This window comes from Phycicoccus elongatus Lp2, assembly GCF_000367525.1.
In the GTDB taxonomy this organism is placed as follows: domain Bacteria; phylum Actinomycetota; class Actinomycetes; order Actinomycetales; family Dermatophilaceae; genus Phycicoccus_A; species Phycicoccus_A elongatus.
Genome location: NZ_HF570956.1, coordinates 495,559 through 553,229 on the forward strand (window position 1 = coordinate 495,559; position 57,671 = coordinate 553,229).

Annotated in this window: 53 protein-coding genes, 1 pseudogene and 2 riboswitches (1 of these 56 running past the window's edge); of the genes and pseudogenes, 44 read left to right on the plus strand and 10 right to left on the minus strand. The window is 68.9% G+C overall.

Annotated elements, in window-relative coordinates:
* Positions 1 to 122: 122 nt before the first annotated feature.
* From BN10_RS02375 to BN10_RS16615, 4 genes and pseudogenes are all read left to right on the plus strand, one after another.
* On the plus strand, positions 123 to 1,391 hold the full coding sequence (locus BN10_RS02375; RefSeq protein ID WP_010849552.1) for an IS256 family transposase: 1,269 nt from the start codon (positions 123 to 125) through the stop codon (positions 1,389 to 1,391).
* Between the two features lie 456 nt (positions 1,392 to 1,847).
* Positions 1,848 to 1,976, plus strand: a pseudogene (locus BN10_RS02380) (endonuclease/exonuclease/phosphatase family protein); the annotation flags it as partial.
* Between the two features lie 54 nt (positions 1,977 to 2,030).
* Positions 2,031 to 3,248: a DUF4303 domain-containing protein gene (locus tag BN10_RS15475; protein ID WP_051369604.1), complete on the plus strand. Its 1,218-nt coding sequence runs from the start codon at positions 2,031 to 2,033 to the stop codon at positions 3,246 to 3,248.
* The gene (locus tag BN10_RS16615) at positions 3,248 to 3,541 is read left to right on the plus strand and encodes a bifunctional nuclease family protein (RefSeq protein ID WP_051369605.1); all 294 of its coding nucleotides are present in this window, start codon (positions 3,248 to 3,250) and stop codon (positions 3,539 to 3,541) included. Before BN10_RS15475 ends, BN10_RS16615 begins: the two co-directional genes overlap by 1 nt.
* On the opposite strand, the gene BN10_RS18195 is transcribed toward BN10_RS16615, so the two are convergent.
* The gene (locus BN10_RS18195) at positions 3,509 to 3,739 is read right to left on the minus strand and encodes a hypothetical protein (RefSeq protein WP_010849556.1); all 231 of its coding nucleotides are present in this window, start codon (positions 3,737 to 3,739) and stop codon (positions 3,509 to 3,511) included. The genes BN10_RS16615 and BN10_RS18195 overlap by 33 nt on opposite strands.
* Positions 3,740 to 3,864: 125 nt before the next feature.
* On the opposite strand from BN10_RS18195, the gene BN10_RS17155 reads away from it, so the two are divergent.
* Positions 3,865 to 4,011, plus strand: a complete 147-nt coding sequence (locus BN10_RS17155; RefSeq protein WP_010849558.1) for a hypothetical protein — start codon at positions 3,865 to 3,867, stop codon at positions 4,009 to 4,011.
* 493 nt (positions 4,012 to 4,504) lie between these two features.
* Here the strand turns inward: BN10_RS17155 and BN10_RS02405 are convergent, their stop codons facing one another.
* On the minus strand, positions 4,505 to 4,873 hold the full coding sequence (locus tag BN10_RS02405; RefSeq protein WP_010849560.1) for a pyridoxamine 5'-phosphate oxidase family protein: 369 nt from the start codon (positions 4,871 to 4,873) through the stop codon (positions 4,505 to 4,507).
* Between the two features lie 109 nt (positions 4,874 to 4,982).
* Here BN10_RS02405 and BN10_RS02410 point away from each other — a divergent pair, with 109 nt between their 5' ends.
* The 3 genes from BN10_RS02410 (at position 4,983) to BN10_RS02420 (ending at position 8,352) form a co-directional block, all read left to right on the plus strand.
* Positions 4,983 to 5,561 (plus strand): DUF6318 family protein, encoded by a 579-nt coding sequence (locus BN10_RS02410; protein WP_233354243.1) that lies wholly within the window; start codon positions 4,983 to 4,985, stop codon positions 5,559 to 5,561.
* Positions 5,558 to 6,499, plus strand: a complete 942-nt coding sequence (locus BN10_RS02415) for a hypothetical protein (RefSeq protein ID WP_010849563.1) — start codon at positions 5,558 to 5,560, stop codon at positions 6,497 to 6,499. Before BN10_RS02410 ends, BN10_RS02415 begins: the two co-directional genes overlap by 4 nt.
* 329 nt (positions 6,500 to 6,828) lie before the next feature.
* The gene (locus BN10_RS02420) at positions 6,829 to 8,352 is read left to right on the plus strand and encodes a M28 family peptidase (protein WP_010849565.1); all 1,524 of its coding nucleotides are present in this window, start codon (positions 6,829 to 6,831) and stop codon (positions 8,350 to 8,352) included.
* A 142-nt stretch (positions 8,353 to 8,494) separates the two neighbouring features.
* Here the strand turns inward: BN10_RS02420 and BN10_RS02425 are convergent, their stop codons facing one another.
* Positions 8,495 to 10,075 (minus strand): aspartate:alanine exchanger family transporter, encoded by a 1,581-nt coding sequence (locus tag BN10_RS02425; RefSeq protein ID WP_198013988.1) that lies wholly within the window; start codon positions 10,073 to 10,075, stop codon positions 8,495 to 8,497.
* Positions 10,076 to 10,144: 69 nt separating this feature from the next.
* Here BN10_RS02425 and BN10_RS02430 point away from each other — a divergent pair, with 69 nt between their 5' ends.
* From BN10_RS02430 to BN10_RS02460, 7 genes are all read left to right on the plus strand, one after another.
* Positions 10,145 to 11,437, plus strand: a complete 1,293-nt coding sequence (locus tag BN10_RS02430; protein WP_010849567.1) for a DUF4921 family protein — start codon at positions 10,145 to 10,147, stop codon at positions 11,435 to 11,437.
* 36 nt (positions 11,438 to 11,473) lie between these two features.
* A complete protein-coding gene (locus tag BN10_RS02435; RefSeq protein WP_010849568.1) occupies positions 11,474 to 12,199 on the plus strand; it encodes a SprT family zinc-dependent metalloprotease in 726 nt (241 codons plus the stop codon).
* 116 nt (positions 12,200 to 12,315) lie between these two features.
* A complete protein-coding gene (locus BN10_RS02440) occupies positions 12,316 to 13,233 on the plus strand; it encodes a patatin-like phospholipase family protein (protein ID WP_010849569.1) in 918 nt (305 codons plus the stop codon).
* An 18-nt stretch (positions 13,234 to 13,251) separates the two neighbouring features.
* Positions 13,252 to 14,007: a thermonuclease family protein gene (locus BN10_RS15480; RefSeq protein ID WP_010849570.1), complete on the plus strand. Its 756-nt coding sequence runs from the start codon at positions 13,252 to 13,254 to the stop codon at positions 14,005 to 14,007.
* Positions 14,008 to 14,043: 36 nt separating this feature from the next.
* Entirely contained in the window at positions 14,044 to 15,276 is a 1,233-nt protein-coding gene (gene rocD / locus BN10_RS02450; RefSeq protein WP_010849571.1) for an ornithine--oxo-acid transaminase, read from the plus strand.
* Positions 15,273 to 15,638: a hypothetical protein gene (locus BN10_RS02455; RefSeq protein ID WP_010849572.1), complete on the plus strand. Its 366-nt coding sequence runs from the start codon at positions 15,273 to 15,275 to the stop codon at positions 15,636 to 15,638. The genes rocD and BN10_RS02455 overlap by 4 nt, the downstream gene beginning before the upstream one ends.
* Entirely contained in the window at positions 15,622 to 16,038 is a 417-nt protein-coding gene (locus BN10_RS02460) for a hypothetical protein (protein WP_010849573.1), read from the plus strand. The genes BN10_RS02455 and BN10_RS02460 overlap by 17 nt, the downstream gene beginning before the upstream one ends.
* Here BN10_RS02460 and BN10_RS16625 read toward each other — a convergent pair.
* From BN10_RS16625 to mgrA, 3 genes are all read right to left on the minus strand, one after another.
* Positions 16,028 to 16,279 carry a hypothetical protein gene (locus BN10_RS16625; RefSeq protein ID WP_156917106.1) on the minus strand — a complete coding sequence of 84 codons (252 nt, stop codon included), beginning with the start codon at positions 16,277 to 16,279 and terminating at the stop codon, positions 16,028 to 16,030. The two genes, BN10_RS02460 and BN10_RS16625, sit on opposite strands and share 11 nt — an antisense overlap.
* A 113-nt stretch (positions 16,280 to 16,392) precedes the next feature.
* A complete protein-coding gene (locus BN10_RS02465) occupies positions 16,393 to 16,848 on the minus strand; it encodes a nitroreductase/quinone reductase family protein (RefSeq protein ID WP_010849575.1) in 456 nt (151 codons plus the stop codon).
* 30 nt (positions 16,849 to 16,878) lie between these two features.
* Positions 16,879 to 17,928: an L-glyceraldehyde 3-phosphate reductase gene (gene mgrA / locus BN10_RS02470; RefSeq protein WP_198013989.1), complete on the minus strand. Its 1,050-nt coding sequence runs from the start codon at positions 17,926 to 17,928 to the stop codon at positions 16,879 to 16,881.
* A 78-nt stretch (positions 17,929 to 18,006) separates the two neighbouring features.
* Positions 18,007 to 18,119, plus strand: a riboswitch (SAM riboswitch).
* Positions 18,120 to 18,196: 77 nt separating this feature from the next.
* Between mgrA and BN10_RS02475 the strand changes: the two genes are divergently transcribed.
* The 5 genes from BN10_RS02475 (at position 18,197) to BN10_RS02495 (ending at position 25,985) form a co-directional block, all read left to right on the plus strand.
* Positions 18,197 to 19,561 carry a bifunctional o-acetylhomoserine/o-acetylserine sulfhydrylase gene (locus BN10_RS02475; protein WP_010849577.1) on the plus strand — a complete coding sequence of 455 codons (1,365 nt, stop codon included), beginning with the start codon at positions 18,197 to 18,199 and terminating at the stop codon, positions 19,559 to 19,561.
* A gap of 142 nt (positions 19,562 to 19,703) precedes the next feature.
* Positions 19,704 to 19,994: a hypothetical protein gene (locus BN10_RS02480; protein ID WP_010849578.1), complete on the plus strand. Its 291-nt coding sequence runs from the start codon at positions 19,704 to 19,706 to the stop codon at positions 19,992 to 19,994.
* Positions 19,994 to 21,199 (plus strand): hypothetical protein, encoded by a 1,206-nt coding sequence (locus BN10_RS17655; protein ID WP_010849579.1) that lies wholly within the window; start codon positions 19,994 to 19,996, stop codon positions 21,197 to 21,199. Before BN10_RS02480 ends, BN10_RS17655 begins: the two co-directional genes overlap by 1 nt.
* Positions 21,168 to 25,013, plus strand: a complete 3,846-nt coding sequence (gene hrpA, locus BN10_RS02490; protein WP_010849580.1) for an ATP-dependent RNA helicase HrpA — start codon at positions 21,168 to 21,170, stop codon at positions 25,011 to 25,013. Before BN10_RS17655 ends, hrpA begins: the two co-directional genes overlap by 32 nt.
* 63 nt (positions 25,014 to 25,076) lie before the next feature.
* Positions 25,077 to 25,985: a PAC2 family protein gene (locus BN10_RS02495; RefSeq protein WP_010849581.1), complete on the plus strand. Its 909-nt coding sequence runs from the start codon at positions 25,077 to 25,079 to the stop codon at positions 25,983 to 25,985.
* Between the two features lie 4 nt (positions 25,986 to 25,989).
* On the opposite strand, the gene BN10_RS02500 is transcribed toward BN10_RS02495, so the two are convergent.
* Positions 25,990 to 27,714 carry a DNA polymerase gene (locus BN10_RS02500; RefSeq protein WP_010849582.1) on the minus strand — a complete coding sequence of 575 codons (1,725 nt, stop codon included), beginning with the start codon at positions 27,712 to 27,714 and terminating at the stop codon, positions 25,990 to 25,992.
* An 82-nt stretch (positions 27,715 to 27,796) separates the two neighbouring features.
* Between BN10_RS02500 and BN10_RS02505 the strand changes: the two genes are divergently transcribed.
* The 6 genes from BN10_RS02505 to BN10_RS02530 all read left to right on the plus strand — a co-directional run bounded on the left by BN10_RS02505 (position 27,797) and on the right by BN10_RS02530 (position 33,868).
* Positions 27,797 to 28,507, plus strand: a complete 711-nt coding sequence (locus tag BN10_RS02505; protein WP_010849583.1) for an EcsC family protein — start codon at positions 27,797 to 27,799, stop codon at positions 28,505 to 28,507.
* A gap of 125 nt (positions 28,508 to 28,632) precedes the next feature.
* Positions 28,633 to 29,001, plus strand: a complete 369-nt coding sequence (locus tag BN10_RS02510; RefSeq protein ID WP_010849584.1) for a DUF1232 domain-containing protein — start codon at positions 28,633 to 28,635, stop codon at positions 28,999 to 29,001.
* Positions 29,002 to 29,126: 125 nt separating this feature from the next.
* A complete protein-coding gene (locus BN10_RS15485) occupies positions 29,127 to 30,209 on the plus strand; it encodes a DUF4192 family protein (RefSeq protein WP_010849585.1) in 1,083 nt (360 codons plus the stop codon).
* A gap of 8 nt (positions 30,210 to 30,217) precedes the next feature.
* A riboswitch (SAM riboswitch) is annotated at positions 30,218 to 30,331 on the plus strand.
* 13 nt (positions 30,332 to 30,344) lie between these two features.
* A complete protein-coding gene (gene metX / locus BN10_RS02520) occupies positions 30,345 to 31,472 on the plus strand; it encodes a homoserine O-acetyltransferase MetX (RefSeq protein WP_040750829.1) in 1,128 nt (375 codons plus the stop codon).
* Positions 31,473 to 31,571: 99 nt separating this feature from the next.
* Positions 31,572 to 31,967, plus strand: a complete 396-nt coding sequence (locus BN10_RS02525) for a universal stress protein (protein ID WP_010849588.1) — start codon at positions 31,572 to 31,574, stop codon at positions 31,965 to 31,967.
* Positions 31,968 to 32,146: 179 nt separating this feature from the next.
* Positions 32,147 to 33,868, plus strand: a complete 1,722-nt coding sequence (locus BN10_RS02530) for an RNA polymerase sigma factor (protein WP_051369606.1) — start codon at positions 32,147 to 32,149, stop codon at positions 33,866 to 33,868.
* 13 nt (positions 33,869 to 33,881) lie between these two features.
* Here BN10_RS02530 and BN10_RS02535 read toward each other — a convergent pair whose 3' ends face one another.
* From BN10_RS02535 to BN10_RS02545, 3 genes are read right to left on the minus strand one after another with little or no spacing between them, the layout of a single operon-like run.
* Positions 33,882 to 36,161, minus strand: a complete 2,280-nt coding sequence (locus tag BN10_RS02535) for a transglutaminase family protein (RefSeq protein ID WP_010849591.1) — start codon at positions 36,159 to 36,161, stop codon at positions 33,882 to 33,884.
* Positions 36,158 to 37,405: a DUF58 domain-containing protein gene (locus tag BN10_RS02540; RefSeq protein WP_010849592.1), complete on the minus strand. Its 1,248-nt coding sequence runs from the start codon at positions 37,403 to 37,405 to the stop codon at positions 36,158 to 36,160. The genes BN10_RS02535 and BN10_RS02540 overlap by 4 nt, the downstream gene beginning before the upstream one ends.
* A gap of 2 nt (positions 37,406 to 37,407) precedes the next feature.
* Positions 37,408 to 38,496, minus strand: a complete 1,089-nt coding sequence (locus BN10_RS02545) for an AAA family ATPase (RefSeq protein WP_010849593.1) — start codon at positions 38,494 to 38,496, stop codon at positions 37,408 to 37,410.
* A 220-nt stretch (positions 38,497 to 38,716) separates the two neighbouring features.
* On the opposite strand from BN10_RS02545, the gene mraZ reads away from it, so the two are divergent.
* The 18 genes from mraZ to BN10_RS02635 form a co-directional block, all read left to right on the plus strand.
* Entirely contained in the window at positions 38,717 to 39,148 is a 432-nt protein-coding gene (gene mraZ / locus BN10_RS02550; protein WP_010849595.1) for a division/cell wall cluster transcriptional repressor MraZ, read from the plus strand.
* Positions 39,149 to 39,309: 161 nt separating this feature from the next.
* Positions 39,310 to 40,293 (plus strand): 16S rRNA (cytosine(1402)-N(4))-methyltransferase RsmH, encoded by a 984-nt coding sequence (gene rsmH / locus BN10_RS02555; RefSeq protein WP_010849596.1) that lies wholly within the window; start codon positions 39,310 to 39,312, stop codon positions 40,291 to 40,293.
* Positions 40,290 to 41,009, plus strand: coding sequence for a hypothetical protein (locus BN10_RS17160; RefSeq protein ID WP_010849597.1), 720 nt, complete (start codon positions 40,290 to 40,292; stop codon positions 41,007 to 41,009). Before rsmH ends, BN10_RS17160 begins: the two co-directional genes overlap by 4 nt.
* 364 nt (positions 41,010 to 41,373) lie before the next feature.
* A complete protein-coding gene (locus BN10_RS02565) occupies positions 41,374 to 43,188 on the plus strand; it encodes a peptidoglycan D,D-transpeptidase FtsI family protein (protein WP_010849598.1) in 1,815 nt (604 codons plus the stop codon).
* Between the two features lie 11 nt (positions 43,189 to 43,199).
* Positions 43,200 to 44,768 (plus strand): UDP-N-acetylmuramoyl-L-alanyl-D-glutamate--2,6-diaminopimelate ligase, encoded by a 1,569-nt coding sequence (locus BN10_RS02570; RefSeq protein WP_010849599.1) that lies wholly within the window; start codon positions 43,200 to 43,202, stop codon positions 44,766 to 44,768.
* A complete protein-coding gene (locus tag BN10_RS02575) occupies positions 44,765 to 46,174 on the plus strand; it encodes a UDP-N-acetylmuramoyl-tripeptide--D-alanyl-D-alanine ligase (protein WP_010849600.1) in 1,410 nt (469 codons plus the stop codon). Before BN10_RS02570 ends, BN10_RS02575 begins: the two co-directional genes overlap by 4 nt.
* A gap of 2 nt (positions 46,175 to 46,176) precedes the next feature.
* Positions 46,177 to 47,259 carry a phospho-N-acetylmuramoyl-pentapeptide-transferase gene (mraY, locus tag BN10_RS02580; RefSeq protein WP_010849601.1) on the plus strand — a complete coding sequence of 361 codons (1,083 nt, stop codon included), beginning with the start codon at positions 46,177 to 46,179 and terminating at the stop codon, positions 47,257 to 47,259.
* A complete protein-coding gene (murD, locus tag BN10_RS02585) occupies positions 47,256 to 48,755 on the plus strand; it encodes a UDP-N-acetylmuramoyl-L-alanine--D-glutamate ligase (RefSeq protein ID WP_010849602.1) in 1,500 nt (499 codons plus the stop codon). Before mraY ends, murD begins: the two co-directional genes overlap by 4 nt.
* A 2-nt stretch (positions 48,756 to 48,757) precedes the next feature.
* Positions 48,758 to 50,011, plus strand: coding sequence for a putative lipid II flippase FtsW (ftsW, locus tag BN10_RS02590; protein WP_010849603.1), 1,254 nt, complete (start codon positions 48,758 to 48,760; stop codon positions 50,009 to 50,011).
* An 11-nt stretch (positions 50,012 to 50,022) separates the two neighbouring features.
* Positions 50,023 to 51,123, plus strand: a complete 1,101-nt coding sequence (gene murG / locus BN10_RS02595) for an undecaprenyldiphospho-muramoylpentapeptide beta-N-acetylglucosaminyltransferase (RefSeq protein WP_040750838.1) — start codon at positions 50,023 to 50,025, stop codon at positions 51,121 to 51,123.
* 1 nt (position 51,124) lies between these two features.
* Positions 51,125 to 52,546 (plus strand): UDP-N-acetylmuramate--L-alanine ligase, encoded by a 1,422-nt coding sequence (gene murC, locus BN10_RS02600; RefSeq protein WP_040750840.1) that lies wholly within the window; start codon positions 51,125 to 51,127, stop codon positions 52,544 to 52,546.
* Entirely contained in the window at positions 52,543 to 53,322 is a 780-nt protein-coding gene (locus tag BN10_RS02605; RefSeq protein WP_010849606.1) for a cell division protein FtsQ/DivIB, read from the plus strand. Before murC ends, BN10_RS02605 begins: the two co-directional genes overlap by 4 nt.
* 320 nt (positions 53,323 to 53,642) lie before the next feature.
* Positions 53,643 to 54,890 (plus strand): cell division protein FtsZ, encoded by a 1,248-nt coding sequence (ftsZ, locus tag BN10_RS02610; protein ID WP_010849607.1) that lies wholly within the window; start codon positions 53,643 to 53,645, stop codon positions 54,888 to 54,890.
* 91 nt (positions 54,891 to 54,981) lie between these two features.
* Positions 54,982 to 55,695: a polyphenol oxidase family protein gene (locus BN10_RS02615; protein WP_010849608.1), complete on the plus strand. Its 714-nt coding sequence runs from the start codon at positions 54,982 to 54,984 to the stop codon at positions 55,693 to 55,695.
* Positions 55,695 to 56,381, plus strand: a complete 687-nt coding sequence (locus BN10_RS02620; RefSeq protein WP_010849609.1) for a YggS family pyridoxal phosphate-dependent enzyme — start codon at positions 55,695 to 55,697, stop codon at positions 56,379 to 56,381. The genes BN10_RS02615 and BN10_RS02620 overlap by 1 nt, the downstream gene beginning before the upstream one ends.
* Before the next feature lie 59 nt (positions 56,382 to 56,440).
* A complete protein-coding gene (locus BN10_RS02625; protein ID WP_010849610.1) occupies positions 56,441 to 56,899 on the plus strand; it encodes a cell division protein SepF in 459 nt (152 codons plus the stop codon).
* 47 nt (positions 56,900 to 56,946) lie between these two features.
* Entirely contained in the window at positions 56,947 to 57,222 is a 276-nt protein-coding gene (locus tag BN10_RS02630; RefSeq protein ID WP_010849611.1) for a YggT family protein, read from the plus strand.
* A gap of 70 nt (positions 57,223 to 57,292) precedes the next feature.
* A protein-coding gene (locus tag BN10_RS02635; RefSeq protein WP_010849612.1) for a DivIVA domain-containing protein crosses the window boundary here: on the plus strand, positions 57,293 to 57,671 show its 5' portion. It continues 797 nt past the right edge of the window; the window shows 379 of its 1,176 coding nt (coding positions 1-379); it begins with the start codon at positions 57,293 to 57,295; its stop codon lies off the right edge, out of view.

Sequence of the window (57,671 nt, forward strand, 5' to 3'; positions counted from 1 at the left end):
GAGTTGAGTCCGTAGCGTTGGTGTACGTCGACACCGGTGGCGTGTCCCTGCTGGATGCAGGTGCGGTCACCGCGTGATCCTTCGAGTGAACCTCTCACAGCACTCTCGAATGGAGCATCGCGATGACCGCGAACCTCAGTATCGACCCTGACGTGTTCTTGCACGAGCAGCTCGCGCAGGCCAGCCCGGACTTGATGCGTGACCTGCTCTCCACCTTCGTCAACGCCTTGTTGTCGGCGCAGGCCGACAGTGTGTGCGGCGCCGACTATGGGACCCGGTCAACCGAGCGGACGAACCGGCGCAACGGGTACCGGCATCGGGACCTGGACACTCGCACCGGCACTCTCGACATCGCGATCCCCAAGCTGCGTGAAGGCAGCTTCTTCCCGGAGTGGCTGCTGGAACGGCACCGCCGCGCTGAAGCCGCCCTGACCACCGTCGTGGCCACCTGCTACCTGCTTGGGGTCTCCACCCGCCGGATGGACAAACTGGTGCGCACGCTGGGCATCACCGGCTTGTCGAAGTCAAAGGTCTCCGAGATGGCCAAGGACCTGGACGCCCAGGTCGAGGCGTTCCGGACCCGACCCTTGGACGAGGGGCCGTACACGTTCGTGGCCGCCGACGCGCTCACGATGAAGGTGCGTGAGAACGGGCGGGTGGTCAAGGTCGCGGTCATGGTCGCCACCGGCGTCAACGCCGACGGCTACCGCGAAATCCTCGGTATCCAGTGCGCGACAACCGAATCCGGTGCGGGCTGGCTGGGGTTCTTCCGCGACCTCGTCGCCCGCGGCCTGACCAAAGAAGGCCCGGTCGGCCTGGTCACCAGTGACGCCCACACCGGCTTGGTCGAGGCCATCGGCGCGACCCTGCCAGCTGCGTCCTGGCAACGCTGCCGCACCCACTACGCCGCGAACCTCATGGCCGCGACCCCCAAATCGCAGTGGGGTTGGGTCAAAGCCCTCCTGCACTCGGTGTACGACCAACCCGACGCCCAAGCCGTCCACGCCCAGTTCGACCGCGTCCTCGAGGGGCTGCACGACAAGCTCCCCGCAGTAGCCGAGCACCTCGAGGACGCCCGCGCCGACATCCTCGCCTTCACGATCTTCCCGAAAGTGTTGTGGCGACAGATCTGGTCCAACAACCCCAACGAACGGTTGAACCGCGAGATCCGCCGGCGCACTGATGTCGTGGGCATCTTCCCCAACCGCGAAGCGATCATCCGCCTCGTCGGTGCCGTCCTGGCCGAGCAACACGACGAATGGGCCGAACAACGCCGCTACCTCGGACTCGAGGCCCTCAAACAAGCCCGCGCAGCCCTCGCCGACCGCGAGACAGTCCTCCTGACCGAGGAGGTGAACCCCGACCTGATCGCCCGCGCCATCAGCGCCTGAACATCACCATCGAACGATCACCTCGTACACCACCGCTCCGGGCTTGACCTCGGCTCGCAAGCCCGGGTGCGGCACCCCCTTCCATGCCGGCCACGACGGCCAATCCACTATCGGTCCGGCCGGACCTATCGGAATCGTCGCGCGTCAGCGATGAGGCAGCGCCTTGCGCAACCGACCTCCGTTCACCCACCGCCGCCGCGAACCAGCCGGGTCGACTCGTGCTTGCCAGCAGTCCTCGCAACGCTATGCCTCGTTTGCCTCACCTTCATTGGCATCTGGGTTATCGGGGAGGCAGGGTGAGTTGAGTCGTTGGGAATGGCCCGCCCGGAACGCAGCCATCCGGCGCCCGCCAGCGCGACCCCAGCGAAGGAGCGAGCACCCGGGCTAGGGGGCGGAACGACACCCTTGCCTGAGTCCGCGCACTGGATCGGGGGTTCTCACATCTGCGATGGAACCCCGTACTTCTTCACCGCCCCCTCCAACACCGGCATCCCCAGCGGATTCGACCTCAACAACAACGGGGTCGTCGGCGGGGGAGACGACGACTTCGGCTTCGGGCTGTTCCCGGGGCAGTACGGCATGGTCACACCGCGACAGGCCTGAACTGGTGTGACAGGCTGGGCGTATGGGGGCCGTGCCGTGAGTGCACCCGAGACCGAGCGGGTCGTGATTGTGTTGCGGGAGCGACCGCCCGCGGCGGTCGCGATGCGTCTTCATCGACTGCTCAGCATCGGCGCTGCCGAGGTGCTCAAGCGCGCCGACGACGCGCAGCCGCTGCTGGACCGGGGATTGTGGTTGAACGACCGCATCCCGCTCGCGCACCTGCTGCGGGACGTTGTCGATGCTGTCGCGGGGCTGGCATTCGACGTGCACGTCGTCGCTCCCGAGGGTGCGGCCGGGCCCGACACCGTGACGGACGTGCAGGTCTTGTGGAACATGCTGCTCGCCGATCGCGAGGCGCCGCCGGCCGTGCGCCCGGAACCCGATCTGGAGCTCGCCCGAGCCATAGCTGACGCAACCCGGGCCGCGCTGTCGGAGCTGCCTGGGAGCGTGGCGGACGACCTGTGCGCGGTGGCGCTTGTCACGACCGGTGACGGACTGCGCCCATACCTCACCGTCACGGTCGACGGCGACGAGCGGTGGGATCTCGCCGCCAGCGAGTTCGCGCTCATCGGCGACGAGCACTTCGAAGCCCTGAGAGATGTCTGGGATGCCCGCGGCGACCTGTACGAGCTCGACGACGAAGCCCTCGACGTCGAATTCGCGGTGCGGCTCGCGACCCTCGAAGAGGCGCTGCGCCTCCTCGACATCGAGGGCGTGTTCGGCGCGGGCGAAGCGCGGCAGCAGGTGCTGCTGCTCGTCGCCACCATGCCGCCCGACCCCTCCGACGCGGCATATGCACGCCGACTCAACCCGGATGGGCCGCGCTTTCGGGACTGGCTGCGGGAAGCATCCGAGGCGCCCGAGCTCGTCCCGGCGCCGCCGTACCCGGAGGCAACCCCGACCGTCGACGTCACGCCACCGGTGCCGGTGCTCGCCGAACTGTGGTCGATCTCGCGCGGGGTTCTGCTCGCAGACGGCACGCAGATCTACGCACCCGAGGACATCGAGGAACGCAACGAGACCTTCCAGGTCGCCGAGTACGCGCCAGGATGGGTGCTCGTCGGCGACGACGGCGGGGGCCTGGGCTACCTCATGCGCCGCGCTGCCGGCGGATTCGATCCGGTCGAGTCCCGCGCGGTCGCCGAGGTGTATCGCCTCGACGTCGGTGCACTGTCGGACAGAATCACGGACGACGGCGAATACATCACCGACGACCTCATCGGATGGCTCGCGACACGGAACGGAGACTGCTGATGGTGCAGGTGCGGGCCGCGGGCGTCGCGTTGGATCAGTCCGGCCAGCACGTCATTCTGCTGAAGCCCATCGACGAGCTTCCGGGGGAGGGGCGGATCCTGCCGATCTGGATCGGTGCGCAGGAGGCGACCTCGATCCTCATCGCCGTCGAAGGCGCCGCCACCCCGCGGCCGCTCGCCCACGACCTCATGCGGGCGATGCTCGAAACCCCCCGCCGACGTCGACCGCGTCGAGGTGACCCGCATCGACGACGGCACCTTCTACGCCGAGATCGGGCTGCGCGATCCAGATGACGAGGATGCCGGAGATCGTGGGGGGCGACCCGCCCGTGAACGTGCCGACGAGATAGCCGGTGATTGCTCCTGCGATGAGACGAGCCCGCCCATCGTGGGCGTGCCGCGCTTCGCGCCGTGCGACGGGTTGGCGGGGTCTTCGGGCGTGCGGATGACCTGCCCCCAGCCGAGCTTCTCGCCAATGGCACCTCCTTCCACGTCGTCGACGGCACGCCCGAAGAAGTGCGGGCGTTGGCGCGTGAGGCGGCTGGCGGGAAGGACGTGCGGATCGGCGGTGGGCCGACCACGGTGCGTGAGTTCCTTTCGTTGGACTGGCCGACGTCATGCAGGTCGTGCTCGTGCCGATCGTCCCGGGTCGAGGGGTGTCGCTGTGGGAGGGACTCGCAGGCCTCGAAGACGGTTACGACGTCGAGTCGATCGCGTCGGCGACCACGGGCGTGATGCACCTGATCGTCCGACTCAAGGCCTGACCTGTTGGGGGGCTGTGCATAACCGGAAGGGCACTGCTCGCGTTCGGGCACAGTGAAGGACATGACCTTCGAGGACCTGCCATCAGACATCCGCACGACACCGCTCATCGATCCTCAACTCCGTGCCGATCTCATCGACCTCATCGTCGGCGAGGAGGACCGCGAGTTCGGCAGCATCGCCATCTGGTTGTGTGACGAGGACCTGATCGGTGTGCAGCCGATGGTCTGCCACCAGTTGGGGCGGGCGACGCGCGCCAAGACCAAGAGGGTGCTCGAGGTCGCTCTGGAGGTCGCCATGGGCCCGCTCTTCGTCGCTGTGGGTAGGCCCGGATCGCCGCTGTTCACTCGCGACGACCTTGCCTTCGCCAACGAGGTGGTCGAACTCTGTGAGTCTCGGGGAGTTTTTGCCTCGGCGTCTTCGTCGCGACACCGGCATCGGTTCGTGAGGTTCCCGAGGCGTTGCGTCGTGTCGCCTAACGCGACCACGCTCGAGTCAGAGGCGGGTGCAGTCGTTCTGGCAACCGGTCGGCGGGGGAGGCCCGTCGCTGTGGGCCGCCGGCCGATGCAGGACTGCCGACTGTGGGGTCACGGCAATCCCGGCGTCGGTGGCTGCCGCGGTGCCGTCGACGATGAGGGAGTAACCCTGTGCCTCCCGCGGCGGGAAGAGGACCGTTGCCGTCGGGTTGGTCGAGAGGTTCGACGCGCTCCCCTTCGAGGGGCCAACCAGGAGTATGCCGTCGACGCACGTGGGTTCGACCGTCACCGCCTTGACTCGACCGTCCGGGGACGTGGTCAGGAGATATCCGGCGCCGAAGTCCGCCAGCGCCTGCTCCAAGCGGTCGAGATCCACCGCGATGGTCATGGACTCACCGTAGCCACCTGCCCCACCTCGCCCTGTGGATTGACCATCCCTTTACCTTTGATTGCTTAGGCTCGTGACAGTTCGGTTTCTTTGGGGGAAGGGCCTTCGGGTGAGGAAACAGCGATTTTGGTATGCCGCGGCCGCGGCGACGGTGCTGCTGGCGGCAGGGTGCAACGGTGGGGGTGACAACCAGCCGAGCCCCACGCCGACGCCGACGGTGAGCAGCCCGACGGCTTCGCCGTCTGACTCCGGCAGCCCCAGCCCGAGTGCGTCGGTGTCCATCCCTGCCGAGGCGATGGCGCAGACGCCCGAGGGTGCCGTGGCGTTCGTGCGCTTCTACTACGACCAACTGAATGCAGCCTGGGCGGCACCCAATTCTTCCAGTCTGGAAGGCTTGGCCGACCCGACCTGTGGCACATGTTCAAACAACCGTGAGCATGCCAAGGAGCTTCTGACCGCTGGTGAGCGAGTCAAGGGCGACTCGGTGACATTGATCTCCGCCAGTCCTGCTGCAGGAGCCCCGGAGGGGCAGGAATTCGTTGACGTCGAGTTACATCAGCTTCCCGCCGAGATAGTTGCAGCCGATGGCTCTGTGGTCCGGACGGTCAACGATCGAAAGGGAATGCTGCGGGCAGTCGTGATCTGGCGCAACGACGGATGGCTCATCTACGGGATCGCCACGCCATGAGCTTCCGGAGGCTGATCTTCGCGTTGGTTCCCATCGCTTTGTTGTTGCTCGGGGCCGGGCCGGCCACCGCCGACTCGCCTAATGATGAGCTGTTCTCACAAGTCGATGACGAGGCTGACAAGACCAAGATCGTCGGCATGAGCAAGGCGCGTCTGGCGGAACTGGGTGACGAGATGGTCGGCTCAGCCGCGCAGGCGGGCGACTTCGCCGGTCCGTGGTCCAGGTTTGGTGCTACGTCACCGTGTAGCGATGCGCCACCCGGTCCCGCGGCAAGCGACGACATGTGTCCACGGGCCGTGAGCATGTGCGCCAGGAACAGCAGCCCTGAAGCGCTTGGTCCCGCGGTCTTTGTCTGGCGAGCGCTGGTTGACCGAGACGGCAACCCCGTCGATGGCAGCGCAAACCCGATTCCCGCACTGGTCTGGAGCAACATCGGCTTCACGTGTTTCCCCGCCGCTGTTCCGGGTGCAGCACCGACGCTCACGATGGAGATGATCCTCAAGCAGTACCACGACACGAACTTCGCGCACCCGACGGTCAGTGTGCAGCCGGTGAATGGGCGGACCTTGGTCAACCTACCGACGTACTTCGAGCTGAAGTGGCCGGAGGCCGGCTTCCAGCCAGACGAGGTCGACACAACAACGCTCATCGGGCGGCAGGTTCGGATCAAGCCTGCGCTGAAGCAGGCGGTCTATGTCTTCGGCGACGGCCAGTCGTTCGGTCCCACGACGAGCTTGGGCGGTCCTCACCCCACGGGCGACGTCACGCACACGTACAGGTCCACGGCCAATGCCCAGGTGCGGGTCGACGTCACCTACTCGGGTCAGTTCAGTGTCGACGGGGGGCCGTGGATCGACGTGCCGGGCGAGGCCACCGTCGCAGGTGACCCCTTCCCGCTCGAGGTTCTCGAGGCGCACGCCCAACTCGTCACCCGCTGACAAGGCCAGCCCCATCTTGGGTGTCGGGTTGAGGGGGTCAGGACCCCCTCAACCCGACACCCAAGTTGAGCCGGCCTCCTGACGGGACCCCGCGGCGCACCCACGGCTCACTGGCGGCACACCCACGCGCCCTCGCCGCGCTCACCGCGCCGACAGACCAGTGCGCCCACGCAGACGCCCCATGGCTCCAGTGGCCTTCGGAATCGCACGGCTGCAGATTTTTAACTTTCCTTTACGTTCGCGCCGATCGTGCGACCCACCCGTCTCTCCTAGGGTCGAGGGGCCCCCGGCACACCGCTGGGGAACCCTGACGAAACGGAGACGACGACATGCGTGTGCAACGACGCACAGCAGCATCCACCGCCGCCTTGGCCCTCACCGGGCTGATCGCCACCAGCATTGCGGCCGCTCCCGCCCAGGCGGGCAACCCCAACAGCGCGCGCAAACTCGCCGATGCTGTCACCACTCAGGGCGTCATGCGCCACCTCAAGACACTCCAGGGCATCGCCGACGCCAACGACGGCAACCGCGGCGCCGGCACCTCCGGCTACGAGGCCTCCGGCGCCTACGTCGAGCAGCAGCTCCGCGCGGCCGGCTACAGCCCACAGCGTCAGTACTTCGACTTCTTCTACGAGGAGGTCCACGCGACCAGCCTCACCGAGGTCGCACCAGGCAGCGGGCCGATCGAGAACAACCCGATGAGCTACAGCCAGGGCACCGGCCCTGGCGGCGTCACGGGTGAACTCGCCTCGCCGGCCGTCAACGTGCAGGGCTGTGACGCGGCTGCCTACGGTGGGGCCAACCTCACCGGCAAGATCGCGCTCGTCAGCCGTGGCACCTGCTCCTTCGCGCAGAAGGCACAGGTGGCCCACCAGGTCGGCGCCGCCGCCGTCATCGTCTACAACAACGCCGCTGGCGCCCTCAACGGCACTCTCGGTGGAGTCGACCCGGCGACCGCTCCGGCCACAGGGGTCACGCAAGCGACGGGCCAGTCCCTGCTCGCCAAGATGGCCAACGGCTCAGTGACGGTGAAGTTCGTCCTCGACAAGTCGATGGAGACCCGCCAGACCTTCAACATCACCACCGAGACCAAGACCGGTGACCCCAACAACGTGGTCATGATGGGCGCCCACCTCGACGGCGTGCACGACGGCCCGGGCATCAACGACAACGGTTCCGGCACGGCTTCGATCCTCGAGACCGCGATCCAGCTCGGCAAGGCCAACAAGGTCAACAACAAGGTCCGTTTCGCGTGGTGGGGCGCAGAGGAGCTCGGTCTCCTGGGCTCCGAGCACTACGTCTACGACCTCGCCGAGAACAACCCGGCCGAACTCGCCAAGATCGCGACCTACCTCAACTACGACATGGTCGCCTCGCCGAACTACATCATCGGGGTCTACGACGCGAACGAGTCGACCTACACGGCGCCGGTCGACGTGCCCGAGGGCTCGATCCAGACCGAGAAGATCCTCACGGACTACTTCGACAGCATCGGTCAGCCCTGGGTCGACACCGCGTTCTCCGGTCGCTCCGACTACGCCGCCTTCATCGAGTTGGGCGTCGCATCGTCGGGCCTCTTCACCGGCGCCGACGGCAGCAAGACCGCCGACGAGGTCGCGAAGTTCGGCGGGACCGAGGGCATCATGTATGACCCGAACTACCACACCCCGCAGGACGACATCAACAACGTCAACGCCGAGGCCCTGGGCATCATGAGTAAGGCGATCGCCTTCTCGACCGGCACCCTGGCCTACGACACGTCGATGATCAACGGCAAGCGCAGCGCCGGCAAGTCCGGCAAGCCGCACCCCACCAAGGGCACGCAGATCGCGCCCGATGAGGCTGCCGCCTGAGGTTGTCGCACAGCGCAATTGACGTGGCCCCGGCTCGCAACGCGAGCCGGGGCCATCCCCTTTGTTCCGGTATGCCGTGTTGCCCGACCGCCGAAAGTGCACTATTGGCGGGTTCCGGTATGCCGTGGTGACCGACCCAGGGTCAGGCGACGATGGTCAGGATCTGCGTGATGACGATCTTGGTGACCATGGCCACCGGGTAGACGAGGGCATAGCCCAGGGCCACGCGCTCGTCGAAGCGCGAGGTCGAGTTGGCGAAGGCGAGGATCGCCGGCTGCGTCTGGGACCCGGAGATGAAGCCGGCCAGTCGAGGGCCACCGACACCGAGGAAGCCGCGCGAGATGACGAGCAGGGCCGCCGCGTGCACCGCCGAGACCACGGCGCCCGCAGCAATGATCTTGAGCCCGAGCGGGGTCTGCACCGCGGCGAGGAAGGCCGACCCGGCCCGGCCACCGGCATACGCGAGGAAGAGCAGGAGGCCGAGCTGCGTCAGCACCTCCGAGGCCTGGTGGGGGAGGGTCCACACGACGCGACCCGTGCGCTGCAACCGTCCGAGCACGAGACCCACCACAAGGGGACCGGCGGCCGAGCCGAGGGTCATCGCGCCCAGCCCCGGGATGAGGATCGGCAGGGCCCCGAGCGCCAGTCCGATGGCCAGACCCAGCGCCAACCCGAGGGGGTTGATGTCGGCGGAGCCGTGCTCGGAGTCACCGAGATAGCTCGCCACTTCGTTCATCCGCTCACGGGGTGCGGCGACGCGGATCCGGTCGCCGGCCTGCAGGACGAAACCGTCGGTCGCGAGGAAGTCGTGGTCGGCCCTTCGCACCCGCGTGGGCCGAGCCTCGAAGGTGCTCCAGAGATCGAGGTCGCCCACCGTCCGACCGAAGAACCGCTTCTCCGACAATACGATCCGCCGGAAATCGACATCGTGCCGCTCCTCGTCCAGGCGCAGACCCGAGCGCCTCCCGAGTTGCTTGATGGCGTGCTCGACCGCCAGCGCCGGACCGACGGCCAGGACGCGGTCACCGGGCCGCAGAACCGTGTCCCCGTGTGACATGTCGATCTCCCCGTCACCCACCTGGTGTCGTGAGAAGAGCACCCGGCCGTGGGGTGTCCAGGTCAGTTCGCTGACCGTCAGGGGGTTGTCGTGGGTGACCTTGATCGTCGCGTTGACGATCGGCTCGGGCCCGGTCTCGTCATCGCTCTCACGGGAGGGCTGTCGGATGCCCCACGCGGCCGCGGCCAGGAGGAAGGCGACGCCCAGGACATAGGTCATCGAGTAGGCCACGGTCGGCTCCGGAGCCCCCTCGAGCCGCTCGATCGCCGCGGCGAGGGCCGGGGTGTTGGTGTTGGCGCCGGCATACAAACCGGCGACCGTCCCGGCGTCGAAGCCGAGGACGCGCCCGAGCACGCCGGCGAGCACGCCCACGCCCACGAGGGTCCCGAAGACCATGAACACCGGTTTGGCCCCCGAGCGCAGCGAGGAGAAGAAGGACGGCCCGGCGACCAGCCCCACGCAGTACGCAAAGAGCGCCAGCCCGAAGGTGCCCAGGACTTCGGGGAGCGCAAGATCCTTGTGCCAGGCCGAGAATCCGAGAGCCGTGAAGAGCACCGCGGCGGGGCCGATCGAGATGCCGCGCACGCGGATCTGGCCCACGACGGTGCCGATGGCCAAGATGACGAAGAGCAGAAGGACCGAATGTTCGGCCAGGAACGTCCTCACGTCCACCAAGCGTAAACACGATGCGTAAGCGTTTCCACTGAGGCGGACCTCACGGCCTACGCTGGGTTCGTGCCCGAGCCGACCCCGAGCGAACCGCTGGTCCGGATGGCCGATGGGACGGTCAAGCAGGTCAATCCGCTCTCGGGCACCCAGGTGTGGACCGTGCCCGGGCGCGCCGACCGCCCGCTGCCCACGCTGGCCGGCAGCGATCGCCCGATCGACCACGGTCTCGACGGCCGCTTCTGCGCGTTCTGCGAGCAGCGTTATCTCGACACCACCCCGGAGAAGGCTCGGCTCATCCGCGAGGGCCACGGCTGGCACACCCTGACCGGACTGACTGCCGAGGAGCTCTTCGACACGGTCGCGCAGTTCCGGCTCATCGCCAATCTCTTCGAGATCGTCTCGGTGGACTACTGGCGGCTCAACCACGGTCTGGAGTTCTCGGAGTTGGCGGTCGCGCGATGGGCGCACTACGTGAGCACCCCCGGCGGGCGGGCCCACCTCGACCATCTCCTCACCCTGCGCTCGCAGAGCAACGACCCTCGGTATGCCGCGGGCTCACCGCAGCGGCGGCGGCTCACCGAACTGGGGTTCTTCGGCGGCTTCCACGATGTCGTCGTCGCCCGTCGTCACCATGTCGACGGTGCGGAGCGCGAGGACCAATTGGCCGGGTCGGGGACGCTGACACCGGGCGAGCATCGCGAGTACATCGATTTCACCGTCGGGGCCATCGAGTGGATGTTCGAGATGAACCCGCTCATCCGCAATGTCGCGGCCTTCCAGAACTGGCTGCGGCCGGCCGGGGCGTCCTTCGACCACCTCCACAAGCAGGTCGTCGGCATCGATGCTCTCGGGCAGCGCCGCGAGGAGGAGATCGCCCGGCTGGCCAGCGATCCCGATCTCTTCCGTCACGCGATCCTCGAGCCCGTTGCCAGGCACCGCCTGCAGGTCGCCGAGACCGAGAGTGCGTTGGCCTTCATCGGGATCGGTCACCTCTTCCCGAGCATCGAGGTGTGGGCCAAGCGGATGGATGCCACCCCGTGGGAACTCACGCCCGAGGAACTCGACGGATGGTCCGACCTCCTGCATGCGGTCCACGTCGCGACCGGCCCGGCCGTCCCGACGAACGAGGAATGGCACTATCGGCCCCCCGAGGTCCGCGGACGCATCCCACTGCGGGCGATCGTCAAGTGGCGGATCAACACGCCGGCCGGCTTCGAGGGTGGCACCAAGATCCACATCAACACGATCGACCCGTGGACCTTGCGTGACCGCGTCCGCGTCGGCATCGAGACCGGCCTGGCCGGCGGTCTGGTGGCCGACACCGTGCGGCTCACGGGGGCTGTCGGTGGCGGCCCATAGGGTTGGTCACACCAGGTCAGAGGAGGTGAGCGCCGGATGCGAATGGACCACGCGTTGGCGATGGCGCGACGACTGATGGCCGATCACGAGCTCCACGGCTGGACTGTCGTGGCCGATCGAGCCAAGACCCGGGCCGGCGTCTGCCGGTTCGGCAAGCGGCAGATCGGGCTCTCCCGTCCGCTGACCGAGCTGCACTCCGAGGAGGAGGTGCGCGACACGATCCTCCACGAGATCGCCCACGCCCTCGTCGGCCCCGAGCACGGCCACGACCGCGTGTGGCGCGCCAAGGCGCGAGCGATCGGGTCCTCGGGTGAGCGGTGCGTCTCCCTCGACGCGCCACGGGTGGTCGGCGACTGGGTCGGCACCTGCCCGGCCGGACACACCTCGACGCGACACCGAGCCCCCCAGCGGGTGGCCACCTGCAGCCGGTGCTCACGTCGCTTCGACCTGCGCAACCTCATCCGCTGGCGCTATCAGGGCGCCTCGGTGCCCATGCCCGAGCGGTATGCCGCGGAGTTGCGACGGCTGCTCGGCACCTCCGGTGACAGGGTGGTCGCGGGGGCGCCGGAGCGCACCTTCGCGGTCGGGGACATCGTCGAGGTGGTCGCGCCGTCGTCGACCTGGCACGGGGCCGTCGGCGAGATCGAGCTCGTCGGCGCTGCGAAGTGTCAGGTCCGATTCGAGGGCGGTGATCTGGTGGCCGTGCCGGTCCCGGTCCTGCGGCTGGCCGACCCTCTGGCCAGTGAGGGCGTGAGCGCCTGAGCCACCTCCTCACGGGGCGCCGGTGTCTTCAGGATCACAACACCTGTGGTACTGGCCGGTAGTCTCACGGGTTCATCATGGACACGAGCCATGGAAACCAGCCATGCGTGAGTCCGATGAGTGAGGTGAGTGTGGTGACGCAGGTGCACGAGCGAGTGTGGACGGCCTACGGCCGCTCCTCCTGGGCGAGCAACCTCACCCTGCCCACGCCCAGCCGCGCGCTCGTGCTCGGTGGCGGCGGCGCCACCGGCATCGGCTGGCTCGGGGGCCTCATCATCGGCCTGCGCGAGCAGGGGATCGACCTGGGCACCGCCGACACCGTCATCGGCACCTCGGCCGGCTCGGTCGTCGGCACACACGTCGCCCTGCAGACACCGCTCGACCTCGCCTTCGCCCGCCTCCACGGTCGGGAGCCCCTCAAGCTCGGCCGGCTCGGTCTGGGGGATGCCGAGCGCTTCCTGCGGGGCGCCTTCGACCCGGGGCGCAGTCACGGCCGCGCCGTCATCGGGCGGGCGGCCCTGAAGGCCAGGACGGCGACCGAGGAGGAGTTCATCGACGTCGTGGCCGTCGACCTCAGGGACACGCCCTGGCCGAGCAAGCGCCTCATCATCACGACGGTGGACGCCGTGACCGGCGAACTCACCCTCTTCACCAATGACAGCGAAGTGCCGCTGGATCGGGCCGTCGCGGCGAGCTGCGCCGTCCCGGGAGTCTTCCCCGCCGTGACGATACGGGGTCGGCAATATGTCGACGGGGGAGTGCGCAGCGCCGCCAACGCCGACCTGGCGATCGGTCACGAACGCGTCCTCACCCTGGCGCCGATCCCGCTGGCCGTCCGCCGCTACGACCGGCCGGCGATCCAGACCAAGCGCTTGGGTCCGAGCGCGCGATCCCTGGTCATCGCCCCCGACCGCCGGGCCCGCGCGCTCATCGGCTTCAACCCGCTCGACATGAGCAAGGCCTCAGCCAGCGTCATGGCCGGCCGCGACCAGGCCGACCGCATCGCCGAGCGGGTCGCCGACCTTTGGCAGTGACGGCGGCATACTGCGCGGGTGAGGTCACGCCGGAGTCGCAGCTGGGCGGTCCTGATCGCCGGCCTGCTCGTCGTCGGCCTCGCCGCCTGGTTGCTTCGCCGGGAACACCCAGCGCCCGACGACACCCCCACCCCGTCACCCGACGCGGGTCGTGAGACCGGCTGGGCGGCCCGCTGGATCATCGACGGGGACACCCTCGACATCGAGCGAGACGGTCAGGTGGTCCGGCTGCGCCTGCTCAACATCGACGCACCCGAGCGACGCACCGCCGACCACGGACCCCAGTGCCTGGCCGAGGCCGCGACCACCCGCTTGATCGAACTCGCCCCTCGCGGCACCGAACTCACCATCCTCACTGCGGGGCAGGACCGTTACGGCCGCACCCTGGGTGAAGCCTGGCTCCCGGACGGCCGCATGCTCGGCGCCGAGATCGTCCGCTCCGGGTTGGCCGCCCCGGTCACGATCGGCGGTCAGGACACCTTCCGCGCCGAGATGGACGTGGCCCAGGCCGAGGCCGCCGCGAACGCGCGCGGGATGCATGACCCCAAGGAGAACTGCTCACTCCCCGCGCACGTCGTGTCCCTCGAAGGGCGAGCACACGGCATACTTCCCGAGGACGCCGCTGGGAGGGGAGCGCTGTCGACCGACGCCGCCACCGTCCTGGCCGACCTGACCAGCGCGCGCCCCCGCGCGGGCGTTGCAGCCCTCACTGCTGCCGAGCGCGACGACCTCGTCACGCGCACCCGTGCCGTGCTGACGGCAATCCAGAAGTAGGCTGGCCGGGTTCCCTGCTCACCGAAGGAGAAACGCATGTCCGACGGCCTCGCCGGTGTCGAAGGCACCGAGTTCCACATCGAGATCACCGAGAGGTATGCCGCGCACAACTACCACCCGCTGCCGGTCGTCCTCGCCTCGGGCGAGGGTGCGTGGGTCACCGACGTCGACGGCAACCGATACCTGGACTGCTTGGCCGGCTATTCGGCGCTCAACTTCGGGCACTCCCACCCGCGCCTGGTCGCCCGTGCCCAGCAGCAGCTCGGCACCCTGACCCTCACCAGCCGCGCCTTCTTCAACGACCAACTCGGCCCCTTCGCCCTGGCGCTCTCCGAGCTCACGGGCAAGGAGATGATGCTGCCGATGAACTCCGGCGCCGAGGCGGTCGAGACCGCGCTCAAGGTCAGCCGGAAGTGGGGCTACCAGGTCAAGGGCGTCCCCGAGAACCAGGCGAACATCATCGTCATGGAGGGCAACTTCCACGGCCGGACGACGACGATCATCTCGTTCTCCGACGACAAGGTCGCGCACGACAACTACGGCCCCTACACGCCCGGTTTCCGTGCGGTGACCTATGGCGACATCGAGGCGGTGCGCGCTGCCGTCGACGAGCACACCGTCGCCGTTCTCTTCGAGCCGATCCAGGGCGAAGGCGGCGTCGTCATCCCGCCGGAGGGCTTCCTGCGTGACCTGCGCGAGTTGTGCACGCAGGAGAACGTGCTCATGGTCGCCGACGAGATCCAGTCCGGGCTCGGACGCACCGGCAAGACCTTTGCCTGTGACCACGAGGGCGTCGTGCCCGACCTCTACATCCTGGGCAAGGCGCTCGGCGGCGGGCTCTACCCCGTCAGCGCGGTCTGCGCCGACCGGGACGTGCTCGGCGTCATCACGCCCGGCTCGCACGGCTCGACCTTCGGCGGCAACCCGCTCGCCGCAGCGATCGGGCACGAGGTCGTCCTCATGCTCCTGGAGGGCGAGTTCCAGGAGCGGGCCGCCCGCCTCGGGGCGCGACTCGAAGCCGGCCTGAGCGCGCTCGTCGGCCACGGCCTGCGCGCCGTGCGAGTGCGCGGACTGTGGGCCGGCCTGGACGTGGAGCCCGGTGGCCCCAGCGGTCGCGAACTCTGCAAGGCCTTGTCGCAGAGGGGAATCCTCGCCAAGGACACCCACGGCATGACGATCCGCCTCGCACCGCCGATCTGCATCACGGAGGAAGAGGTCGACCTGCTCGTCGACACCGTCCGCGAGATCGTCACCGCCTCCGCTTCGTGATCTCGGCCCTCACCTGGGCGATCGTCGCCCTGTCCGCCCTGCTCATGATCGTCGCCGGGGTCTATGCCCTGCGCGACCGCCTGCTCGACGACCTCGTCCTCGGCCTGGCAGCGCTCATCGAGCTCGGCGTCATCGTCCAGACCATCAAGGGGTTGATCGGGATGGGCGCCATCGGTGACGGCGACGAGCGGGCGACCTTCGCGGCATACCTCGTGACGCTCGTCGTCGTGCCCATCGGCACCGGCTTCCTGGCCCTCAAGGAAAAGACGCGCTGGGCCATGGGAGCCGTCGCGGTCGGTGCGTTCGCCGTGGCGGTCATGACGATCCGCTGCCAGCAGATCTGGGATGTGGCCCGTGGCTGAGTCGACGCTCGGGAGCGGGCCGGGCCGGATCCTCGTCGCGGTGTATGCCGTGTTGGCGCTCGCCGCGACCGGGCGATCGATCATGCAGATCGCGCTCTCCTTCGACCGGGCTCCCGTCGCCTATCTGCTCAGCGCCCTCGCGGCGGCCATCTACATCGTCGCGACAGTCGCACTGGCGCGAGGGAGCCGCACCTCGGCGAAGGTGGCGTGGGTGTCGATCACGACCGAGCTCGTCGGTGTGCTCGCCGTCGGCGCGCTCTCGTATGCCGTGCCCGCGGCCTTCCCGGACAAGACCGTCTGGTCCCACTTCGGTTCCGGATACGGCTTCGTGCCGCTCGTGCTCCCGGTCCTCGGCCTGTGGTGGCTGCGCCGCCACGGCAGGGACAACATCACGGGTTGACCTGGTCCAACCAGGCGGAGTCGAGGACGCACGCCCCGGAGGACTTCACCGGGTCGTCCAGGATGGCCACGGTGTCGCCATCGATGGAGATCGTGCAACCACCCGCCTCGGCACCGGGATAGGCGAGGGTCCACCGACCATCGCCATAGGCCTGGGTGACCAACACCGCGCCGGACTGCCCGAAGCCCTCGACCTCCTGGTTCCATGCCCGCGTTGCCCGGCGGCTGGAAGAGCACGTCACCGCCGGGGATGCCACCGAGGGCAAAGGAGTCGTCGTAAGGACTGCTCGTCGGTGGCCCGTCGGTGCCGCTGGGGGTGCTCATGTGACTGTGACGCGCCGCAGGACGCCTCGGTTCACGGGGCTGTGTCCCCGGGCTCCTCCTCGAGCAGGAAGAGGGGGATGGTGCGCCCGGCCGCCGAGGCGGTGCGCACGTAGTCGGCATACGGCGGGAAGGCGTCGACGGCGCGGCTCCACCATGTGGCGTACTCGTCGCCGCTGATCCGCCGTGCCACCCGATCGCTGCTCAGGGTGCCGTCGAGGAGGGTGAGGTGTGGCTCGGCATCGAGGTTGCGCACCCACTGCGGGTCGGTGGGTGCCCCACCCCGGGAGCCGACGGCGGCATACACACCGTCGTGCTCGACCCGCATCAGGGGCACCTTGCGCGTCGCACCTGTGCGGGCGCCGGTCATCGTCAACAGCACAACCTGCCGACCTTGGATGCTCGCGGCCTCCGTCGTGCCGGACGCCTCGATGGCCTCGACCTGGGTGCGCACCCAATCGGTCGGGCTCGGGACGTAGTCATTGCTCATGCTGTTCCCCTGTCTCGAATGCCTTGCCTGCTACTTCTTCGACGATCCGGCCCACAGATTGATTCCGGACTCCACCGCATGCCGGTCGATGGACTTCAGCTCCGCGGCCGTGAACTCGAGGTTCCTGACGGCGTCGAGGCTGTCGTCGAGTTGCGCGACGCTGCTCGCGCCGATGAGGGCGGAGGTGATCCGCGGGTCCCGGAGCACCCACGCGATCGCCATCTGGGCCAGCGACTGGCCGCGCTTCTTGGCGAGTCGGTCAAGGGCTCGGATGTGCTTGAGCGTGTCCTCCCTGAGGAGGTTCTTGTCGAGCGATTTCCCCTGCGCTGCACGCGAATTCGCAGGCACACCTTTGAGGTACTTGTTGGTGAGCATGCCTTGGGCCAAGGGGGAGAAGGCGATGCAGCCCGTGCCGGTTGCCTCGAGAACGTCGAGCAGGCCATCGTCCTCCACCCAGCGGTTCAGCATCGAATAGCTCGGCTGGTGGATGAGCAGGGGAGTGCCGAGCGAGCGCAGGATCTCGACGGCCTCGAGGGTCCGCGCACCGGAGTAGGACGAGATGCCGATGTAGAGGGCCTTGCCTGCCCGCACGAGCGCATCGAGCGCTCCCATCGTCTCCTCGAGCGGGGTGGTCTCGTCGAAGCGGTGACTGTAGAAGATGTCGACGTAGTCGAGTCCGAGGCGGCCCAGCGACTGGTCACACGAGGCGATGACGTACTTGCGCGACCCACCGCCCTGGCCATAGGGGCCGGGCCACATGTCCCAACCGGCCTTGGACGAGATGATCAGCTCGTCGCGGTAGGGGCGGAAGTCGCGGGCGAAGAGGGTGCCGAAGTTGCGCTCGGCGCTGCCGTAGGGCGGGCCGTAGTTGTTCGCGAGGTCGAAGTGGGTCACGCCCCGGTCGAAGGCCCGCCGCAGGACGGCCTGCTGCCGCTCCAGCGGCACGTCATCCCCGAAGTTGTGCCACAGCCCGAGCGAGATCGCGGGCAGGTCCAGCCCGGAGACCCCCGTTCGGCGATAGGGCATTCCGGCGCCGTAGCGCCCCGGCGCAGCTTGGTACTCGTTCTGCACGAAGGTCATGGGGCCCATCATGACAAAGTGCCCACGTCGTGGTGGGGAGTTGACCTCAACCCGGCCCCGCGGCATACGATCTGGGGAGGTCATGAGTCCCAGCACCAAGCCCCGGCTTGCTGGGCGGCAACCCTCCTCCGCGGTGGGGTGCCCCGGGTGAAGACTTGGCGTTCGGCACCCGCCGGACGCAAGCGCGGGTCACCTCCCCGGTTCCCGCTCACGGTATGCCGTGTGCCACCGTGCCTGTGGCGCACCCGAATTCACGAGGAGCACTCCCATGTCCGACCCGACCACCTGGGGTTTCGAGACCCGGCAGATCCACGCCGGCCAGCAGCCCGACCCGACGACCGGCGCGCGCGCCCTGCCGATCTACCAGACGACGAGTTACGTCTTCAACAGCACCGAGCACGCCGCGAACCTTTTCGCGCTCAAGGAGCTCGGCAACATCTACACCCGGATCATGAACCCCACCCAGGCCGTGGTCGAGGAGCGGATCGCGGCGCTCGAGGGCGGCATCGGTGCCCTGCTCGTCGCCAGCGGCCAGGCCGCGACGACCTTGGCCCTGCTCAACATCGCCGAGGCAGGCGACCACATCGTCTCCTCGTCGGCGCTCTACGGGGGCACCCTCAACCTGCTGAAGTACTCCTTCAAGCGCTTGGGCGTCGAGGTGACCTTCGTCGAGGCCCAGAACGACCCGGACGCCTGGCGGGCTGCCGTGCAGCCGAACACCAAGGCCTTCTTCGCCGAGTCCATCGCCAACCCCAAGGCCGACGTCCTCGACATCGAGGCCGTCGCCGCGGTGGCCCATGAGGTCGGTGTGCCCCTCGTCGTCGACAACACCATCGCGACCCCGTTCGTCCTCAACCCCCTGGCGCACGGTGCGGACGTCGTCGTGCACTCGGCGACGAAGTACATCGGCGGCCACGGCACGTCGATCGCCGGCGTCATCGTCGACGGTGGGACCTTCGACTTCGGCGCCGACCCGGAGAAGTTCCCGACGTGGAACACCCCGGACGAGAGCTACCACGGGCTGGTCTACGCACGTGACCTGGGCAAGGACGGCGCTTTCGGCGCCAATGTGTCCTTTGGGCTCAAGGCGCGAGTGCAGTTGCTGCGCGACCTGGGTCCGGCCGCGGCCCCCTTCAATGCCTTCCTCATCGCGCAGGGGCTCGAGACGCTCAGCCTGCGCCTCGAGCGGCACCTGGCCAACGCCAAGGCGGTCGCGGCCTTCCTCAGCGACCACCCGCAGGTGGAGGTCGTGCACTGGGCCTCGCTGCCGGGTCATCCGGCCCACGAGCGGGCCGCGAAGTACGCGCCCAAGGGCGCGGGTGCGGTGCTCGCCTTCGAGATCAAGGGTGGGGTCGATGCCGGTCGCGCCTTCGTCGAAGGGCTCGAACTGCACAGTCACGTCGCCAACATCGGTGACGTGCGTTCCCTGGCCATCCACCCGGCCACGACGACGCACAGCCAGGGTGGCGACGAGGACCGGCTGGCCGCGGGCGTCACGCCAGGGCTCGTGCGCCTGGCGGTCGGGCTCGAGACGATCGACGACATCCTCGCCGACCTGGCGACCGGCTTCGCCGCCGCGGCCGAGGCCGTCGCGCAGGCCCCAGCCGAGGCGGAGGCCACGACCGTCTCCTGACCGGGAGCCCGCCACGGGCACCGAAACCGCACTATTGGCGGGTTTCGGCGGGACCGGTGGGCACCGAAACTGCACTATTGGTGGGTTTGGGCCCCTGTGGAAAACCTCGAGGCGTCGTCATGGATCGGCCTACCGTCGATCCATGACGACGTTTCGGGTGGATGCCGATCAGGTGGCGGCGTTGGGTGCTGGCCTCGCCGACCTGGCCGTGGCCCTGGCAGGGCAGGGTGAGGACGCGCGAGCCGACTCGTGGGCCCTGGGTGGTGGTGAGGCGACAGCCGCTTTCGAAGTCGCGGTGGGTCATTGGCGTCACGAGCGCCTGGCACTGGCCCGCGCCCTCGACTCCCTCGGGGCCGCGGCCGCGACCGCTGGAGCGGTCTATGTGGACACCGAAGTGGGCGTTGGTCGCTCACTGATCGGCGGGGTGCAGTGATGCTGGAGTCGATCCCCGGCGACCCGGACTCCGTGCTCGTGCTGGCTGATGCCCTCCAGGCCTCGGCCGTGCGTCTGGGCGCGACGGCCGACGCTGTGCGTGGTCTCGGGCCGGGGGCGGTGTGGGACGGGCCGGCCGGCACCGCGTTCGGTGGTCAGGTCGCTGCCCTCGCACCCCTGCTGGCCGCGGCTGCCGACCGAAGTGCCGGCAGTGCGGCTGCCTTGCGCGCCTTTGCCCCAGCCCTCGACCGGGCGCAAGCAGCGATCGCCAGGGCGGTGGACCAGCATCTGGTCGCCGAACGTCGGTATGCCGCGCTCGAGGAGGAGGCCTACACCCTCCTCACGCTGGGGCGCACCGAACTCGACCCCGAGGTGATCGTCGTGCGTCAGGCACAGTGCGGCGCCCTCGCCGTCCAGACGGATGCGCTCGCCACGCACCGCGCCGCCGTGGCCGACTTCGAGGCCGCTGATGCCACCTGTGGCGCGGCCCTGCGGAGGGCGTCGGCGGACGCGATCGGTGACTCCGCGGCATACCGGATGGTGCTGGGTGCCTCCAGCGAGGGCAGAGCCCAGGACCTGATCAGCGTGCCCGGCCTGCTCCTTCCTCCGGTGGGTGCGGCGGCCGGGGTCGTCGGCGCGGGCGCGGACGCGATGCTCGCGGGGTTCTGGGACGAAGGTGGTTGGGACAAGGTGGCGGTCAATATTGCCCTCGCCGGGATCGGGTCCTGGGGCAAGGTGTTGAAGGCCGGGGCTCTGGCCGGGTCCACGCGCACGGTGACGCGTGGCGCGCAGCGCACGAGCACCGTCACGGGGGCCTCGATGACGACCCGGGATCGGCTCCGCGCCGGGGTGCGTGCGGAGGTCGATGACTTCACCGACAGCTTGCGCGGTGGGAGCGGCAAGCCGTTCCTCAAGCTGTCGGCGGGTGAATCGGCGCGCGTCACACCAGAATTCGTGGCCCGGCAGAAGGTCCCCTGGCGCGTTCGGGCCGCAGCCCTGCCCGACCGGGCGCGGGAATGGTCCCGGCATGTGGCGGCCACCGGCCGGGAGAAGACGATCCTCGGCCAGTGGGAACTCGCGTCCGCGGGCGGGACCAACGCCAAGCAGATGTATGCCGCGGGCGTCACCCTCGAGGTCTCCGCGACCGTCACCGGAAAGGTCACCGAGCAAGTCGATGAGTTCCGCGCCGAGGACCGTCGACGATGATGCTCGGCCTATCGTTGGGCGGGTGTCCACTCCCGCGCCGATTCCCGCCGCGGACCTGAACTATCCCGAGCACCTGCCGGTCGTCGCCCGCCGTGAGGACCTGCTCGCCGCTCTGCGCGACCACCAGGTCGTCGTCATCGCGGGGGAGACCGGGTCGGGGAAGACGACACAGTTGCCCAAGATGTGCTTGGAGCTCGGTTTCGGCAGCCACGGCCAGATCGGCCACACGCAGCCGCGGCGGATCGCGGCGCGGTCGGTCGCGGAGCGGATCGCGGAGGAACTGGGCGAGCCGCTGGGGCCGGAGGGCACCGGGATCATCGGCTTCCAGGTGCGCTTCACCGACCACAGCAGTGATCGCACCCGCGTGAAGGTGATGACCGACGGCATCCTGCTCGGCGAGATGCAGCGTGATCGTGACCTGCGGCGCTACGACACGATCATCATCGACGAAGCGCACGAGCGCTCGCTCAACATCGACTTCATCCTGGGCTACCTCAAACAGCTGCTGCCGCGGCGGCCGGACCTCAAAGTCATCGTGACGTCGGCCACCATCGACCCCGAGCGCTTCCAACGTCACTTCGCCACCGACGATCAGGGCCACGTCGTGCGGGACGTGCCGATCATCGAGGTGTCAGGCCGGACCTACCCGGTGGAGGTGCGCTACCGGCCGCTCGTCGATCTCTCCCCTGACGGCAAGACGGTTGTCGCAGAACGTGATCAGGTGGCCGGTGTCGTCGACGCGGTCGAGGAGCTGTGGACCGAGATCCCTCCGGGGTCCGACGCGACCGACATCCTGTGCTTCTTCTCCGGGGAACGCGAGATCCGCGACGCGGCAGATGCGCTCACCGCCTTGAAACTGCCCGGCACCGAGGTGCTGCCGCTCTACGCGCGCCTCAGTGCCGCTGAGCAGCACCGCGTCTTCCGACGCAGCGGACAGCGCCGCATCATCCTGGCCACGAACGTCGCGGAGACCTCGTTGACCGTGCCAGGCATCGGCTTCGTCGTCGACACCGGCACGGCCCGCATCTCCCGCTACAGCCAGCGGACCAAGGTGCAACGGTTGCCGATCGAGCCGATCAGCAAGGCGAGCGCTGCCCAGCGCACTGGTCGATGCGGGCGGGTGGCCGAGGGCATCTGCATCCGGCTCTACTCCACGGAGGACTTCGAGGCCCGCCCCGACTTCACCGAGCCCGAGGTGCAGCGCACCTCCCTGGCCTCCGTCATCCTGCAGATGACGGCCCTGGGACTCGGTGATGTCGCGAAGTTTCCCTTCGTCGATGCCCCGGACCCGCGTCAGGTCGCCGACGGAGTCAGACTCCTGGAGGAACTCGGTGCACTCTCCGGACGCCGACTGACCAATGTCGGGCGCACGTTGGCGCGGCTACCCGTGGACCCTCGCCTCGGCAGGATGCTCATCGAGGCCGGCAAGCGAGGCTGCACGCGTGAGGTCCTCGTCATCGTCGCTGCCCTGTCGATCCAGGATCCGCGGGAGCGCCCCGTCGACAAGGAAGCCCAGGCCGACCAGCAGCACGCCCGCTTCAAGGCCAAGGACTCCGACTTCGCCACCCTCCACAACCTGTGGCGCTACCTCAAGGACCAACAGAAAGCCCTGTCCCACAGTGCCTTCCGGCGTCTGTGCAGGGCCGAGTACCTCCATTACCTGAGAGTGCGTGAATGGCAGGACCTGCACCAGCAGCTGCGTCAGGCCTGCAAGAGCCAGCGCATCGATCCCGACGTCGGGACGGCGGCCCACGGCCACGAACCCGATTGGGACACCGTCCACCAGGCGCTCCTCGCCGGTCTCCTCAGCCATGTCGGCGTGCGGGACGAACTCAAGCGCGACTACGCCGGTGCCCGCGGCGCCCATTTCGCGATCAGCCCCGGCTCGGCACTCTTCCGTTCTCGACCGGACTTCGTCGTGGCGGCCGAACTGGTCGAGACCTCACGCCTGTGGGCACGAACCAACGCCAGGATCGAGCCGGAGTGGGCCGAGGATGTCGGTCGGCACGTCGTGAAACGCACGGTCAGCGAGCCGCGCTGGTCCAAGAAGCAGGGTGCGGTCGTCGCGAGCGAGCGAGTGACGCTCTATGGCGTGACGCTCGTGGCTGATCGGACGATCCAGTACGCCCGGGTCAACGCGCAAGAGGCGCGTGAGATCTTCCTTCGCAGAGCGCTCGTCGAGGGTGACTGGGCGCCGGTCCACCAGTTCTGGAAGGACAACCAACGCACGCTCGCCCGGGTGACCGAGCTCGAGGAGCGGGCTCGGCGTCGTGACCTCACGGTGCACGACGACGTCATCTTCGAGTTCTTCGACGCACGTATCCCGGCAGACGTCGTCAGCGAACGGCACTTCGACCGGTGGTGGCGCGGTGAGCGCAAACGGCGCCCGCACCTGCTCGACTTCACCGCGGACATGCTGCGCAGCGACACCGCCCCGGAGGTCTCGGCCGACGACTATCCCAAGGTCTGGCGGCAGGGGGAGCTGTCCCTGCCGGTGACCTACCAGTTCTCGCCGGGCGCAGCCGCCGACGGGGTGACGGTGCACATCCCCGCGGCCGTCCTCAACCAGGTGGAGGACACCGGCTTCGATTGGCAGGTGCCCGGCCTGCGTGAGGAACTCGCCGTCGCCCTGATCAAGTCGCTGCCCAAGGTGACCCGTCGCCATTTCGTGCCGGCCCCCAATCACGCCATGGCGGCACTTGCCGACGCGGACCCGGGATCGGGACGTTCCTTCACCGAGGAGTTGGCGCGAGTCTTGTTCGCGCGCAGCGGTGTTCGCATCGACGCGGGGGAGTGGGGCACGACACCTGTGCCCGATCATCTGCGCATCACCTTCAGCGTGGAGGCTCCCGGTGGTCGGGTCGTCGCCAGTGGAAAGGACCTCTCCACTCTGCGCGAACGCTCGGCCGGTGCGGTCCGGTCGAGGATGGCTGCCGCGGGCGAACGACTGGAGAAGCGTGGCTTGGTCGACTGGACCATCGGCACCGTGCCTGAGACCTTCGAGGGGCGCTCCGGTGGCCACACGGTCCAGGGCTTCCCCGCACTCGTCGACGAGGGCTCCTCGGTCGCCCTCAAGGTCCTCGCGGATTCCGGTTCGGCGGAGGCCGCCCACCGCCGCGGGGTGCGACGACTGCTCATCCTCAACACGTCGCCACCGTGGAAGCGAGTGCTCGCCCGCCTCACCAACACGCAGAAGGTCGTCCTCGCCACCAGCCCACACGGCAGCGTCCCGGCCCTCCTCGAGGACTGCCTGGCCGCGGCCGTCGACGCCATCGTCGCCGAGCACGTGCCCGGTCAGGTCCGCACCCCCGAGTCGTATGCCGCGGCGCTGGCCGCCGTGCGCACCCACATCGCCACGCGAGTGCTCACCGTCGTGGACGGCGTGATCCCCGTCCTGGAGGCCGCCACTCGGGTCCGTCATCTGCTCGAGGCCACGGGGTCGCGACTGCCGGCGACGACCGCGGACGTTCGTGCCCAACTCGGGAGTCTCGTCCGTCCGGGCTTCGTCGCCGACACCGGCGAGGACCGACTGCGCCACCTCACCCGCTACCTGCGCGCCATGGAGGTCCGCCTGGAGCGGGCCGCGAGGAACCCGCGCGAGGCGCAACTGCAGGCCACCATCGACAGCGTCGAGACGGCATACGCAGACCTGCTGGACACCCTGCCCGAGCCGCGCCGACGCTCCCAAGCCGTGCTCGACCTCGCGTGGCTCATCGAGGAGCTGCGCGTGTCCCTCTTCGCCCAGGGGCTCGGCACCGCGGAGAAGGTCTCCGACAAGCGCGTCCTCGCCGCGATCGCCGCCCAACGCCCCTGAGCAGGAATCACCACGCCGACGGACACGTTGAGCAGGGCAGTTCCCTCCTGAGAGGCTTGACCCGTGCAGAACCCCTCTTCGCTCTATCACTTCGAGACCGACGGCACCGGCGCAGTGCACCAACCGGGCGTCTTGCTCGTGCTGCTCGGCGCGTTCATCGACGCCGGCAACATCCAACGCACCCTGGGCTCCCACCTGCTCGAGACCGGCGAGCCCCAGATCGTCGCGTCCTTCGACGTCGACCAGCTCCTCGATTACCGCGGACGTCGCCCGATGATGGTCTTCGACGCCGATCGCTGGGTGTCCTACGACGACCCCGCGATCCTCCTGCACCGGCTCACCGACCGCGACGGCCAGACGTATTACGTCCTCACCGGCCCGGAGCCCGACTACCAGTGGGAACGCTTCATCGAGGCCCTGCGCCAGGTGATGGATGTCTTCGGCATCACGCTGGCGGTGAGCGCGCACGGTATCCCGATGGGTGTTCCCCACACGCGACCGGTCGGCATGACCGCCCACGCCACCGACCCCCGCCTCATCGGCGAGGCGCAATCGCCCTTCGGCCGTGTCCAGGTGCCCGGCAGCCTCCCCGCGCTGCTCGAACTCCGCCTCGGTGAGGCCGGTCGCGAGGCCCTCGGCTTCGCCGTCCACGTGCCGCACTACCTGGCCCAGGCCGAATGGGCCGAGGGGGCGCTCGCCGTCCTCAACGCCGTTGTCGACCACACCGGGCTGAACCTGCCCAATGACGACCTCATCGCCAAGGCGGGAGCCAACACGCGCGAGATCGCGCGCGAGCTCTCGGACAACACCGAGGCGGCCCAGTTGGTGCAGGCGCTGGAGCAGCAGTACGACACCTTCATGGAGGGCAAGGAGCGCCCGAGCCTGCTGGCGACCGAGGCGTCGGAGTTGCCGAGCGCCGAGGAGCTGGGGGCCGAGTTCGAGCAGTTCCTGCGCAACAACCCGGAGGCGTGACCGGTCAGCCCTTGGCGTCCGACCACCGCTCGATGACGGAGGTGTCGGCGACGAAGCGCACGGGTGCACCGCCGGACCACCGGCGAGATGCGTCGGCGAGCGCCTGATCCACGACCGCGGCCACCTCGGCTGCTCGCTCTGCGGGGGCATGGACGAGCAACTCGTCATGGAGGCAGAGCACGATCTGCGCGCCGAGGGGTGCGCCGAGAGCTCGAACCGTCGCGGCCCACGCCTTGAAGAGCTCGGCGGCTGCTCCCTGGATGATCGCGTTGCGCGCGAACCGTCCCCGTGCCGCATCGAGGGCCGGGTCGGTCCCGATCGGGACGCCGCGCAGGAAGCGGCCGGTGGGGATGAGTCGACCACCGAAGGTGCGCAGGTCACCGCCACGCACCCCCACGGCATACGCATCGTCGAGGAGGCGCATCGCGACCGGATAGGCACGCTCCAGCCCGGCGAGGGCCTCACCGGCGGCTCCGGATCGCTGGCCGTACATCGCGGCCAGCACGGCCACCTTGGCGATCGGTCGCTCGACGCCCAAGCGGGCGGCGACCGGCGCGTAGAGGTCGTCGGCTCGGGTTGCCTCGGCAAAGGTCCGGTCGCCCGACACGACGGCGAGGACTCGCGGCTCGATCTGACCGAGATCAGCGCGGACGAGAACCTGCCCCAAGTGGGCAGCCACACCCGGTCGCAGCGCCGCCGGCAGGTTGTGCAGGCCGTTGTCGGCGGTCATCCGCCCTCCGGCACCGTCACAGGCCGTCCATGATCCGCGCAGCCGGTCGTCGGCGCCGACGTGCTCGGCCAACCAACGGTGCCCATAGGTGGTGGCGATCCGCTCCCGCTTGCGCCAGTCGAGGAGGGCGCCGACGACCGGGTGCACCGCACGCTGGTCCTCGAGCACCCACTTGCGGGTGTTGGGCACCTCGACCCCGACTCCGTGGAGCAGCGCCTTGACCGCTGCGGGATTGCGCAGGTCCGTGGCCTCGCGGCCCGGCACGAGGTCGAGTACCGCCTTGTCCCGGTGGGCTCGCGCCGCCACTTCGTCGGCGACCGACTGCGGACGCGGGCCGGCCGCCTCCTCGATCAGGGCTTCGATGCGGGGCCGGTCGAGCGGCAGCCCGTCGTGGGCCAGGTCGACGCACAGGAGGGCCGCCGCGGACTCCGAGGCGATCGTGCCGATCACCCGAGGGCCGAGGGCAGCGGCCTGTTCCCGCTGACGCAGGGCGGTCACGAGCGCTGCCCGTGCCCAGGCGATGAGGCGGTCGTCGGTCTCGAGCCAGGTGCCGTGGACCGCGTCGGGTCGGAGGTGACCGTCCGCCCGGACCAGTTCACCGCGTTCGCCGGTGTCCGCAGCGAACTCGAAGAGGTCGCCGGTGGGTGGGGGCGGCACCTGATCCAGCGGTATGCCGTGCGCTCCCGCCCAGGCGGTCCCGGCGTCGGCGCGCCATCCGCCGTGGAGCACGCGGTGGGCCTCGGCGATGTCCCAGGAGCGGGCTGGGCGGATGCCGGCCGCGACGAAGGGCCGCAGGGCCGGGTCGGCGGACCAGAGGACCCAGCGTGGCCGAAGGCGTCCCTCGATCGAGCGCACCGTGTCGACGCCCTTCGACGTGTCGACGACGGTGAGGGCGGAAGGTGACCCCACGGCATACCGCTGGAAGGTGCGGTCGCCGACGAGCACGGCGACCGGGGACCCCCACGAACCGACGTCGTCTTCGGTCACAAGGGGGAGCATGCAAAGGAGGTTACGCGGGCCCACTCTGGCAGGATTGGCGGCGATCCAAGTCGCTCAGATCGGGCGACGGGAAGGACGTCACGTGTTCGGCAACGACAAGAAGGCTCGGTCCACCCAGAGCGCCCTCGAGCAGGCTCAGGCGCCGCAGGAGAGCGGCTTCGTCGGTGGCAAGGCCATGGCGATGGTCGAGAAGTTACTCGACGTCGGCATCGACGGCAGGGGTCCTTTCGACTCGGCGACCGAGGTCGCCGCGAAGGCTCTGGCCAAGGAGCCAGACCCCGAGCGCGCGGTCGACGCCATCGTCAAGAGCCACCTCAAGTTGGCGATGGCCAATGGTTTCGTCACCAGTCTCGGCGGCTTCATCACGATGCCGGTCGCGCTGCCCGCGAACGTCACTGGCTTCTACCTTCTCGCCACCCGCATGGTCGCGGCCGTCGCCAAGGCCCGGGGCTACGACCTCACCCAGCCGCACATCCGTTCGGCCGTCCTGCTCAGCCTCGTCGGCGCGGACGCCGACGACCTGCTCGCCAAGGCCGGCGTCGTCGTGCCCACCGGTCGACTGACGGCACTGGCCGCCGAGCGGCTGCCCGGCCCGGCCCTGATGGTCGTCAACAAGGCGATCGGTTTCCGGATCCTCGCCACCTCGGGCAAGTCGATCTTCAAGCGGTTCGGCCGCAACGTGCCCCTCATCGGTGGTGCCGTGGGGGCCGGGCTCGACGGTTGGGTGCTGCACAAGATCGCGGACAAGGCTCGTGAGGAGTTCGTGACCGCCGCACCCCAGATCACGGCCTGAGGTTCTCAACCCACTCTCAACGACGCGCCATGGTCCGACCGGAACCGGGATGGACCGCAAAGCGTCCGTTGTTGAGGAAGAAGACGCCGCCGATCACTGGTGGCGCGTGACCCGTGGAGGACCCCATGGCCAGCCCCCGTCTGAGCATCATTCGCAACCTGTTCGCCGCGTTCCGGCTCGCCTCGCGACCCGGCGGCCCTTCAGTGGGTGAGCGGCTCTCCTCCCTCCCGCGCCTCGTGCGCGCGGTCGCACGCGGGGAGTATGTCGGCGCCACGACCGGCAGGCTGCTGTTGATGGTCGGCGCCCTCGCGTGGTTGGTCTCACCTCTGGACCTCCTGCCGGAGGCGGTCCTGGGCGTCTTCGGGCTGGTCGACGATGCGGTGATCGCGTCCTGGCTGGTGACCACGGTGGTCAACGAGACCGAAGCCTTCATCGGCTGGGAGCGCGGGATCACCGCCACCTCGGAGACGGTGCCAGGACACGTCCTGCGCTGAACACACCTGATCGGCCTTCGCTCGGCGGGGGCGGCCATGCACAGGCCGCCCCCGCCGACGTGTGTCGTCCACAGGGTGTGGCTGTTGCAGGTGCGCCGCTCCCGGGTGGCGACAACGGTCGGGGCATGACGACGACACTGCCCCAGCGCATCCGCTCCATCGACGAACTCATCACCTGGTTGCCCTACCAACTGGGCCACCAGCCGACGCAATCACTCGTGCTCGTGGCTCTCACCCGGGGCCGCTTGCTGGGTGTCTGCCGCATCCCACTGACCAACGAGCTTGCTGGCGAGGAACTCGGCGTCGACGAGGTCCTCGACGTCGTGTCCGGCGCACTGAAAACACTGGCACGCGAGGGAAGTGACCAGGTCCACGCGGTCGCCTACGAGGAGTTTCCGGGCCAGTCCGGTCTCGCCGTCGGAGCCCTCGAGGCCGCAGCCCAGTTCATGGACGTCGAGTTGGCCGGCCTTGCCGTCGTGCACGCTGGCTGCCGCCGGCTGCCCTGGTCGTCCGATCCCGCCGATCGTCGCGGATCGCCGGTCCAACCCGTGGAGACATGTCCGGCCGCCCTCCACCTGCTCGTCGACGGCCAGGCGCCGATGCCTGATCGCGCTGCCCTGCGCACCCTGGTGCACGAGGACAGCACCCTCAGTGAGCCGGTCCGCCCCGCGCTCGCCCGTCTGGTCACGCGCAGGTCGCGCCGCCCCGCGCGCGCCGGTCGGCTCTGGCAGCGGCTCCTGGCTGATGGTGGGTCGCCGGCGCAGGTCGCGGCACTCTCCGGCGATGACCGCGCCAAGCTCCTCGCCTCGCTGGCCGACGTGCACTGGCGGGATGCCATCATCGCCTGGGTTGCGCCCGGATCGCTCCCGCTGGCGGCCCTGCCAGCCACTGCTCGAGCCGGCCTGCGCACCTGGCTGCCCGATCCGGTCTCCGACGAGACCGCGGCTCTCGGCAAGCTCATGACACTGGCACGATCGGCACCGTCGGACCAACCGGTGTGTGCCCACGTCTGCGCAGTCGTGGGCTGCATCGCCTGGCACCTGGGAAACGGCGCGACCGGCCGGGACGCGCATGAGCGTGCCCTCATCATCGATCCCGCGCACCGACTGGCCCGGCTCGGGTTGCGGGCCATCGACCTGGGCATGCGTCCCGGTGACCGTCCACACCCTGGATCAGCGGCTGACGTTCGACCACGCCCGGCCGTATAGTGGCCGCAGGTCATGAGCGCCAGCGCACAGCCCCGGCTTGCTGGCCGGCAACCCTCCTCGCGGTGGGGTGCCCCGGGTGAGGACCGGGCCGGGCGGGATCCACGCCCCGGCAAGCGCGAGCAGGGAGTCCATCACATGTCGGTCCATCACCTGCCACCGCCGGCCTCGCCATGGCCTGAGGATGAGCCAGCCGGTGAGCGTCAGTTCCTCGACATCGGCGCCATCGACCTCGAGCGTGGAGGCCACCTCCCTGACGTGACCGTCGCCTACGAGACCTGGGGGACCCTGAATGCGGCCGGCGACAATGCCGTGCTCGTCGAGCACGCGTTGACCGGGGACAGCCACGTCGTCGGCGAGGCCGGCCCGGGCCACCCGACAGCCGGCTGGTGGCAGGGGCTCATCGGAACGGGGGCCCCGCTCGACACCGATCGCCACTTCGTCGTGGCCACCAACGTCCTGGGTGGCTGTCGCGGCACCACCGGGCCATCCACGGCCGCACCCGACGGGCGCCCTTGGGGCTCCCGCTTCCCCTTCGTCACGATCCGTGACCAAGTTGCCGTCGAGAGCGTGGTGGCCGATCGCCTCGGGATCCAGCGGTGGTCAGCGGTCCTGGGCGGGTCGATGGGTGGGATGCGGGCCCTTGAATGGGCGGTGGGGCACCCCGATCGTGTGGCCCGTGCGATCGTCCTGGCCTCCACCGCGGCGGCCTCGGCCGACCAGATCGCCTGGAGCCACCCACAGTTGCTCGCCATCCGCAGTGATCCCGCCTTTGACGGTGGCGACTACTACGGCGGCCCGGGTCCGATCGGTGGGCTGGGGATTGCTCGCCGAATCGCTCACCTGACCTATCGCAGCGAGACCGAACTCGCCGACCGCTTCGGTCGGAGGGTCCAGGGCGCCGAGGACCCGCTCGGCGGCGGTGGGCGCTTCGCTGTCGAGAGTTACCTGGACCACGCTGCCGGCAAGTTGGTCGGCCGCTTTGACGCCAACAGCTACCTGGTGTTGACCGAGGCCATGAACTCCCACGATGTGGGCCGCGACCGAGGCGGGCTCGGCGCGGCGCTGGGCCGGGTCACGGGCGCCCTGGTCGTCGCCGACGTCGACTCCGACCGGTGTTATCCGCCGCGGCTGTCCGACGACATCGCCGCCCGGGTGCCGGGTGCCGATCGCGTCACGATCCGGTCCGGGCACGGCCATGACGGATTCCTGATCGAAACCGAGCAGGTCGGGGCGATCATCGAAGGCGCCTTGGCGTCGTCCTGAGGCGGGACCACGTCCGTGCGCCACAGGGGCACGCCCGTTGGGGTAGCGTCTGCGGCGGGTGCGCGCGGTGCGAACCCGTTTGGACCAGGAGGAGGATCAGTGACGATCGTCGTCGGGTATGTGTCCACCAAGGAGGGTCAGGCTGCGCTTCAGCGAGCCCTCGCCGAGGCCAAGCTTCGTCGGACGAACCTTGTCGTCATCAACTCGAACCGCGGCGGACGCGACTTCGACGGTGACGCCAGCGCACGCAGCGAGTCGGAGCTCGAGCGCATCGCCACCGATGCCGCGGCCGACGGGGTCGACATGGAGGTGAGGCAACTCGTGCGAGGGAACGAGCCCGCAGAGGACCTGATCTCCGTGGCCGACGAGACCGGTGCCGACCTCATCGTCATCGGCCTGCGCCGCCGAACCCCGGTCGGCAAGCTCATCCTCGGCTCCAACGCCCAGCGCATCCTGCTCGATGCGCCATGTGCCGTCCTGGCCGTCAAGGCCTGAATCGGTCGACGCCGTGGACCCCGCCATGCGGGGTCCACGCCGTGTGCGTTTTATAATGGTCACAGAACTGCGACCGGGGTTCGCGCGAAACTGACTCGCTCGGGCCCATCGCGGTGCCCCGTCCTTACGCCTTCGCGGTGCTTTGCGTGCCCGGAAGCGATCGCGCCCAGAGATTGTTGGTGTCATCGGTGCCGTCGAAAGAACCCGCCCTCCCCGCGGAGTTCAGCCATCCTGCGCTCCAGACCTTGGTGAAGCGGGGCAGGGTCGACGGACGGGTGTCGGGTGAAGACGTCGCCGTGGCCATCACGACGGCAGGCGTCAAGCCCGCACGGGGTCGAGTAGTCATGAATGCGTTCGCTGATCAGGGAATCGAGGTCACATTGACTGCCAGCGCAGAAAAGAAGGTTGCCGGTCGCTCCGGCACGAAGGCTGCTGTCAAGGCACCGGTGAAGAAGGCCGCCGCGTCGGCGAAGAAGGCCGCTCCGGCGAAGAAGGCTGCGCCGGCGAAGGCCGCCGCCACGGCCGCGCCCGCGAAGAAGGCTGCGCCGGCGAAGGCTGCTGCCACCCCCGCCGCTGCGAAGGCAGCAACCAAGAGCGCCCCCGCGAAGGCTGCGCCTGCCAAGAAGGCCGCCACCACCAAGGCCGCCGTGAAGGCCGCCGCAGCTCCGGTGGCCCCGGCGAAGAAGGCGGCAGCACGCAAGGCGACCGCCAAGAAGGCGGCCCCTGCCGCGGCCACTCCCGAGGTCGTCGACGAGGACCAGGAGAGCGTCGAGGACACCGACGAGGGTGAACCGGCGGAGACCGAGTTGGAGGAGGTCGAGGTCGAGGAGACCCTCGACGCCACCGACACCGCGGATGACGACGATTCCGACGAGGAGAGTGCCGCCAAGCCGGCACCCGCCGCAGCCGAAGAGGACGAATCATCGGCGGCCTTCGTCATTCGTGACGACGACGAGGACGATGCTCCCGCGCAGCAGGTGGTCACCGCTGGCGCCACTGCCGACCCGGTCAAGGACTACCTGAAGCAGATCGGCAAGGTCGCCCTGCTCAATGCGGAGCAAGAGGTCGAGCTGGCCAAGCGGATCGAGGCCGGTCTCTTCGCGGAGGAGAAGTTGAACGCCGGCGAGAAGATCGACATGACGCTCAAGCGCGAGCTGTGGTGGATCTCCCAGGACGGCAAGAAGGCCAAGAACCACCTGCTCGAGGCCAACCTTCGTCTGGTTGTTTCGCTGGCCAAGCGTTACACCGGGCGCGGCATGCTCTTCCTCGACCTGATCCAAGAAGGCAACCTGGGCTTGATCCGTGCGGTCGAGAAGTTCGACTACACCAAGGGCTACAAGTTCTCGACCTACGCCACGTGGTGGATCCGTCAGGCGATCACGCGGGCGATGGCCGATCAGGCCCGGACCATCCGAATCCCGGTCCACATGGTCGAAGTGATCAACAAACTCGCCCGCGTGCAGCGCCAGATGCTCCAGGACCTGGGTCGAGAGCCCACCCCGGAGGAACTGGCCAAGGAACTCGACATGACCCCCGAGAAGGTCGTCGAAGTCCAGAAGTACGGCCGCGAGCCCATCTCCCTCCACACCCCTCTCGGCGAGGATGGCGACAGCGAATTCGGTGACCTCATCGAGGACTCCGAAGCCGTGGTGCCCGCCGACGCCGTGAGCTTCACGCTGCTCCAGGAGCAGTTGCACTCGGTGTTGGACACCCTGTCCGAGCGCGAGGCGGGCGTCGTCTCGATGCGCTTCGGTCTCAGCGATGGCCAGCCGAAGACCTTGGACGAGATCGGCAAGGTCTACGGCGTCACCCGTGAGCGGATTCGGCAGATCGAGTCCAAGACGATGAGCAAGCTGCGTCACCCCAGCCGCAGCCAGGCCCTTCGCGACTATCTCGACTGAGCCTGAGCGGACCTCACCGACCCCGTCGGTCGACCGATTTCCACATCTCACCCCATGCCCGTCGGCCCTCCAAGGGCCACAGCCAGGCGCGAATCCGCATCGTCAATCGACGACGTGATCTCGCGGTCTTGGCGACCAACTCGGAGTCGGCGGTGACGTCGGGCAGGTCAGCGCCGGGCGCGGCATACCGGGCGCGTTCGAGGGTGGCGACCACGGTGTCGAGCGCCGCTGTCGACGCCCCGTCCAAGTAGGCCGATCGCGTCAGGGTGTCACGGGCCTGTCGCGGCGTCTCACCGGGGCCTGCCCTCACCTCTATGTCGTCGAGGCGGTCGAGGAGGGACTGCCACAGCACCTCGGTGCGTTCGGCGTCGTCCCGGGCGCGCCGGAGCGCGCGACGCCGCCGAATCGAGCCCAGGAGGGGCGTGATCAGGACGCTGATCGCGACCAGCAGGATTGTCGTCGAGGGGATCCAGGTCGCGCGCAGCCATCCACCGACATCGGCGATCACCCCTGCCAGCCCCGGCTCTTCGGAGGTGGTGGGCGCGGGCGCGGCGCTGTCGCTTGCTTCGGCCGTCGCGCTCGTTGACGGCGCACTCGTCGTGGCCGAAGGTCCCGTGGTCGGCGCGGCGTCGATCGTCCAGCCGGGTGCCTGACCCGTGTGTGTGCCCGGAGTGGGTTCGAAGCGCACCCATCCGATCGACGGGAAGTAGAGCTCTGGCCAGGCGTGCGCGTCGGCCGACCGCACCGTCCACTCCCGGCCGTTGAGCGTGCCGGGCAGGAAGCCGATCGCGACGCGAGCCGGAATCCCTCGGTGCCGGGCCATCATGACCATCGCCGTGGCGAACTGCACGCAGTAGCCACGTCGAGTCGCGAGGAACTGGCTGAGCGGGTCGAGCGGCACCGCTCGACCCGTGTCGTCGAAGGCCACGGGTGTGGCGAGGTCGAGCGAATAGGTGAACCGTGCGCTGCGCAGCCATGCCTGGATCCGCCAGGCCTGTTCGGCGGCGTCGAGGTCGGCCGGCGCCACCTGGTCGAGGATCGCGGACACGTAGTCGGCCGACATGGCGTCGATGGCCAGATCGTCGGCTCGGTCCGAGCCACGCGGATCGGCGGCCCGAAGTTGCGCCTGGGAGGGTTCGACCAGCTCGTAGTTGACGGCATACGAGTCCATCTCCCCGACCCGTTTGACCATCCCGTTGGCGTCGACCCGCAGCCGATCGGCGGCGACGTCGATGGTCAGTGGGGTGCCGGGCAGGGGCAATTGCGGAGCAGCCATGCGGTTGTCGGTGACGCGCGTGGTCGGGGTCCGGCGCGCGATGGCCTCGCTGGCGTCGGTCGCGGGCAACTCACCCCCGGTGTCGAAGAGTTGGCCGCTGGTCGGCCGCCAGACTCCGTCGGAGTACTGGTTGAGCACGTCGACGCGCATCGGTGGAGGGTTGGGGTCGTCGGTCTCGTAACGAAGGACCGGCTGGGTCGAACGGTCACCGAGATGCTGGGCCACCGCCAAGGTGTCCTGCAGTGACGATCCCACCCCATTGCCTCCGCGATCCCCGCGAGCCAACCCGTCGGCGATGAAGCGAGGTGGGAGGTGGGGGAGCACCCCCGGCAGGACGACCGCAGCCGCAATGGCGATGAGCGCGACACCACGGGCCCAAGTGAGGATGCCGGGGGCTGGGTTGCGGACCTGGCCACCGCGAGGACGGGCGATCACTGCCCCCCAGCGCACGAGCCGGGAGGTCCCCTCATGGGCGAGAAGGGCGACCCACGCCGCGGCCGGGATGAGGAAGTAGGTGAAGGCCAGACCCTCGGTGCTGTTGGACGCCGCCGCCACGTATGCCGTGAGCAACGGAATCCCGGCGGCGCCCGGCATCCGTTTGGTCACCGCGAGGGCGTCGACGCTCACGGCCAGCAGGACGAAGACGACAGCCAGCACGAGGATCACCGGGGCGGTGGCGGCGACCGGCGCGGCCTGCTCGGTCACCGAGCGCACAAAGGCAGGGACGGCCGCGGTCACAGTGGTCACCGTGTCGACGGTGGGCAGGGCGTACCAGAGGGTCGATCGGAGCAGCAGGAGCAAGATGGCAACCAGCCCGATGACGAGCTGCCCGGCGACGACGATCGCGGCCGAGCGACTGACCCGACGCATGCCCACGCCGGCCACGCCGACGATGAGGACGAGCAGGACGGTGACGCGCAGCCACGAATTCGGTTGGAAGAGAGGGAGGAAGGGCAGCGCAACACCGATGGTGGCACCCGCCGCGAGCGCGGCCGGTACCACGCGGAGCCGAGTCATCGCTGCACCCCCACCAAGGACGCGCCGGTCAACTCGGACCAGACGCGTGCCGGAGGCTCGAATCCGGATACTTCCGCGGTGAGCCACCCCGCCGAGCCCAAGGTGGCGATCGTCCGTCCGGCGAGCCGGGCGGACGATTCCTCGCCGCGTCGGGGTGCATGCACCATTCCGATGGCGGTCGAGCCGTGCTGGCGAAGGGACGACAGGGCTCGAGTCGCCCCGTCGTCCAGGCCAGTTGTCAGCGCCACGAGGAGCCCTCCGGACCCGGTGAACCCGTGTGCGGCATGAAGCACTGCGCGGAAACCGTCATCGGGACCGGTGCGGATCCTGGCCAGGGTCTCGAGCATGGCGTCCACGCTCTCGTCGTTGCGAACTCCGGCGTCGTTGGTGAGGTCGGGGGTGAGCAGGTGGACGGCATACCCGAGGTCTGCGGTATGGGCCATGACAGAGGCGGCCATCGTGACGAACCACTCGAAGCTGCTCGTGGCGCCGTGCCCGGAGTGGCCGCTCTCACGGGCGTCGAGGAGGATCACGGCCCGACGACGGGCTGGTCGATCCTCCTGGCGGACCATGAGCTCACCCATCCGCGCCGTGGCCGGCCAGTGGATGCGGCGCAGGTCGTCGCCTTCGCGGTAGCCGCGGATCGATTGGTCGTCCTCACCGTGAAGGGCCACCTGATGCGGGATCGAGCCTTCCGTGCCGACGCCGCGTCCCAGTGCGCGCCCGGTGGTGAGGGGATGGATGCGTGGGGTGACGAGGATGGATCCGGTGCCCTCGACAATCGAGGCTGCGGACGTGATCCCGAAGGGGTCGCGGGTCCAGACCCGGAGGGGGCCGAGGGGGTGGGCACCGCGGACGTGCGGGCGTACGGAGTACTCGACCTCGCTGAACTGACCGAGTCCGATGGGCGGAATGGTGAAGCGGGGGCGGTCGCCGAGTGAGGGATCGAGGATCTCCTCACCGACGGCCAAGGCAGTCCGGCGCTGGCCGACGTTGTGCAACGACAGCGAGATCCGGGCCGTTTCGTCGACTCCCATCCGCGCCGGCGTGGCCACTCTGGCCACCTCGAGAACCGGTGCGCCCGTCCGGGCCAGGGTGCGACAGACGAGCAGGAGCGCCAGCACCAGGATGCCGATCCGAGTCAAGTCCCGTTGACCGAGAGCCATGCCGGCGACGAGCAGCACCACCCCCGAGGCCAGGAAGGCGGACCCCCGCTGGGTGAGCAGGCCCGATCGACGGGCCACTGTCAGCGGGGTTGCGCGGGGACGCGCGTGCGGTCGAGGAGATCGGACAGAACGTCAGCCGCCGAGCGGCGAGAGAGTTGCGACTCCCCAGAGAGGATCACCCGGTGGGCCAGGACGGGGATCGCGATGGCCTTGATGTCGTCCGGCAGGACGTGGTCGCGGCCCCTCAGAGCGGCATGTGCGCGCCCCGCCCGCAGGAGGTGGAGCGTGGCTCGCGGCGAGATCCCCAGACGGAGGGCGGAGGTCGACCGAGTCGCTGCGGCGAGGTCGACGATGTACTGGCGCACCGCCGGCGACGCGTGCACGCGGCGGACCGCGTGGACCATCGCCTCGACCCCGGCGGCATCCACGACCGGTTTGAGGTCGGCGAGCGGGTCACCGGCTCCGTGGCTGTCCAGGAGTGCGAGTTCGGCGCGTGCGTTGGGATAGCCCATTGAGATGCGCGCCATGAAACGGTCGCGTTGCGCCTCGGGCAGGGGATAGGTCCCCTCCATCTCGATCGGGTTCTGGGTGGCCATCACCATGAATGGGCGTGGGAGCGCATAGGTGGTCCCGTCGACGGTCACCTGCGCCTCCTCCATCGACTCCAGCAGCGCGGACTGGGTCTTGGGGGAGGCGCGATTGATCTCGTCGCCGACGACGACATTGGCGAAGATTGCGCCCGGCCGGAACTCGAAACTGCGCAGGTCCTGGTTCCAGACGCTCACTCCGGTGATGTCGCTTGGGAGCAGGTCGGGGGTGAACTGAACCCGCCGGACGGTGGCATCGACAGAACGGGCCAAGGTCTTGGCGAGCATCGTCTTGCCGACACCGGGCACGTCCTCGACCAAGAGGTGGCCCTCGGCGAGCAACGCGACCAGCGCCGTCCTGATGACGTCGTCCTTGCCCTCGATGACCGTGGCCATGGCCCGGGCCAGGTCCGTGGTGACCTGCAGCACGCGATCCAAGGCCACCCCGAGCGCGTCAGGGGTGGCGGCTTCGCCGTCGGGGGGTGCCGACCTGCTCGTCGCGGCCTCGGTCTGCCAGTCACCCACGCGCTCACCCTCCCCGGTGGCCATGACGGCCCTGTCGGGGCGTCTCGTCTCAGACATCGATCTTGCCTCACGGCTGGCCGGAAAGGGAGGGAGGAGGCGAAGCCATTCGACGCGAATTTTGCCCCACTTTCCACCACCGCCTCTGACCTGCAGAAATACTAAATCAAGGCGAAGAATACTGGTCTCAACCAGCGCAAATAGGTAACAGGTGGAGTAAAGTGGGGGAAACGGGCGGCGAGAGGTCGTGAAGGGTCGATGTCAGGGGAGGTGAGGGTCGGTGTTCCTCGGGACGCACACGCCGCGGTTGGACGACAAAGGACGGCTCTTCCTCCCCGCCAAGTTCCGCGACCAGTTGGAGCGCGGCCTGGTCGTCACCCGAGGCCAGGAGCGCTGCCTGTTCGTCTTCCCGATCGCCGAGTTCGAGCAGGTCACGACGGCCATGCGCGAGGCCCCCACCACCAATCGCAATGTCCGCGACTTCATGCGGGTCTTTCTCTCCGGCGCCTCGGACGAGGTCCCCGACAAGCAGGGGCGGGTGACGATTCCCGCTCACTTGCGGCAGTACGCCGGACTCACCAAGGACTGCACGGTCATCGGGCAGGGCAGCCGTATCGAGGTCTGGGACACCGACGCCTGGACGACCTGGCTCGCCGAGCACGAGCAGGCCTACTCCGACACCTCCGAGGAGGTCGTGCCAGGACTGATCTGACGCCGCCCGCCCAGCCTGCCCGCCCGACCCCCACGACCCCGTTCCTCGGCCTCCAGCCGGACGATCCCGACGCGACTTCCCCCGCGCCGGGCCCGACCGGATGGGGACCCGGGCACGGGGACGCACCGCCACCCAGACCCAGCCCGTCGAAGGAACACGCGATGAACGCCACCCGCGGACCGGCCGCCCAGCGCCACGTTCCGGTTCTGCGCGATCGCATCGTGGAGTTGCTCGCTCCGGCCGCGGCGCGTCCGGGGGCTGTCCTCGTCGATGCGACGCTCGGCATGGGCGGCCACAGCGAGGCCCTGCTCACGGCCTGCCCGAACGCGCGGGTGGTCGGCATCGACCGGGACACCGAGGCGTTGGCCCTCGCCGGTGAGCGTCTGGCCGCATTCGGTGACCGCTTCACCACCGTCCACGCCGTCTATGACGACATTGCCCACCTGCTCGTCGACCTCGATGTCCCGCAGGTCGACGGCATCCTCTTCGACCTGGGGGTCTCGAGTCTGCAACTCGACGAGGCCGACCGCGGCTTCGCCTACGCCCAGGACGCCCCCCTCGACATGCGCATGGACCAGCAGTCGGGGCTCACCGCGGCGGAGGTCGTCAACACGTATGCCGCGGCCGACCTCGCGCGCATCCTGCGCGACTACGGCGAGGAGCGGTTCGCCGGACGCATCGCCTCGGCCATCGTCCGGGAGCGGGAGAAGGAGCCGTTCACCACGTCTGGGCGTCTGGTCGACCTGCTTCGGGATGCCGTTCCGGCAGCCTCGCAACGCACCGGTGGCCACCCCGCCAAGCGGACCTTCCAAGCGCTGCGCATCGAGGTCAACGGCGAACTCGCGGTCTGGGAGCGCGCCCTTCCTGCCGCGATCGAGGCCCTCGGGGTCGGCGGCCGCATCGCGGTCCTGTCCTACCACTCGCTCGAGGACCGCATCACCAAGCGAGCGCTCGTGGCGGGGGCCACCTCTCGCACCCCCAAGGGGATGCCGGTCGAGTTGCCCGAGCACGCGGCATACCTGCGGCTACTGACCCGAGGCGCCGAGGAGGCCGACGCCACCGAAGTCGCCGAGAACCCCCGATCTGCCTCGGTCCGGCTGCGGGCCGCCGAACGAATCACCACGACGAAGGGATCGACGCGATGAGCCAAATGGCGACGGCACGCGCTCTGCCGCGCTCGGGGGCCACCAAGGCGCCACGGCCGCTGAGGCTCATCGCGCCGGCGCCTCCGGGCCACGCCGGGCTGGTCGCGACCTGCCTGGTGCTGCTCACCGCGGGGTTCGTGGCGGTGTTGCTCCTCAACACGTCCATGGCCACCGGGGCGTTCACCGTCAGCCGGCTGCAGGACCGGGCCGACGAGCTCTCGGACACCCGCACGGCCCTGCAGCACGCGGTCGATGCCCAGAGCGCTCCTGCCGAACTGGCCAAGCGGGCGCTCGACCTCGGGATGGTCCCGTCGACGAGTGCGGCCTTCCTGCGGATCAGCGATGGCCAGGTCCTCGGCGTGGCGGAACCCGCCGCAGCGGACACCGGTTTTACGGTGGTGGCTCAGGCCGGATCGGCCCGAGCAGCAGCACCCGCATCACCGGCAACACCCGCAGCACCGGCGGAGCAGGCGACCGCCGCGGCCCCGGCCGCACCGCCCGTCCCGGAGTCGGGGACGACCGTGACCACCGAGGGCACGGTGACCCGGACCACCGTGACGATGGTGCGTGGCGATGTCGTGGAGAGCACGGTCACCAGCGTCGACAGTGCGACGGGAGCCACGACCAGCACCACCTCCCGCACGCCCATCCCCGCGACACCGACCGCACCCGAATCGACACCCGCGCAGCCTGCGCCACCCGCCCCGACCAACTGATCGACCTCGACGGAGCCAGACCGTGACCCCACCCAGGACGCCCCCGGGCGCTGGCCGTGGTGGTTCGGCGACCCCACGCAGTCGACAAGGTGGGCGACCCGCCAGGTCCACGGGCGGCAGCACTGAGAGTCGCGCCGCTCGCCCGGTGTCGCGCTCACGGACTCCCGAGAGCCCGCGACCGGCCGCGCCTGGGCGGGCAGCGACGCCGAGGAGGCCCGTGGCCGCCAAGACCACCGCCAAGGGTCGTCCGTCTCCTCGTGCTCACGCGACCGGTGGGGGCGGTCCGCGCCGACCGAAGGGGCCCACCTCGAGGTGGTCGCAGCGGCCCGGGCGACCTCAGCGCCTGGTGCCCCCACACCGTCGGATGCGGACGCTGCTCATCGCTGTGGCCTTCGTGTTGTCGATCTTCGCCGCTCAACTGGTCCGGATCCAGGGTTTTGACGCCTCGGCGGTGGCCGCCGAGGCCCGCAAGCAGCGCACGGCCACCGTCGCCATCCCCGCCCTTCGGGGTCAGATCCTGTCCTCCGACGGGGTCGTTCTGGCGGCCAGTCAGGAGCGGATCACCGTGGTGGCCGACCTGACTGCCATCTGCACCTATCAGACCAAGAAGAACAAATGCGACGACGCCAGTTCGGGGGAGGCGGTGGGCAAGGCAGCGGCTGCCCTGGCCCCGCTCCTGGGCCAGGACGAGGCCAAGCTTCGCGAGAACCTCACCGGCACGGCCCGCTATCGGATCCTCGAGCGGCAGGCAACGCCCCTCACCTGGCGCAAGATCGCCGACCTGCGCATCCCCGGGATCTACAAGGACCAGACACCTGGCGCTGACGTGTCCGTGCCCCAGCGGACCTATCCGACCGGACCGGCAGCCGCCTCGCTCGTCGGGTTCGTCACCAACGACGGCAAGGCGGGGGGTGGTGTCGAGCAGTTGATGGACGCCACGCTGCAGGGCACCGTCGGCCAGGTCGAGTACGAAACCTCGGCCACCGGCGAAGTCATCCCGGCGGCCGGCCAGACCCGCAAGGAGGCCGTCAACGGCACCGATGTGCGACTGACGATCAACTCCGGGCTGCAGTGGTATGCCCAGAACGCTCTCGCCCAGAAGATGGAGCAGACCAACGCCCTGTCCGGCACGGTCGTCGCGATGAACGCCAAGACCGGTGACCTGCTGGCTGTCGCGTCCTACCCGACTTACGACCCCAATGACATCGGCCGCGCCAACGGCAGCCTGACGAATAAGGCCTTTGGCGAGGTCTTCGAGCCCGGCTCGACGGCCAAGCTCATGACGATTGCCGCGGCCATGCAGGACGGCACTGTCACTCCCGACACCCCGGTCATCGTCCCCCCGACCCTCCCTCGCTACGACCAGGTCTTCAACGACTCTCACGCGCACCCGACCGAGTATCGAACTGTTACAGGCGTTCTCGCCGAGTCCAGCAACATCGGAACGGTTCTGGTCAGTGAGACCCTGACCCCGAAGCGCCTCGAGGAGTACTTCCGGAAGTTCGGACTGGGCACCAAGTCCGGCACCGGCTTCCCGGGGGAGTCCGCCGGTCTGCTGACCAAGTCAGAGGACTGGAGTGGCACTCAACGGGCTACGGTGGCCTTCGGTCAGGGACTTTCCGTCACGGCCATCCAGGCCGCTGGTGTCTTCCAGACGATCGCCAACAACGGGGTTCGCGTCGAGCCACGGCTCATCGAGTCGACCACGGACAAGGACGGCACCGTCAAGCAGACACCGGCGTCGAAGGGCAGCCGGGTCGTCGACGAGAAGGTCGCCAAGCAGGTCAGCGAGATGCTCGAAGGAGTCGTCAGCCCCAACGGCACCGCCCCCCAGGCACAGATCGCGGGCTACCGGGTCGCCGGCAAGACCGGCACGGCTGACCGCTACGACCCCACGGTCGGCGGCTACAGCGGCAAGACCGCGAGTTTCATCGGCTACGCCCCCGCGGATGACCCCCAGATCGTCGTCGCGGTGATCCTTCAGCGGCCCACCAACGGCTACTTCGGCGGGTCGACGGCGGGCCCGGTGTTCCATGACGTGATGACGTATGCGCTCCAGGAACTCAAGATCCCACCGACCGGCACGGCCGCGCCACAACTGGTCCTGGACGTCGAGCCCTCAGCGGCCGAGGCCGACCCGACCACGCTGCGTAACAAGCCCAAGGGTTCGGGCGGGTAGGGTCCGAGACCGTGACCGCCTTGCGACCCACCCCTGCCGGGTCGACCTCGATCGCTGTGCTCGCGAACGCCCTCAGTGTCGACCCACCGGCCGGCCCCGACACTGTCGTGTCCGGGGTGACGCTCGACTCGCGTTCGGTGCAGTCCGGTGACCTGTATGCCGCGCTGCCGGGCGCCACGACACACGGCGCCCGCTTTGCGTCGGGGGCCCGGGATGCCGGTGCGACAGCGATTCTGACCGACCCGGTCGGCGCGCAGCTCGTGGCCGAGCAGGGGGTGGTCCTGCCCGTGTTGGTCCACCCGGAGCCGCGCGCGGTGCTCGGACACCTCAGTGCCCTTGTCTACGGCACCGACCGCCTCAAGATGCCGCTGATCGGGATCACGGGGACGAACGGCAAGACGACCACGGCATACCTCATCCACTCGGCTCTGGTGGCCCTGGGTCGGCAGGTCGGCCTCATCGGCACGGTCGAGACCCGTATCGGGGATGAGCGGGTGCGCAGCGTGCGCACCACCCCCGAGGCTCCCGACCTGCACGCGCTGCTCGCCACGATGGCGCAACGTGGGATGGACGCCTGCGTGATGGAGGTGTCGTCCCACGCCCTGTCCCAGCACCGGGTGGACGGAGTGATCTACGACCTGGCGCTCTTCACCAACCTCTCCCAGGATCACCTCGACTTCCACCACGACATGGAGGACTACTTCGCGGCGAAGGCCTCGCTCTTCACGCCTGCACGATCGCAGTCCGGCTTGGTCTGCGTCGACGACGACTGGGGCCTGCGACTGGCCGGGCAGAGCGAGATCCCGATCGACACCCTGACCACGCAACCCGGGGGACTGGCCGACTGGACCGTGACCGTCGACCCCCACGACCCCCACCGATTCGTGCTGCGCGGGCGCGGTGACGAACTGCACTTGGTGTCCGCGCTGCCGGGCGCCTTCAACGTCACGAACACCGCCATGGCCGCCGCCGCTCTCCTCCTCCTGGGAGTGGACGGCGCGGCGGCTCAACGCGCAGTCCTGGCGGACCCGCACGTGCCGGGACGCATGGAGCGGGTGGTGGTGGACGACGGTCGGGACGACCTGCCGGCGGTTGTCGTGGACTACGCGCACACACCGGACGCGATCCGGGCCGCCCTGGAGGCCCTTCGACCGGTGACCGCGGGAACCCTGGTGTGCGTGACCGGCGCCGGTGGTGACCGGGACCGCGACAAGCGCGCAGCGATGGGACGGGCAGCTGCCCTCGCCGACGTCGTCATAGTCACCGACGACAACCCGCGCTCGGAGGACCCGGGCTCGATCAGGGAGGCCGTCCTGCGCGGTGCGCGCGCCGAGACCGGCGGCGGGACTGTTCTCGAGGTGGGTGATCGACGGGAAGCGATTGCCCGGGCCGTGGCCATCGCGGCCGGCGTCGAGCCAGGGGGCGATGCGCCCGGGGCCACGGCGCTGGTCGCGATCATGGGCAAGGGCCACGAAACCGGCCAGGAGATCGGCGGTGAGGTCCACCCCTTCGACGACCGGGCCGAAGCCCTCAGTGCGCTCGAGGCCGCCGCCACGCAACTGGGGGAGGCTTCGGCGTGATCCCCGTGACCTTGGCCCAGATCGCTGCGCTGACCGGTGGAGTGGTCGTCGGGACCGATGACCCCGACGCGGTCCTGGTCACCGGTGACGTCGTCACCGATTCCAGGGCGGCCCAGGCGGGCTCGCTGTATGTCGCCCGCATCGGCGAGCATGCTGACGGTCATGCCTTCATCCCGTCGGCGCTCGCCAACGGGGCCGTCGCTGCGCTCGTGTCTCGCGTCGCTCCGGATGAGGTGCCGCAGGTCGTCGTCGACGACGTGCAGGCGGCCTTCGCGAGCCTCGCCCGCTGGGTCATCGACACGCATCCGGACCTGCTCGTCGTCGGGATCACCGGCTCGAGTGGAAAGACGAGCACCAAGGACCTCCTCGGCGAGGTCCTGCGCCTCACCGGTCCGACGATTGCCCCCGAAGGATCGTTCAACTCCGAGGTGGGCGTGCCCCTGACGGTATGCCGCGTGCGCCCGGAGACCCGCAACCTCGTCGTGGAGATGGGGGCCAGAGGGTTGGGGCACATCCGCTATCTCACCCAGATCGCGCCCCCCCGAATCGGGGTCGTGCTCAACGTCGGCACCGCCCACATGGGTGAGTTCGGCTCGCGGGAGGCCATCGCCGTCGCCAAGGCCGAGCTCGTCGAGGCGCTGCCTGCTCACGGGGTCGCCGTCCTCAACGGCGACGACCCCGCCGTTCGGGCGATGGCCGCCCGGACGCGCGCACAGGTCGTGCTCGTCGGTGAGGCTGCGGACTGCGTCGTTCGGGCCGAGCACGTCGACCTCGACGACAGAGGCAGGCCCCGCTTCGACCTGGTCACCCCCGAGGGCCAGGTGCCTGTGGCCCTGGACTTGGTCGGACGGCACCACGTCGGCAACGCGCTCGCCGTGGCCGCGGTCGCCCGCGAGGTCGGCATGTCGCTCGCCGACATCGCGGACACGCTGGCCGCTGCCCGCCCCATCAGCCGGTGGCGGATGGAGGTGACCGTCCGGTCTGACGGCGTGACGGTCGTCAACGACGCCTACAACGCGAACCCGGATTCCATGCGCGCGGCCCTCGAGGCACTGGCCGCGATGGCGTCCGGGCGACGCACGTGGGCGGTGCTCGGCTCGATGCTCGAGCTCGGTGAGGAGTCGGAGGCCGAGCACGAGGCCATCGGTGCCCATGCCGCGCACACCGGGGTGGACGAACTGCTCGTCGTCGGCGACGGCGCGCGCGCCATGGTGGGAGGTGCCACCGGATCCGCGACCGTGGTCCGTTGGGTCGCCGACGCAGCCCGGGCCGGAGCACTGCTGGAGGCAGAACTTCGATCCGGTGACGTCGTGTTGTTCAAGTCGAGCCGGGACGCAGGACTACGGTGGCTCGGTGAAGAGGTCGCAGCCGCGACCACAGACCCCGACCCGGAAGGAGGGCGCTGAGAGTGCTCACCGTCCTCGTGGCCGCGGTCGTCTCGCTCATCATCTCCCTCTTCGGGACCCCGGCCTTCATCAAGGTGTTGGTCAAGCGAGGTTTCGGCCAGTTCATCCGGGACGACGGCCCCACCTCGCACCACACCAAGCGCGGCACGCCCACGATGGGTGGCGCCGTCATCGTCCTGTCGACCCTGCTGGCCTATGGCGCCGCGCACCTGGCCTTCTGGACCCAACCCACCTGGTCCGGGATCCTCGTGCTGTTCCTCATGACCGGGCTGGGCCTGGTCGGGTTCCTCGATGACTACATCAAGATCTCCAAGCAGCGCAGCCTGGGCCTGCGCTCGAAGCAGAAACTCGCCGGCCAGACCCTCGTTGCCGTGCTCTTCGCGGTCCTCGTGCTGCAGTTCCCCAATGGCTCCAACCGGACCCCGGCCTCGACCAAGGTCTCCTTCGTCCGCGACACCAACCTGGACCTCGCCTTCGCGGGGACGGTCGGCGGGCTCATCCTCTTCATCATCTGGGCGAACCTCATCGTCGCGGCCACCTCGAATGCCGTGAACCTCACCGACGGACTCGACGGCCTGGCGACGGGCGCGTCGGTGATGGTCTTCGCGGCATACATCCTCATCGGTGTCTGGGAGTTCAACCAGAACTGCCAGTTCAACCCCGGGCTCAAGTGCTACGAGGTCCGTGACCCGCACGATCTGGCCACCGTGGCAGCGGCCGCCATGGGTGCCTGCTTCGGCTTCCTGTGGTGGAACACCTCGCCCGCGAAGATCTTCATGGGGGACACCGGATCGCTTGCGCTGGGCGGCCTCATGGCCGGCCTGGCGATCACGTCGCGGACCCAACTTCTCGTCATCATCCTCGGCGGGCTCTTCGTCATCATCACGCTGTCCGTGATCATCCAGGTCGCGTCCTTCAAGGCCACGGGCAAACGGGTCTTCCGCATGGCGCCACTGCAACATCACTTCGAGTTGCTCGGGTGGCAAGAGGTGACGATCGTCGTGCGGTTCTGGATCATTGCCGGACTGTGCGTGGCTCTCGGTCTGGGCCTGTTCTATGCGGAGTGGGTGGTGGGCGGCTCATGACCGTCCCGCCGAGCGCCGTCGGGCGCACGGCCACGCTGACCCATCGCGACGCCGACTGGCGCGGCCTTCGGGTGCTCGTGGCGGGTCTTGGGATCAGTGGCTTCGCGGCCGCCGATGCCCTCCTGGAGCGTGGCGCGCACGTGGTCGTCGTGGATGCAGGAGCCCCGAGCGAGAACATCGCTCTGGGTGAGCGCGCCCGAATCCTCGACATCCTCGGGGCCGACCTGCGTTTCGGCCCCGAGCAGGTCGCCTCCCTGCCCACCGACGACCTCGACCTGGTCGTCACCTCACCGGGCTGGGCGCCCCACCAGCCGCTACTTGCCGCCGCGGCTGCCGCCGGCCTGCCCATCTGGGGCGAGGTGGAGCTCGCCTGGCGGCTGCGCCCGGCCGAGGGCGCGGCACCGTGGCTGGTCATCACCGGGACCAACGGCAAGACCACGACGACCCAGATGCTCACCTCGATGCTGCGAGCCGCTGGCCTGCGCGCGATGAGTGTCGGCAATGTGGGCACGCCGATCCTCGAGGCGATCATGGATCCCACGCCGTATGACGTTCTCTCGGTGGAACTCTCCAGCTTTCAATTGCACTGGTCGGAGTCGATCGCCGCCCGCGCGTCTGTGTGCCTCAACATCGCGCCGGACCATGTCGACTGGCACGGGTCCCTGGAGGCCTACATCCAGGCCAAGGGCAAGGTCTACGAGCGCACTGAGGTCGCGTGCATCTACAACGACCAGGACCCGACGACTCGGCGTCTCGTCGAGGAGGCGGAGGTCCAGGAGGGGTGTCGCGCCATCGGTTTCACCCTCGGGGTCCCGGACCTGTCGATGCTCGGCGTCGTCGATGATGTCCTCGCCGATCGTGCGTTCGTCGAGGAACGCCGCACCTCGGCCGCGGAACTGGCCACCCTGGACGACGTCCGTGGCGAAGCACCCACCTTGGCGCCGCATCAGGTGGCCAACGCCTTGGCCGCGGCCGCTCTCGCGCGCGCCCACGGCATACCGCCGATCGCGGTACGTGACGGACTGCGGGCCTTCAGGCCCGAGCCGCACCGGATCGCCGAGGCCGGCATCGTCGGCGGTGTTCGCTACATTGATGACTCCAAGGCCACGAACCCGCATGCCGCCTCGGCGAGCCTGGCCGCCTTCGCGTCGATCGTCTGGGTCGCCGGTGGCCTGCTCAAGGGAGCCGAGGTCGACGAGCTCGTGCGCGAGCACGCAGATCGCTTGCGCGGGGTCGTGCTGATCGGCCAGGACCGCGCCAAGATCGCCGACGCGCTGGCCCGACACGCGCCCGATGTCCCGGTCGTCGACCTTGCCGCCACGGACACTGGAGCCATGGATCTCGTCGTTGCCCGGGCCGCAGACCTCGCCCACGAGGGCGATGTCGTGTTGCTCGCGCCGGCCGCCGCATCCATGGACATGTTCGACAACTACGGTGCCCGTGGTGATGCCTTCGTGGCGGCCGTGCGCAGGCTGGCCCGCGCGGCGGGGGAGTAGCCATGACGAGCACGGCCGCCAAGGCTCGGGCGTCCGGCTCACGGTTCGCACGGGTTCGTCATTGGTTCGGGCGCTTCGAGTCGCCGACCACGACCTACTACCTGCTGCTCGCGACGACCGCGATCCTGGTCGTCTTCGGTCTGATCATGGTGTTGTCGGCCTCCGCCATCACCTCGTTGACACAGAGCAAGTCCGGCTCGGCCTTCACCATCTTCCGCAGCCAGTTGCTCTATGCGGGCATCGGGACCGTGGGGCTGCTCATCGCGAGCCGGATCGCCGTGCCCCTGTGGAAGAAGCTCGCCCTTCCCATCCTCGGGGGCGCTCTCGTCCTGCAGTTGCTCGTGGCCTTCATCGGCACCACCGTCAACGGCAACCGCAACTGGCTCCGCTTCGGGCCGGTGTCGATCCAGCCCTCGGAGTTGGTCAAGTTCGGGTTGGTCCTCTTCGGGGCTCTGGCCCTGACGGCCAAACGCGACAAACTCGGCCAGATCGGCCATGTCGTGGTCCCCTACCTCGTCCCCGGGGCCGCCATCGCGCTGGCCTTGGTGCTCCTCGGCGGCGACCTGGGCACCAGCATCATCCTCGCTGCCATCATCGCGGCCACCCTCTGGGCAGCCGGGGTCCCCTTGCGATGGTTCCTCGCCAGTGCCCTCGTCTTCGGTGTGATCGCCAGCGCGTTCGTCATCTCGAGTCCGAACCGGCTCGGCCGTTTCGACGTGTGGTTGGGTCGGGACACCGACATGTTCGGGGCAGCACGACAGCCCATGCAAGGCCGCTTCGCCCTCGCCGACGGTGGATGGTTCGGGCTCGGCCTGGGCGCCTCCCGCGAGAAATGGCAGTGGCTGTCCGAGCCGCACAACGACTTCATCTTCGCCATCATCGGTGAGGAACTCGGCCTACCGGGAACCCTGCTCATCCTGCTGCTCTTCGGCCTGCTCGCCTACGCCTGCTACCGCCTGGTGCTCCGCTCAAAGGACATGTTCGTCCGCCTCGCCACCGCGGGAGCCATGGCGTGGATCGTCGCTCAGGCGATGGTCAACATCGGGGCCGTCATCGGCCTGCTCCCGGTCATCGGGGTGCCGCTGCCGCTGGTGTCCTCGGGCGGTTCCTCCCTGATCACGACGATGGGCATCCTCGGGATGCTCATCGCCTTCGCGCGTCACGAACCTGACTGTGCCAAGCAATTGGCCGGCCGCCCCTCGATCCTGCGCCGCTCCGCCACGGTCGCGACCTCACGCGGGCGGCGATCGGAGTGAGCGCGGCCGGGATGACGGCGCGATCGGTGCTTCTCGCCGGAGGCGGAACCGCCGGACACGTCTCACCACTTCTGGCGCTGGCCGACTGCCTGCGCCGAGAGGACCCCACGGTGACCATTGCGGCGCTGGGCACGGCCGAAGGTCTGGAGTCTCGACTCGTGCCCGGCCGTGGCTATGACCTGGCCCTGGTGCCCAAGGTGCCGTTACCCCGCAAGCCTTCGGCAGACCTGCTTCGACTGCCCCGAAACCTGGGGGCTGCCGTTCGTGCAGCAGCGACCGCGATCGAGGACATCGATGCCGACGTGGTTGTGGGGTTCGGCGGGTATGTCTCGACTCCCGCCTACCTTGCTGCTCGTCGCCGCGGCATACCGATCGTCGTCCACGAGCAGAACGCGCGACCCGGCATCGCCAACCGCCTCGGCGCCCGTTTCGCCACCCACGTGGCGGTCACCTTCCCCGACACGCCCCTCCCACGGGCGGTCGTCACCGGTATGCCGCTGCGCCGCGAGATCGCCCTCCTGGACCGGCCCGGGTTGCGCCCGAAGGCCTTGGCGCACTTCGGTCTCGACCCGCAATGGCCGACCGTTCTGGTCACGGGTGGGTCCTTGGGTGCAGCGCGGATCAACGCCGCGTTCGAAGCGTCGGTGAGCGCCCTGCGGGCGGCCGGCGTCCAGGTCCTCCACGTGACCGGTCAGGGCAAGGAGATCGAGGTTTCCGCCGCCCGCGATGGCGAACCGCCCTACGTCGTCGTGCCCTATGCCGACCGGATGGACCTGGCGTATGCCGCGGTCGACCTTGTCGTCGGGCGCGCCGGAGCCAACACGGTGTGTGAACTCACCGCGGTTGGGCTGCCCGCGGTCTATGTGCCCCTCCCGATCGGCAACGGCGAGCAGCGCTTGAACGTGAGCACTGTCGTCGCGGCCGGTGGCGGGATCCTCGTCGACGACGCAAGGATGACCGCAAATTGGGTGTGCGACAACCTTCCGTTGCTGCTGCGGGATTCCACTCGACTGGCCGCAATGGCCAGCGCGGCGGCCTCGGTGGGGGAGCGCGGTGGTGACCAATTGCTCGCCGATCTCGTTCACCGCGCGGCACGGACGGTGCGGCGCTGACGTGAACGGGATCAACGACCGCTTTGATTTCTCGGGTGTGCCACCGCGGGTGGAGGACCTCGGGACCGTGCACCTCATCGCCATCGGGGGCGCGGGGATGTCCGCCGTGGCGCGTCTGCTGATGGCCCGCGGTATCCCGGTGCAGGGTTCCGATGCCAAGGACTCGCCCCTGCTGCGTGCCCTTGCCGCCGAGGGAGCCCGAGTGTGGGTGGGACACGACCGGCGTCACCTCGAGGGAGCCGACACGGTTGTCATCTCGAGCGCCATCAGGGACTCGAACCCTGAACTCTCACAGGCCAAATCGCAAGGTCTCAGGATCATGCACCGAAGCCAGGCCTTGGCGGCGACGGCCTGGGACCAGGTGCGGCTCGCCGTGGCGGGGGCGAACGGCAAGACCACGACGACCTCTCTCCTGATCGCCGCCCTCGATGGGGCCGGCGCATCCCCGTCGTTCGCCTCGGGTGGGGAACTCGCAGACCGAGGCACCAATGCGGACTGGCACGCCGACTCGCCCTTCGTGATCGAAGCGGACGAGAGCGACGGCAGCTTCCTTGTCTATCACCCCCACGTGGCGGCGATCACGAACGTGCAACCGGACCACCTTGACTTCTATGGAACCTTCGACAACGTCCGCGCCGCGTATGCCGCGTTCGCGGCGACCGTGCCCCCCGGTGGGCTCGTCGTGGCCTGCGCAGACGACGAGGGATCGAATGCGCTGGCGGCGCAGGTGTCGGACCGGCGGGTCCTCACCTATGGTCATGCCCTGCACGCGGACCTGGTCATCCTCGAGTCGGCGTTGGCGAGCACGGGAAGCACCACGACGTTCCGTGACCCGGGTGGAGTGGAACGCACGATGACCCTGGCGGTGCCGGGCGCCCACAACGTGCTCAATGCCTGCGCGGCATACCTCTGCGCGACGGAGGGAGTTGGCGCCCACCCCGACGGTGTAATCGCGGGACTTGCGCGCTTTGCCGGCGCACGACGCCGATTCGAGGTGATCGGTGAGGCTGGTGGGATCACGGTCGTCGACGACTATGCCCACAACGCCGGCAAGGTGGAGGCTGTGGTCGCGACCGCGACCAAGATCGCTCACGACCGTGGCGGTCGATTGATTGCCATCTTCCAGCCCCATCTCTACAGCCGGACCAGGGATTTCGCCGAGGGCTTCGCCGCCGGGTTGGCGCCTGCCGATGAGATCGCCCTGCTCGACATCTACGGCGCGCGGGAGGAGCCGATCCCCGGGGTGGACTCACGGCTCATCGCCGACCGGCTGGCGGGGCGAGCTGACGTCCTGTCGCCGGACGCGGCCGTCGAGTGGGTCGCGAGCATCGCGAAGCCGGGTGACGTCGTCCTCACCATCGGCGCCGGTGACATCACAGTGATTGCGCCGCACATCCTCGAGCGATTGGGGTCGCGCCGATGACCTCGGGGACCGAGGCTCGTTCCCGCCCGCTGGGCGAAGGAGTGCGTGCACACGCCGAACGCGCCAGCAGTGTCGACCGCTTCGCAGCCCGAGCCAGGGCCCGCCGACGAGCCCCGTGGCGCCGTGTCCTGATCGGCCTGCTTGCCGCAGCGATCATGGCCGGGGTCATCTGGCTGCTGTGGTTCAGCCCGTACGTCGTCGTCCGCGACGTGCACGTCGAGGGCGTCGGGGGCGAGGAGGCCGCGGCTGTGGAGAACGTGGCCAAGGTGCCGCTGGGGCAGCCGATGATGCAGGTGGACACCGGAGCCATCACCGACCGGGTCAGGGGTCGACTGACCGTCGCGGAAGCTCGAACGAGCCGGTCGTGGCCGGCCACCATCACGATCACGGTGCGGCCTCGCACGCCCGCTCTTGTGCTCAAGAACTCTCAGGGTCAACTAGAGGTTGTCGATGCCACCGGGGTGGCCTACGACCAGGTGGGCGCACCACCGGCCGGTGTCCCGCTGGTGACCGCCAGCTCGGATGCGGGATCCTCCAAGGACGCCCTGAAAGCTGCCCTCTCGCTGATCCGTGCACTGCCGGCTGACCTGGCGGACCAGATCACGACGATCTCCGTGAGCAGCGCCAACCTCGTGACCTTCAAGCTCGGTGAGGTCGACGTCGTCTGGGGTGGAGCGGACCAGCCGACCCGCAAGGTCGCGATCCTGCGCGCGCTGCTCAAGACAGGCCCGACGGCGATCGACGTGAGCGCACCGGACACCCCGGTCACCCGCTGAGTTGCGGGCGAGATCTGTTCCGGGTGGGACACATCACGCAGCCGCCCATAGCCATACCTGTGGTTGCGGGCGAGATCTGTTCCGGCGTGTGCTGTTGCCCCGTGGACGTGATCCGGGCGATGGGGCGGGTGGGGTTGGGGAGACTGTTGAGGCGAACTGGTGAGCAATAGCGCGAGATTTCTCGGATCGGTTGGCGACACGCCGTAGCCCTCGTTGCTTGCCCTGTGCTCGCCGCCTAGCGTCATCCCGACGGAGCCGTGACCGAACTGTTACCGTCAAGTGAAGATCGAGACTTGGATATCCAACGAGAGGCCCCGACCGTGGCAACACCCCAGAACTATTTGGCCGTCATCAAGGTCGTCGGCGTCGGCGGCGGCGGTGTGAACGCCATCAACCGCATGATCGAGGTCGGTCTCAAGGGCGTCGAGTTCATCGCGATCAACACCGACGCCCAGGCTCTGTTGATGAGCGACGCCGACGTCAAGCTCGACGTGGGCCGCGAGCTCACCCGCGGGCTCGGAGCCGGGGCTGACCCCGAGGTCGGGAAGAAGGCCGCCGAGGACCACGCCGAGGAGATCGAAGAGGTCCTCAAGGGGGCCGACATGGTCTTCGTCACCGCCGGCGAGGGTGGCGGCACCGGGACCGGTGGCGCGCCTGTTGTGGCCAAGATCGCCAAGAATCTCGGCGCCCTGACGATCGGCGTGGTCACCCGCCCCTTCACCTTCGAGGGTCGTCGCCGGGCCAACCAGGCCGAGACCGGCATCGGAGCGTTGCGCGAAGAGGTGGACACCCTCATCGTCATCCCCAACGACCGACTGCTCTCCATCAGCGATCGCAGCGTCTCGATGATGGATGCCTTCCGGAGCGCTGACCAGGTGCTGCTCTCAGGTGTCCAGGGCATCACCGACCTGATCACGACGCCCGGACTGATCAACCTCGACTTCGCCGACGTCAAGTCGGTCATGCAGGGTGCGGGCTCGGCGCTCATGGGCATCGGCTCGGCCCGCGGCGAGGACCGCGCCATCCAGGCGGCCGAATTGGCCATCTCCAGCCCCCTGCTCGAGGCGAGCATCGACGGCGCTCACGGTGTGCTGCTCTCGGTCCAGGGCGGCAGCGACCTCGGTCTCTACGAGATCAACGAGGCCGCCAAGCTGGTCCAGGAAGCGGCGCACCCGGAGGCCAACATCATCTTCGGTGCGGTCATCGACGACGCCCTCGGCGACGAGGTGCGCGTGACGGTGATTGCCGCCGGCTTCGATGGGGGCACACCCAATCGCCGCGAGGACGGTCGGGCACTCGGCTCGATCCAGTCGCGCACGACCTCCCCGGCCCCGACCTCGGCGACACAGGGCGGGTCTTCACTGAACACGGCGCCCGCGACTCGACCCGACGCAGCCGACAACGCCACGTCCTCGCCGTCCACGGCTGCCCCGACGGCCGGGAGCTCCGAGACCCAGCCTCGTCACGCAGGGGAGCCGGGCGCACCCGCGCAACCGCGGCAGGTCCCACCGCGCACCGTGACCTTCGAGGACGGCGACGACCTGGACGTCCCCGACTTCCTCAAGTGAAACCAGGTACCTGATCGCAAGATCGGACACATCCACCAGAGGCGGGGTGGGCGAGTCATCGCCCACCCCGCCTCGCGTCTACGGTGGAGGCGTGTTCCATTGGCGCGACGACAGTGAGGGGCTGACCCGTGCCTTCACCAGCAGGAGCGGGGGAGTCAGCGCTGCCCCCTATGACTCGCTCAATCTGGGGTCGCGCGTTGGTGACGACCCGGCCGATGTGACGGAGAACCGGAACCGGGTCGCGTCCGCCTTGGGAGTACCGGCCGTGGCCTTCATGAACCAGTGTCATGGAGCGGACGTGGCCGTCATCGAGGCGGTGCCGGATTGCACCCCCGATGCCGATGCACTTGTCACGCTCACCCCCGGGCTGGCGCTGGCGGCCCTCGTCGCCGATTGCACGCCCGTCCTGCTCTGGGATGTGGCGGGGCCGGCTGTGGCCGCCGTCCATGCGGGCCGCCCCGGGATGATGAAAGGTGTTGTCGGACAGGTGGTTTCGACGATGCGCGACCTCGGTGCCCAGAGCATCAGTGCGGTCGTCGGGCCGTCGGTGTGCAGTCGCTGCTACGAAGTACCGCTCGAGCTGCGCGAGGAGGCCGCCTCTGTCACTCCCGAGTCCAGGGCCGTGAGCTGGACGGGGACCCCAGCCATCGACGTGGCTGGCGGTGTTGTCGCCCAGTTGCACGACCTCCATGTCGACATCTCATGGGTTGCAGGTTGTGCGCGCGAGGATCTTCGCCTGTTCTCGCATCGTCGCGACGGTGTCACCGGCAGATTCGGTGGCTTCATCGTGCGGAAGGCACCGTGATGTCGCGCGCGCAGGAATTGCGCGACAACCTTGCCCGAGTGCTCCAGCGGATCGACGAGGCACGCTCGGCCGCTGAGCGGGCCGATCCGGTCTCGTTGATCGTCGTGACCAAGCGGTTCCCGGTGAGCGACATCACGATCCTGCGTGAGTTAGGGGTCACCGACATCGGGGAGAACAAGGAGCAGGAACTGCGCGCCAAGGCGGCCGAGTGGGACGGCGAAGCGCACCCTCGCGTCCACTTCATCGGACAACTCCAGAGCAACAAGGCGGCGGCCGTGGCGCGCGCGGCCGATGTGGTCCATTCCCTCGACCGGTCCAAACTGGTCCGTGCGTTGGCGCGGGTTGATCGCGTCGACCCCCTCGAGGTCCTCGTCCAGGTCTGCCTCGACGCTGAGCCCGGCAGGGGTGGTGTGGCACCCGCCGGCCTCGACGATCTGGTCGACGAGGTGGCGGCCGAGCCTGCCCTGCGCCTTCGGGGACTGATGGCGGTGGCCCCGCTCGGTGGCGACCCCGAGGTCGCGTTCGCCCGCCTGGCCGACCTCCACGCCGGCGTGCTCGAGCGGCATACCGAGGCGACGTGGTTGTCCGCAGGGATGAGTGGGGATCTCGAGGCGGCGGTGCGGCACGGCGCGACACACCTGCGTGTCGGGACCGCAATCCTCGGTTCTCGTCCGTCACTTGGGTAACTTCGAACGCGACAGGACGGCCAGCTGACTCAAGGGCCACCGCAAGCGAAGGAGTTCCAATGAGCGGCGCGCTCCGCAAGACGATGGTCTACCTCGGCTTGGCCGAGGACCAGGGTCGGCATGACTACGACTATGACGGCCACTACGAAGAGCACTATGACGATGCGCCAGCTGCTCCCGTGACCTCGATCGACTCACACCGTCCCGTCGCGTCGGTCGTTCGTCAGCACGCCGGGCTGGGGGTCTCGCGGATCACGACCATTCACCCGCGCACCTACAACGAGGCCAAGACGATCGGTGAGAACTTCCGGGAGGGCGTGCCGGTCATCATGAACCTCACCGACATGGACGACGCCGACGCCAAGCGTCTCGTGGACTTCGCCGCCGGTTTGGTCTTCGGTCTGCATGGCTCGATCGAGCGGGTCACGAGCAAGGTCTTCCTTCTCTCGCCGGAGACCCTCGAGGTCAACGCGGAGGAGTATGCCGCACCCAACCGTCCGCTCTTCAACCAGAGCTGAGGCCTCCCGCTCAGGGAATCCCCAGTTCCACTGGTGAGACTGTCGACATGTATGCCGTCCGCCAACTCCTCCACCTGATCGTCTGGGTCTACCTTCTGGTTGTCTTCGGGCGGCTGATCCTGGACTGGATCCGGGTCTTCGCCCGCGACTGGCGACCCAAGGGCGTGATGCTGGTGGTCGCCGAGACCGTCTACACCCTGACGGACCCGCCGCTGCGGGCCCTGCGCAAGGTGGTGCCGCCCTTGCGGATCGGGGGGGTGGCCCTCGACCTGGCATTCCTGCTGTTGGTGGTCGTGCTCTACGTTCTGCTCGCGATCCTCTAGGCTTGCTCTCCGGGCCCCACCTGTCACATGGTGGCCCACCCACATCAACAGGCCTGAATGAGGAGTTGAGATGGCCCTCTCACCCGAGGACGTCCTGAACAAGACGTTCACCACCACGCAGTTCCGTCGTGGCTACGACGAGCGCGAGGTCGACGACTTCCTCGACGACATCGTGGTCGAGATGCGTCGCGCCGCCAAGGAGGGTGACGAACTCCGAAACCAGCTCAACGACTGCCGCGAAGGACACGGTCTCGAGCCGGTTGCCGCCGGAGGGGCCGTCGTCGACAGCGGCGAAGCCGACGAGTTGCGTTCTCGCAACGGTGAGCTCGAGGCCAGGATTGCCGAGCTCGAGGGCCAGGTGCGCGAGTCCGGCGAGGCCTACGCCGCCCTCACTCAGGCGCATGACAACGACCGCTCCGCCTGGGAGCAGGAGCGGGCGTCCTTCGCCG

Bases quoted from the DNA above. Each gene is read 5' to 3' on its own strand.
- rsmH (WP_010849596.1), top strand. From the start codon at position 39,310: ATGAACGCCACCCGCGGACCGGCCGCCCAGCGCCACGTTCCGGTTCTG.
- BN10_RS02510 (WP_010849584.1), top strand. From the start codon at position 28,633: ATGGCCAGCCCCCGTCTGAGCATCATTCGCAACCTGTTCGCCGCGTTC.
- BN10_RS02420 (WP_010849565.1), top strand. From the start codon at position 6,829: ATGCGTGTGCAACGACGCACAGCAGCATCCACCGCCGCCTTGGCCCTC.
- BN10_RS02435 (WP_010849568.1), top strand. From the start codon at position 11,474: ATGCGAATGGACCACGCGTTGGCGATGGCGCGACGACTGATGGCCGAT.
- BN10_RS15485 (WP_010849585.1), top strand. From the start codon at position 29,127: ATGACGACGACACTGCCCCAGCGCATCCGCTCCATCGACGAACTCATC.
- BN10_RS17655 (WP_010849579.1), top strand. From the start codon at position 19,994: ATGCTGGAGTCGATCCCCGGCGACCCGGACTCCGTGCTCGTGCTGGCT.
- hrpA (WP_010849580.1), top strand. From the start codon at position 21,168: ATGAGTTCCGCGCCGAGGACCGTCGACGATGATGCTCGGCCTATCGTT.
- BN10_RS16615 (WP_051369605.1), top strand. From the start codon at position 3,248: ATGGTGCAGGTGCGGGCCGCGGGCGTCGCGTTGGATCAGTCCGGCCAG.
- BN10_RS02460 (WP_010849573.1), top strand. From the start codon at position 15,622: ATGTGGCCCGTGGCTGAGTCGACGCTCGGGAGCGGGCCGGGCCGGATC.
- BN10_RS17155 (WP_010849558.1), top strand. From the start codon at position 3,865: ATGCAGGTCGTGCTCGTGCCGATCGTCCCGGGTCGAGGGGTGTCGCTG.
- BN10_RS02500 (WP_010849582.1), bottom strand. From the start codon at position 27,714: ATGCTCCCCCTTGTGACCGAAGACGACGTCGGTTCGTGGGGGTCCCCG.
- BN10_RS02475 (WP_010849577.1), top strand. From the start codon at position 18,197: ATGTCCGACCCGACCACCTGGGGTTTCGAGACCCGGCAGATCCACGCC.
- BN10_RS02620 (WP_010849609.1), top strand. From the start codon at position 55,695: ATGTCGCGCGCGCAGGAATTGCGCGACAACCTTGCCCGAGTGCTCCAG.
- ftsW (WP_010849603.1), top strand. From the start codon at position 48,758: ATGACGAGCACGGCCGCCAAGGCTCGGGCGTCCGGCTCACGGTTCGCA.
- murD (WP_010849602.1), top strand. From the start codon at position 47,256: ATGACCGTCCCGCCGAGCGCCGTCGGGCGCACGGCCACGCTGACCCAT.
- BN10_RS02405 (WP_010849560.1), bottom strand. From the start codon at position 4,873: ATGACCATCGCGGTGGATCTCGACCGCTTGGAGCAGGCGCTGGCGGAC.
- BN10_RS17160 (WP_010849597.1), top strand. From the start codon at position 40,290: ATGAGCCAAATGGCGACGGCACGCGCTCTGCCGCGCTCGGGGGCCACC.
- rocD (WP_010849571.1), top strand. From the start codon at position 14,044: ATGTCCGACGGCCTCGCCGGTGTCGAAGGCACCGAGTTCCACATCGAG.
- BN10_RS02480 (WP_010849578.1), top strand. From the start codon at position 19,704: ATGACGACGTTTCGGGTGGATGCCGATCAGGTGGCGGCGTTGGGTGCT.
- BN10_RS02535 (WP_010849591.1), bottom strand. From the start codon at position 36,161: ATGACTCGGCTCCGCGTGGTACCGGCCGCGCTCGCGGCGGGTGCCACC.
- mgrA (WP_198013989.1), bottom strand. From the start codon at position 17,928: ATGACCTTCGTGCAGAACGAGTACCAAGCTGCGCCGGGGCGCTACGGC.
- metX (WP_040750829.1), top strand. From the start codon at position 30,345: ATGTCGGTCCATCACCTGCCACCGCCGGCCTCGCCATGGCCTGAGGAT.
- BN10_RS02545 (WP_010849593.1), bottom strand. From the start codon at position 38,496: ATGTCTGAGACGAGACGCCCCGACAGGGCCGTCATGGCCACCGGGGAG.
- BN10_RS02605 (WP_010849606.1), top strand. From the start codon at position 52,543: ATGACCTCGGGGACCGAGGCTCGTTCCCGCCCGCTGGGCGAAGGAGTG.
- BN10_RS02415 (WP_010849563.1), top strand. From the start codon at position 5,558: ATGAGCTTCCGGAGGCTGATCTTCGCGTTGGTTCCCATCGCTTTGTTG.
- BN10_RS02375 (WP_010849552.1), top strand. From the start codon at position 123: ATGACCGCGAACCTCAGTATCGACCCTGACGTGTTCTTGCACGAGCAG.
- BN10_RS02630 (WP_010849611.1), top strand. From the start codon at position 56,947: ATGTATGCCGTCCGCCAACTCCTCCACCTGATCGTCTGGGTCTACCTT.
- BN10_RS02625 (WP_010849610.1), top strand. From the start codon at position 56,441: ATGAGCGGCGCGCTCCGCAAGACGATGGTCTACCTCGGCTTGGCCGAG.
- BN10_RS02565 (WP_010849598.1), top strand. From the start codon at position 41,374: ATGCGGACGCTGCTCATCGCTGTGGCCTTCGTGTTGTCGATCTTCGCC.
- BN10_RS02465 (WP_010849575.1), bottom strand. From the start codon at position 16,848: ATGAGCAATGACTACGTCCCGAGCCCGACCGATTGGGTGCGCACCCAG.
- murG (WP_040750838.1), top strand. From the start codon at position 50,023: ATGACGGCGCGATCGGTGCTTCTCGCCGGAGGCGGAACCGCCGGACAC.
- BN10_RS02440 (WP_010849569.1), top strand. From the start codon at position 12,316: ATGAGTGAGGTGAGTGTGGTGACGCAGGTGCACGAGCGAGTGTGGACG.